This is a genomic window from Pseudomonas sp. NFX224 (genome assembly GCF_048565165.1).
GTDB lineage: Bacteria > Pseudomonadota > Gammaproteobacteria > Pseudomonadales > Pseudomonadaceae > Aquipseudomonas.
Window position 1 is genome coordinate 4,053,953 of sequence record NZ_CP183416.1, and the last position, 57,102, is coordinate 4,111,054.

Annotated in this window: 51 protein-coding genes, 1 other RNA gene and 1 riboswitch (2 of these 53 only partly in view); of the genes, 37 read left to right on the forward strand and 15 right to left on the reverse strand. The window is 59.7% G+C overall.

Annotated elements, in window-relative coordinates; genetic code table 11:
- On the forward strand, window positions 1–517 hold the 3' portion of the coding sequence (locus ACNYC6_RS18470; RefSeq protein WP_419708603.1) for an SOS response-associated peptidase. It extends 107 nt beyond the left edge of the window; only the last 517 of its 624 coding nucleotides appear in the window; its start codon lies beyond the left edge, outside the window; it ends in the stop codon at window positions 515–517.
- Between the two features lie 24 nt (window positions 518–541).
- On the opposite strand, the gene ACNYC6_RS18475 is transcribed toward ACNYC6_RS18470, so the two are convergent.
- On the reverse strand, window positions 542–2,683 hold the full coding sequence (locus ACNYC6_RS18475; protein ID WP_419708604.1) for a methyl-accepting chemotaxis protein: 2,142 nt from the start codon (window positions 2,681–2,683) through the stop codon (window positions 542–544).
- 273 nt (window positions 2,684–2,956) lie between these two features.
- Here ACNYC6_RS18475 and ACNYC6_RS18480 point away from each other — a divergent pair, with 273 nt between their 5' ends.
- Entirely contained in the window at window positions 2,957–3,775 is an 819-nt protein-coding gene (locus ACNYC6_RS18480) for a M48 family metallopeptidase (RefSeq protein ID WP_338582975.1), read from the forward strand.
- Between the two features lie 122 nt (window positions 3,776–3,897).
- On the opposite strand, the gene ACNYC6_RS18485 is transcribed toward ACNYC6_RS18480, so the two are convergent.
- The 3 genes from ACNYC6_RS18485 to ACNYC6_RS18495 form a co-directional block, all read right to left on the reverse strand.
- Window positions 3,898–4,482 (reverse strand): TMEM165/GDT1 family protein, encoded by a 585-nt coding sequence (locus tag ACNYC6_RS18485; protein ID WP_419708605.1) that lies wholly within the window; start codon window positions 4,480–4,482, stop codon window positions 3,898–3,900.
- Between the two features lie 90 nt (window positions 4,483–4,572).
- Window positions 4,573–4,695, reverse strand: a riboswitch (yybP-ykoY riboswitch).
- A gap of 40 nt (window positions 4,696–4,735) precedes the next feature.
- The gene (locus ACNYC6_RS18490; RefSeq protein ID WP_419708606.1) at window positions 4,736–5,734 is read right to left on the reverse strand and encodes a methyltransferase; all 999 of its coding nucleotides are present in this window, start codon (window positions 5,732–5,734) and stop codon (window positions 4,736–4,738) included.
- A 33-nt stretch (window positions 5,735–5,767) separates the two neighbouring features.
- Window positions 5,768–6,733, reverse strand: a complete 966-nt coding sequence (locus ACNYC6_RS18495; RefSeq protein WP_419708607.1) for a 2-hydroxyacid dehydrogenase — start codon at window positions 6,731–6,733, stop codon at window positions 5,768–5,770.
- A gap of 91 nt (window positions 6,734–6,824) precedes the next feature.
- Here ACNYC6_RS18495 and ACNYC6_RS18500 point away from each other — a divergent pair, with 91 nt between their 5' ends.
- From ACNYC6_RS18500 to ACNYC6_RS18530, 7 genes are all read left to right on the forward strand, one after another.
- A complete protein-coding gene (locus tag ACNYC6_RS18500) occupies window positions 6,825–7,454 on the forward strand; it encodes a LysE family translocator (RefSeq protein ID WP_008060238.1) in 630 nt (209 codons plus the stop codon).
- Window positions 7,455–7,606: 152 nt separating this feature from the next.
- Window positions 7,607–9,289, forward strand: coding sequence for a fatty acid--CoA ligase (locus ACNYC6_RS18505; RefSeq protein WP_419708608.1), 1,683 nt, complete (start codon window positions 7,607–7,609; stop codon window positions 9,287–9,289).
- Between the two features lie 337 nt (window positions 9,290–9,626).
- Entirely contained in the window at window positions 9,627–11,513 is a 1,887-nt protein-coding gene (locus ACNYC6_RS18510; RefSeq protein ID WP_419708609.1) for a DUF1302 domain-containing protein, read from the forward strand.
- Between the two features lie 28 nt (window positions 11,514–11,541).
- Window positions 11,542–12,906 (forward strand): DUF1329 domain-containing protein, encoded by a 1,365-nt coding sequence (locus ACNYC6_RS18515; protein WP_419708610.1) that lies wholly within the window; start codon window positions 11,542–11,544, stop codon window positions 12,904–12,906.
- 173 nt (window positions 12,907–13,079) lie between these two features.
- Window positions 13,080–15,818 (forward strand): LuxR C-terminal-related transcriptional regulator, encoded by a 2,739-nt coding sequence (locus ACNYC6_RS18520; RefSeq protein ID WP_419708611.1) that lies wholly within the window; start codon window positions 13,080–13,082, stop codon window positions 15,816–15,818.
- Window positions 15,819–15,905: 87 nt separating this feature from the next.
- Complete coding sequence (locus tag ACNYC6_RS18525; RefSeq protein WP_419708612.1) at window positions 15,906–16,547, forward strand: MBL fold metallo-hydrolase; 642 nt, start codon at window positions 15,906–15,908, stop codon at window positions 16,545–16,547.
- Between the two features lie 103 nt (window positions 16,548–16,650).
- On the forward strand, window positions 16,651–17,382 hold the full coding sequence (locus ACNYC6_RS18530; RefSeq protein ID WP_419708613.1) for an OmpA family protein: 732 nt from the start codon (window positions 16,651–16,653) through the stop codon (window positions 17,380–17,382).
- Window positions 17,383–17,462: 80 nt separating this feature from the next.
- Here ACNYC6_RS18530 and ACNYC6_RS18535 read toward each other — a convergent pair whose 3' ends face one another.
- Complete coding sequence (locus ACNYC6_RS18535; RefSeq protein WP_419708614.1) at window positions 17,463–17,897, reverse strand: YhcB family protein; 435 nt, start codon at window positions 17,895–17,897, stop codon at window positions 17,463–17,465.
- Between the two features lie 144 nt (window positions 17,898–18,041).
- Here ACNYC6_RS18535 and ACNYC6_RS18540 point away from each other — a divergent pair, with 144 nt between their 5' ends.
- The 3 genes from ACNYC6_RS18540 (at window position 18,042) to zapE (ending at window position 21,236) form a co-directional block, all read left to right on the forward strand.
- Window positions 18,042–18,671 (forward strand): alpha/beta hydrolase, encoded by a 630-nt coding sequence (locus ACNYC6_RS18540; RefSeq protein ID WP_419712978.1) that lies wholly within the window; start codon window positions 18,042–18,044, stop codon window positions 18,669–18,671.
- Window positions 18,672–18,695: 24 nt separating this feature from the next.
- Window positions 18,696–20,051, forward strand: coding sequence for a tryptophan--tRNA ligase (locus ACNYC6_RS18545; protein WP_419708615.1), 1,356 nt, complete (start codon window positions 18,696–18,698; stop codon window positions 20,049–20,051).
- A gap of 90 nt (window positions 20,052–20,141) precedes the next feature.
- Window positions 20,142–21,236: a cell division protein ZapE gene (gene zapE, locus ACNYC6_RS18550; RefSeq protein WP_160109605.1), complete on the forward strand. Its 1,095-nt coding sequence runs from the start codon at window positions 20,142–20,144 to the stop codon at window positions 21,234–21,236.
- A gap of 95 nt (window positions 21,237–21,331) precedes the next feature.
- Here the strand turns inward: zapE and ACNYC6_RS18555 are convergent, their stop codons facing one another.
- The 5 genes from ACNYC6_RS18555 to ACNYC6_RS18575 form a co-directional block, all read right to left on the reverse strand.
- Window positions 21,332–22,330, reverse strand: coding sequence for an asparaginase (locus ACNYC6_RS18555; RefSeq protein ID WP_419708616.1), 999 nt, complete (start codon window positions 22,328–22,330; stop codon window positions 21,332–21,334).
- Between the two features lie 77 nt (window positions 22,331–22,407).
- Window positions 22,408–23,610, reverse strand: coding sequence for a hypothetical protein (locus tag ACNYC6_RS18560; RefSeq protein ID WP_419708617.1), 1,203 nt, complete (start codon window positions 23,608–23,610; stop codon window positions 22,408–22,410).
- A 19-nt stretch (window positions 23,611–23,629) separates the two neighbouring features.
- Window positions 23,630–24,517 (reverse strand): nitrilase family protein, encoded by an 888-nt coding sequence (locus ACNYC6_RS18565; RefSeq protein WP_419708618.1) that lies wholly within the window; start codon window positions 24,515–24,517, stop codon window positions 23,630–23,632.
- Window positions 24,518–24,694: 177 nt separating this feature from the next.
- Window positions 24,695–26,641 (reverse strand): flavin monoamine oxidase family protein, encoded by a 1,947-nt coding sequence (locus ACNYC6_RS18570; RefSeq protein ID WP_419708619.1) that lies wholly within the window; start codon window positions 26,639–26,641, stop codon window positions 24,695–24,697.
- A 192-nt stretch (window positions 26,642–26,833) separates the two neighbouring features.
- The gene (locus ACNYC6_RS18575) at window positions 26,834–27,754 is read right to left on the reverse strand and encodes a GlxA family transcriptional regulator (RefSeq protein WP_178120848.1); all 921 of its coding nucleotides are present in this window, start codon (window positions 27,752–27,754) and stop codon (window positions 26,834–26,836) included.
- A gap of 221 nt (window positions 27,755–27,975) precedes the next feature.
- On the opposite strand from ACNYC6_RS18575, the gene ACNYC6_RS18580 reads away from it, so the two are divergent.
- Entirely contained in the window at window positions 27,976–29,112 is a 1,137-nt protein-coding gene (locus ACNYC6_RS18580; protein ID WP_419708620.1) for an acyl-CoA dehydrogenase family protein, read from the forward strand.
- 107 nt (window positions 29,113–29,219) lie between these two features.
- Here ACNYC6_RS18580 and ACNYC6_RS18585 read toward each other — a convergent pair whose 3' ends face one another.
- Window positions 29,220–30,260 carry an NADP(H)-dependent aldo-keto reductase gene (locus tag ACNYC6_RS18585; RefSeq protein ID WP_419708621.1) on the reverse strand — a complete coding sequence of 347 codons (1,041 nt, stop codon included), beginning with the start codon at window positions 30,258–30,260 and terminating at the stop codon, window positions 29,220–29,222.
- A 245-nt stretch (window positions 30,261–30,505) separates the two neighbouring features.
- On the opposite strand from ACNYC6_RS18585, the gene rplM reads away from it, so the two are divergent.
- The 7 genes from rplM (at window position 30,506) to ACNYC6_RS18620 (ending at window position 35,393) form a co-directional block, all read left to right on the forward strand.
- On the forward strand, window positions 30,506–30,934 hold the full coding sequence (gene rplM / locus ACNYC6_RS18590; RefSeq protein WP_003228062.1) for a 50S ribosomal protein L13: 429 nt from the start codon (window positions 30,506–30,508) through the stop codon (window positions 30,932–30,934).
- A 14-nt stretch (window positions 30,935–30,948) separates the two neighbouring features.
- A complete protein-coding gene (rpsI, locus tag ACNYC6_RS18595; RefSeq protein WP_003228056.1) occupies window positions 30,949–31,341 on the forward strand; it encodes a 30S ribosomal protein S9 in 393 nt (130 codons plus the stop codon).
- A 267-nt stretch (window positions 31,342–31,608) separates the two neighbouring features.
- Window positions 31,609–32,202, forward strand: coding sequence for a ubiquinol-cytochrome c reductase iron-sulfur subunit (gene petA / locus ACNYC6_RS18600; RefSeq protein WP_047533009.1), 594 nt, complete (start codon window positions 31,609–31,611; stop codon window positions 32,200–32,202).
- On the forward strand, window positions 32,202–33,413 hold the full coding sequence (locus tag ACNYC6_RS18605; protein WP_034149536.1) for a cytochrome b: 1,212 nt from the start codon (window positions 32,202–32,204) through the stop codon (window positions 33,411–33,413). Before petA ends, ACNYC6_RS18605 begins: the two co-directional genes overlap by 1 nt.
- The gene (locus ACNYC6_RS18610; RefSeq protein ID WP_419708622.1) at window positions 33,413–34,195 is read left to right on the forward strand and encodes a cytochrome c1; all 783 of its coding nucleotides are present in this window, start codon (window positions 33,413–33,415) and stop codon (window positions 34,193–34,195) included. Before ACNYC6_RS18605 ends, ACNYC6_RS18610 begins: the two co-directional genes overlap by 1 nt.
- Window positions 34,196–34,345: 150 nt before the next feature.
- A complete protein-coding gene (locus ACNYC6_RS18615; RefSeq protein ID WP_419708623.1) occupies window positions 34,346–34,963 on the forward strand; it encodes a glutathione S-transferase N-terminal domain-containing protein in 618 nt (205 codons plus the stop codon).
- Between the two features lie 16 nt (window positions 34,964–34,979).
- The gene (locus ACNYC6_RS18620) at window positions 34,980–35,393 is read left to right on the forward strand and encodes a ClpXP protease specificity-enhancing factor (RefSeq protein ID WP_419708624.1); all 414 of its coding nucleotides are present in this window, start codon (window positions 34,980–34,982) and stop codon (window positions 35,391–35,393) included.
- A 44-nt stretch (window positions 35,394–35,437) separates the two neighbouring features.
- Here ACNYC6_RS18620 and ACNYC6_RS18625 read toward each other — a convergent pair whose 3' ends face one another.
- The 4 genes from ACNYC6_RS18625 to ACNYC6_RS18640 form a co-directional block, all read right to left on the reverse strand.
- Window positions 35,438–36,016 (reverse strand): BON domain-containing protein, encoded by a 579-nt coding sequence (locus ACNYC6_RS18625; RefSeq protein ID WP_416126364.1) that lies wholly within the window; start codon window positions 36,014–36,016, stop codon window positions 35,438–35,440.
- Window positions 36,013–36,606, reverse strand: coding sequence for a phosphoheptose isomerase (locus ACNYC6_RS18630; RefSeq protein WP_007972584.1), 594 nt, complete (start codon window positions 36,604–36,606; stop codon window positions 36,013–36,015). Before ACNYC6_RS18630 ends, ACNYC6_RS18625 begins: the two co-directional genes overlap by 4 nt.
- Before the next feature lie 101 nt (window positions 36,607–36,707).
- Window positions 36,708–37,070, reverse strand: coding sequence for a YraN family protein (locus ACNYC6_RS18635; RefSeq protein WP_419712979.1), 363 nt, complete (start codon window positions 37,068–37,070; stop codon window positions 36,708–36,710).
- Window positions 37,070–38,881 carry a penicillin-binding protein activator gene (locus tag ACNYC6_RS18640; RefSeq protein WP_419708625.1) on the reverse strand — a complete coding sequence of 604 codons (1,812 nt, stop codon included), beginning with the start codon at window positions 38,879–38,881 and terminating at the stop codon, window positions 37,070–37,072. The genes ACNYC6_RS18635 and ACNYC6_RS18640 overlap by 1 nt, the downstream gene beginning before the upstream one ends.
- A gap of 208 nt (window positions 38,882–39,089) precedes the next feature.
- Between ACNYC6_RS18640 and rsmI the strand changes: the two genes are divergently transcribed.
- The 17 genes from rsmI to ftsZ form a co-directional block, all read left to right on the forward strand.
- Window positions 39,090–39,962: a 16S rRNA (cytidine(1402)-2'-O)-methyltransferase gene (rsmI, locus tag ACNYC6_RS18645; protein WP_419708626.1), complete on the forward strand. Its 873-nt coding sequence runs from the start codon at window positions 39,090–39,092 to the stop codon at window positions 39,960–39,962.
- A 75-nt stretch (window positions 39,963–40,037) separates the two neighbouring features.
- Window positions 40,038–40,391, forward strand: an RNA gene (rnpB, locus tag ACNYC6_RS18650) — RNase P RNA component class A.
- A gap of 355 nt (window positions 40,392–40,746) precedes the next feature.
- Window positions 40,747–41,202, forward strand: a complete 456-nt coding sequence (gene mraZ, locus ACNYC6_RS18655) for a division/cell wall cluster transcriptional repressor MraZ (protein ID WP_003205355.1) — start codon at window positions 40,747–40,749, stop codon at window positions 41,200–41,202.
- Window positions 41,199–42,146: a 16S rRNA (cytosine(1402)-N(4))-methyltransferase RsmH gene (gene rsmH / locus ACNYC6_RS18660; protein WP_419708627.1), complete on the forward strand. Its 948-nt coding sequence runs from the start codon at window positions 41,199–41,201 to the stop codon at window positions 42,144–42,146. The genes mraZ and rsmH overlap by 4 nt, the downstream gene beginning before the upstream one ends.
- Window positions 42,143–42,436, forward strand: a complete 294-nt coding sequence (gene ftsL, locus ACNYC6_RS18665) for a cell division protein FtsL (protein ID WP_338582919.1) — start codon at window positions 42,143–42,145, stop codon at window positions 42,434–42,436. Before rsmH ends, ftsL begins: the two co-directional genes overlap by 4 nt.
- Window positions 42,436–44,175: a peptidoglycan D,D-transpeptidase FtsI family protein gene (locus tag ACNYC6_RS18670; protein WP_419712980.1), complete on the forward strand. Its 1,740-nt coding sequence runs from the start codon at window positions 42,436–42,438 to the stop codon at window positions 44,173–44,175. Before ftsL ends, ACNYC6_RS18670 begins: the two co-directional genes overlap by 1 nt.
- Complete coding sequence (locus ACNYC6_RS18675; protein ID WP_419708628.1) at window positions 44,175–45,638, forward strand: UDP-N-acetylmuramoyl-L-alanyl-D-glutamate--2,6-diaminopimelate ligase; 1,464 nt, start codon at window positions 44,175–44,177, stop codon at window positions 45,636–45,638. Before ACNYC6_RS18670 ends, ACNYC6_RS18675 begins: the two co-directional genes overlap by 1 nt.
- Complete coding sequence (locus tag ACNYC6_RS18680; RefSeq protein ID WP_419708629.1) at window positions 45,631–46,998, forward strand: UDP-N-acetylmuramoyl-tripeptide--D-alanyl-D-alanine ligase; 1,368 nt, start codon at window positions 45,631–45,633, stop codon at window positions 46,996–46,998. The genes ACNYC6_RS18675 and ACNYC6_RS18680 overlap by 8 nt, the downstream gene beginning before the upstream one ends.
- Window positions 46,998–48,080 carry a phospho-N-acetylmuramoyl-pentapeptide-transferase gene (gene mraY, locus ACNYC6_RS18685; RefSeq protein WP_016773275.1) on the forward strand — a complete coding sequence of 361 codons (1,083 nt, stop codon included), beginning with the start codon at window positions 46,998–47,000 and terminating at the stop codon, window positions 48,078–48,080. Before ACNYC6_RS18680 ends, mraY begins: the two co-directional genes overlap by 1 nt.
- A gap of 6 nt (window positions 48,081–48,086) precedes the next feature.
- On the forward strand, window positions 48,087–49,433 hold the full coding sequence (murD, locus tag ACNYC6_RS18690; protein ID WP_419708630.1) for a UDP-N-acetylmuramoyl-L-alanine--D-glutamate ligase: 1,347 nt from the start codon (window positions 48,087–48,089) through the stop codon (window positions 49,431–49,433).
- Window positions 49,430–50,647 (forward strand): putative lipid II flippase FtsW, encoded by a 1,218-nt coding sequence (ftsW, locus tag ACNYC6_RS18695; protein ID WP_419708631.1) that lies wholly within the window; start codon window positions 49,430–49,432, stop codon window positions 50,645–50,647. The genes murD and ftsW overlap by 4 nt, the downstream gene beginning before the upstream one ends.
- Entirely contained in the window at window positions 50,637–51,707 is a 1,071-nt protein-coding gene (gene murG / locus ACNYC6_RS18700; RefSeq protein ID WP_419708632.1) for an undecaprenyldiphospho-muramoylpentapeptide beta-N-acetylglucosaminyltransferase, read from the forward strand. The genes ftsW and murG overlap by 11 nt, the downstream gene beginning before the upstream one ends.
- Window positions 51,700–53,160 carry a UDP-N-acetylmuramate--L-alanine ligase gene (gene murC, locus ACNYC6_RS18705; protein WP_419708633.1) on the forward strand — a complete coding sequence of 487 codons (1,461 nt, stop codon included), beginning with the start codon at window positions 51,700–51,702 and terminating at the stop codon, window positions 53,158–53,160. The genes murG and murC overlap by 8 nt, the downstream gene beginning before the upstream one ends.
- A complete protein-coding gene (locus tag ACNYC6_RS18710; protein WP_419708634.1) occupies window positions 53,157–54,125 on the forward strand; it encodes a D-alanine--D-alanine ligase in 969 nt (322 codons plus the stop codon). The genes murC and ACNYC6_RS18710 overlap by 4 nt, the downstream gene beginning before the upstream one ends.
- A 4-nt stretch (window positions 54,126–54,129) precedes the next feature.
- On the forward strand, window positions 54,130–54,996 hold the full coding sequence (locus ACNYC6_RS18715; RefSeq protein ID WP_419708635.1) for a cell division protein FtsQ/DivIB: 867 nt from the start codon (window positions 54,130–54,132) through the stop codon (window positions 54,994–54,996).
- 15 nt (window positions 54,997–55,011) lie between these two features.
- On the forward strand, window positions 55,012–56,271 hold the full coding sequence (gene ftsA, locus ACNYC6_RS18720) for a cell division protein FtsA (RefSeq protein ID WP_175391042.1): 1,260 nt from the start codon (window positions 55,012–55,014) through the stop codon (window positions 56,269–56,271).
- Window positions 56,272–56,343: 72 nt separating this feature from the next.
- Window positions 56,344–57,102, forward strand: partial view of a cell division protein FtsZ gene (ftsZ, locus tag ACNYC6_RS18725; protein ID WP_053154973.1) — the 5' portion only. The gene runs 435 nt beyond the window's last position; the window shows 759 of its 1,194 coding nt (coding positions 1–759); the start codon lies at window positions 56,344–56,346; its stop codon lies off the right edge, out of view.

Below are 57,102 nucleotides of genomic sequence, written 5' to 3' on the forward strand. Positions count from 1 at the left end.
GTTGATGCTGCGAGCCGGCGCGGACGGTCAGCGTGAGCTCGCCCGTGCCCGCTGGGGCCTGACGCCGCCATGGCTGACCGATCTGTCCCGTACGCCGGCGCATGCCCGCGCCGAAACGGTGGCCGAGCAACCGATGTTCCGCCAAGCCCTGCGCGAACGTCGTTGCCTTTTGCCCGCCAACGGTTTCTATGAATGGCGCGGCACCACACGCAAGCGGCCATTCTGGCTGACGCCGGGGGAGGGCTCGTCACTGTTTTTTGCGGCGATCTGGGAAGCGTATCCGGTGCAGGAGCAGGTGTGGTTGAGTACGGCGGTGATCACTCAGCCAGCGGCGAGTCAGCGCAGGCCGTTGATTCTGGATGAGGCGGGGCAGGCGGCGTGGCTCGATCCCGAGACGCCGCTGCATGTCTTGCAAGGGTTGCTGGCCAGTGAGCCTGCCGCGTTGCGCGAAAGGGTACTGGCCAACATGGTCAATGATCCGAAGCTCAATGGGCCGGAGTGTCTTACGCCGGGTTGAGTGGTGCGATCTTTTGACGTTCTGTTAGACCTTGAACTGATTGATCAACCGCCGCTGCTGCTCGGCCAGCTTGGTCAAGTCCGCACTGGCCGCGCTCGATTCATCCGCGCCACCCGCCACTTCATTGGCTACTTGTCCGATGTTGATCACGTTGCGATTGATGTCGTCCGCCACCGCACTTTGTTCCTCGGCGGCGCTGGCGATCTGGGTGTTCATGTCGTTGATCACCGACACCGCTTGCGTGATGGTTTCCAGGGCTTCGGCCGCTTTGGCCGCGTGCTGCACGCTTTCGTCGGTGCGGTTCTGGCTGTCTTCCATCACCCGCACCACATCCCGTGTGCCCTGTTGCAGCTGTTGAATCATGGTCTGGATTTCTTCGGTGGCTTTCTGGGTTTTCTGCGCCAGATTACGCACCTCGTCGGCCACCACGGCAAAGCCGCGACCCTGCTCACCGGCACGGGCCGCTTCGATGGCCGCGTTCAGGGCCAGCAGGTTGGTCTGTTCGGCGATCCCGCGAATGGCGGTGAGGATCGCGTTGATGTTTTCGCTGTCCTTGGCCAGGGTTTGCACCACACCGACCGCCCGGCCGATTTCCACGGCGAGGGCGCCGATGGCGTTGGACGTGTCGCGCACGATCGCCATGCCCTGGCTGGCAGCCTGATCCGCATGACTGGCGGCTTGCGCGGCTTGAGTGGCGTTGCGCGCCACGTCCTGAGCGGTCGCGGTCATTTCATGCACCGCGGTGGCGACCTGATCGATCTCGGCCATTTGCTTGTGCACGCCGGTGTTGGTGCGGATGGCGATGTCGGCGGTGTGTTCCGAGGAATCGCTGACGCTCTGCACCGAGGTCACCACTTGGGTGATCATCACCTGCAACTTGGCTAGGAACGTATTGAAGCCTTTGGCGATTGAACCGAGTTCGTCGGCGCGGTCACTGGTCAGGCGGCGGGTCAGGTCGCCTTCGCCCTGCGCAATGTCATCGAGCATGGCAACCATCTGCTTGAGTGGACGGGCGATGCCGTGGCCCACCAGCCAGATCACCAGCAAGCCGATACCGGCAATCACCAGTCCGACCATCGCCATGCCGAAGGTGTCGGATTTGCGCTGTGCGTTCAGGTCAGCCTGAAGTGTTTGCAGGTCGGCCATCACCGCGTTCAGCGGCAATTGCAGCATCAAGGTCCAGCGCGCATCGGTCTGGCCGATGCCGAACGGCAGGTACAACTCGATCCGGCCCTGGGCCTTGTCCACGGTGTAAGTGACTTCGCCGCGCTTGAGATTGGCCATGTTGGCGATCTGCTTGCTGTCGAGGATGTCGCTGACCTTCTCGCCGAATTTGCTCGGGTCCTTGGTGTAGGCAACGATCCGGCCATTGCCGCCGATCAGGGTCATTTCCCCTGCGCCGCTGTAGAGCTTCTGGTTGGCGCCCAGGAGCATTTCCTGGATGAAGTTCACCGACAGGTCGGCACCGACGATGCCCTGGAAGGCGCCGTTGAGCATGATCGGTTCAATAAAGGAGGCGAGCATGACGATTTTGTCGCCGACCTTGTAGGGCGCCGGGTCGATCACGCAGGACTTCCTGGTTTCTTTCGAGCACAGGTAGTACTCGCTGGCGCGCACGCCAGTGGACAGGGTTTTCTGGTCATCGACGTCCACCAGTTTGTCCAGGCCCAGGCTGCCGTCTTCGTTGCGGAACCACCACGGCAGAAAGCGACCGTTGCTGGCGTCGATGCCTACAACCTGGGTGCCGACGTAGGCCGCATCGTTGTGATCCAGTGCGTCTTTTTCCCAACCGATGTAGGTACCGAGGATTTTCGGGTTCTTGGCCACGTTTTCCTTGATCAGCCCGATCAATTGTTCACGGCTGAGGCTCAGCGCAGGTTTGCCATCAGCGCCCGGTGTGCCGATCAGTGCGTTGACCCGCACCAGGCCGCCGGCAATCAGCAGCGGCGCTTCGAGCTCACGCTGGATCTGGCTAACCTGGGTTTGCGCCAGCGAGGTCAGGCGCTGTTCGATGACTTGCTCGAATTGCGCCTGGGTCCGCTCCTGGACCATATCTTGCGTCCGGGCACCGGAAAACAGCGCGTAAACGACCAGGGCCGCCACCACGCTCAGAACGATGGCGCCGGCCAGGGCCGCCACGGAAAACTGGATCGACTTGAATTTCATGAGTGCTCCGCACGCAATAGGACGTCTGCGGAGGTGTATCGGCAGGGGGCTGAGCGGGCATGAGCGCGCATCGGTGAAATGACTGTATTGGAGAACTCGATGTCGCAAATGAATCATTGCCGGCGGGCTGGCCGCTGTGGCTTGCGCGGGTTTGTGAATTTTTTCCTGCGGCGAAGAGAGCTTTGTCCGAAATGTGCGTCATATATCCCGTTGTATCTGGCGTCGATACATTTCCACGCCTAGGATACGGTCATGTTTTCAGGGAGCTTTTTGATGAACAAGACATTGGTTTCGTGTGCGCTGGGCACAGCTCTGCTGCTCGCCGGTTGCCAGTCTGTCAACACCACTAGCGGTGGCGCTGTGGGTGTTGAGCGTAAGCAGTACATGTTCAGCATGTTGTCCTCGCAAGAGGTCGACCAGATGTACGCCCAGTCTTATCAAAAGACCGTCGGCGAAGCATCCAGCAAAGGTGTGCTGGACAAGACCAGTAGCGATGCCAAGCGCGTGCAGGCGATTGCCGACCGGCTGATTGCCCAGGCGCCGAACTTTCGTCCGGATGCGGCCCAGTGGAAGTGGGAAGTCAATCTGATCAAGAGCGACGAGCTCAATGCCAACTGTGGCCCTGGCGGCAAGATCATTTTCTACACCGGGCTGATCGACAGCCTGCAACTGACCGACGATGAAATCGCTGCGGTCATGGGTCATGAAATCGCCCACGCCTTGCGTGAGCACGGTCGTGAAGCGATGTCCAAGGCGTACGGCATGGAAATGGCGAAGCAGGGCGCGGGTGCGTTGTTCGGGTTGGGGCAGGACACACTGGCGCTGGCCGATACCGTGGCCAACTACGGCATGACCTTGCCCAACAGCCGCGCCAATGAAAACGAAGCGGACCTGATTGGCCTGGAGCTGGCCGCCCGTGCCGGTTACAACCCGAATGCCGCGATCACCCTGTGGAACAAGATGACCAAAGCTTCGGAAGGTTCGCCGCCGGAGTTCATGAGCACTCACCCGGCTTCGACCAGCCGGATTGCGGCGTTGCAGGCAGCGATTCCTAAAGTGATGCCGTTATACGAGCAGGCCAGGAAGTCCTGATCGTCATGCGGTGAGGCTGCGGCCTCATCGCGAGCCGGCTCGCTCCTGCATTGGAACGCGTCGCTCCTGTGGGAGCGAGCCTGCTCGCGATAAACGATGACGCGGTCTACCGACCTGCACCGTCAAACCCAGCCACTGCTCTGCATCGCCTTGTACACCGCAACAATCGCCAGAATGAAGAACGCCGACGCCGCCAGGCGCCGAATCAGCGTCAACGGCAATTTGTCCGCCGCAAAGTTACCCGCCAGAACCACCGGCACGTTGGCGATCAACATCCCGACGGTGGTGCCGATGATCACCAGCCACAATTCCGGATATTGCGCGGCGAGCATCACGGTCGCGATTTGCGTCTTGTCGCCGATTTCCGCGAGGAAGAACGCGATCAGCGTGGTCAGAAACGGCCCGAACTTTCGGGCGGTGCTGGCTTCGTCGTCGTCCATCTTGTCCGGCACCAGGGTCCACAACGCGGTCGCTGCGAAGCTCGCCGCGAGGATCCAGTGCAGCAACGTATCCGAGAAGAAGCCCCCGACCCAGGCACCCACCGCACCGGCCGCCGCGTGGTTGGCCAGGGTCGCGGCAACGATGCCGGCGATGATCGGCCACGGTTTGCGGAAGCGGGCAGCGAGAATGAGTGCGAGCAGTTGCGTCTTGTCGCCGATTTCGGCCAAGGCAACGATTGCGGTGGGTACGAGTAATGAATCCAGCATCAGGGGTTTTCCTAAGGGGCGGGTCGACACGGCTATGACACGTACAGCCTTCCCGCCCCGGGTAAGGTGTTCGTGTCATAGGTCTTGTCAAACCCTGCGATCCGTCTGATGCGGACGCTTGGGTCGCATACGCCATGGTCTGAGGACCAAGTATGTTGACGTATGCCGGACGAGCATGGCGCTCGTGGGAGACTACTCCCCTAGGACGGAGCGGATTCTGCCTAGGCAAAATCCATTCGGCAAGAACAAATTTTCAGCCGCGTTTGGCTCGGTAGATTCGGAAACCCTGTCCTTCGGCCTTGATGGCGCACACGCCCAGATGCTCCTCGATCAGTGGTTGATACTTCAGGAAGCTGTTGGCAACCAAACGCAGTTCGCCACCGTTTTTCAGATGTTTGGCTGCTTTTCGCAGCAAGTTCTCCGTAGCGTAATAATCGGTGTGCACGCCGACATGGAAGGGCGGGTTGCTTAAAATCGCACTCAAACCCATCGGTGCAGCGTCGATGCCGTCGCCGGTCATCACGTCAGCTTCCAGACCGTTGGCAGCGAGGGTCAAGCGACTGCTGGCGGCGGCAAACGCGTCGACGTCGAGCAAAGTCACCTGATTGTGCGGATAACGACGTTTTACCGCCGCGCCCAACACACCCGCGCCGCAACCGAAGTCCAGCAAATGGCCGCTTGGCAATTTGTCCAGATGCTCCAGCAACAGCGCACTGCCGCGATCCAGTCGGCCATGGCTGAAAACACCCGGCAGGCTGATGACTTTGAGCGGACCTTCAGCCAGCGGCAGTTCGTATTCCCGGGCCAGGCTTTCCAGCGATTTGGCGGTGGGGGCGTTGACCACGGTGACTTGCCAGAGCTGGCAATGACGTGCGCTGTCGAGCTTGCGCGGCTTGCCGAAGGGCATCAGTTGTTTGGCCGCGCCTTCGATGCCACTCTTTTTCTCGCCCACCAGAAACACCTCGCGACCTTCCAGGCGCGAGGCCACGGCATTGAGGATGTAATCGGTCAGATCCTTGGACTTGGGCAAAAACACCACGGCCGCATCGAAAGCCTGTTCGGGCACATTTACGCCAAAATGGCTGCGCTCGGCAAAGCGGGCGTCCAGCGCGGCTTGGTCACCGGCATGCCAGCACCAGCCGTGCGCGGCGGGCAGGCGGCCGAGCAAATCGTCGGCGGGCAAACCGGCCAGCAATACCGAACCCTGGAATAATTCAGCCTGACGAAGCAGTACTTCACTGCGCGGATCCATAACTGCTCCTGTGGAAAAAAGTGCCGCAGTTTATCAACTGACGACCCGCAGTGCCTTACCGCTGAAGTATCCGAGGGCATTTTCGGTCACTTGCCCCACGATGCGCTGGCGCGCCTCGCGACTGCCCCAGGCATTGTGCGGGGTGACGATCAGGCGCGGGATGTCATTGGCCAGCAATGGGTTGCCATTGATTGGCGGTTCGACGCTCAGCACGTCAGTGGCAGCGCCGCCGAGGTGGCCGTTGCGCAAGGCATCGGCCAGCGCTTGCTCATCGATCAAGCCACCACGAGCCGTGTTGACCACGAACGCGCCGGGTTTCATCGAGGCCAGTTCGCGGGCACCGATGAAGTGACGGGTGTGTTCATTGAGCGGGCAGTGCAGGGTCAGTGCATCGATTTGCGGCAGCAATTCGTCCAGCGGCAAACGGTCCGGCCGGGCCGGGCGCCCCGGAATCTGCCCCAGCAATACACGCATGCCGAAAGCGTCGGCGAGTCGCGCGACCGCGCCGCCCAGTTCGCCATGACCGAGCAGGCCGAGGGTTTTGCCTTCCAGTTCAACGATCGGGTAATCCAGCAGGCAGAACTGCCTGGCCTGCTGCCAGCGACCTTCGCCGACGGCTTTCTGATAATCGGCCAGGCGCGTCGCCAGGTTGAGAAGCAGCATGATCGTGTGTTGCGCCACGGATGGCGTGCCGTAACCCTGACAGTTGCACACGGTAATCCCGTGGGCGCGGGCGGCTGCGAGGTCGACGTTGTTGGTGCCGGTGGCGGTGATCAGGATCAGTTTCAGCTCGGGGCTGGCCGCCATCGCAGCGGCATCGATCAGGATTTTGTTGCTGATGGCGACAGTCGCGCCCTTGAGATGGTCGATCACCTGATCCGGCAAGGTCTGGGCATACAGTTGCAGTTCGCTGAAGCAGTCGCGAAGCGGGCTGAGGTCGAGATCGCCCAGGTCCAGGGATGGGTGGTCGAGGAAAACGGCGCGGCGAATGTTCGTCATCAACTGTACCTTTTGTGCAATGAACTGAAGGCGTAATCTGCCGAGCCTACCAGATGAAATAAATAGTTACGCTTGGCCTAAAGGAGCCCCCATGTACTGGACCGAGTTCTTGACCGTTGCCCTGATCCACCTGCTGGCCGTCGCCAGCCCCGGCCCGGACTTCGCCGTGGTGGTGCGTGAAAGCGTAACGCATGGTCGTCGCGCGGGCACCTGGACGGCGCTGGGCGTCGGTACGGCGATTTTTCTGCACGTGGGGTATTCGCTGCTAGGTATCGGCCTGATCGTGTCCCAGTCGATCGTACTGTTCAACGCCTTGAAGTGGGCCGCCGCTGCTTACCTGCTGTACATCGGCTTCAAGGCGCTGCGGGCGCAACCGGCCAAAGCGGTGACCGATGATCTGCACAAGGAAGCCGGCGAGCGCACCGCGCGTGGCGCCTTCACTTCCGGTTTTGTGACTAACGGTCTTAACCCGAAAGCCACACTGTTCTTCCTGTCGCTGTTCACCGTGGTGATCAATCCGCACACGCCGCTGGCGGTGCAGGCCGGTTACGGGGTTTACCTGGCGGTGGCCACGGCGATCTGGTTCTGCCTGGTGGCCATGCTGTTCAGCCAGCAGCGCGTGCGCGCCGGCTTTGCCCGTATGGGGCACTGGTTCGACCGAACCATGGGCGCGGTGTTGATTGCGATTGGCGTGAAGCTCGCGTTTACTGAGATGCACTGACCGTAAAGGTCAATGATGACCCGCAAATGCTGGCGCAACGCTAGCATTTGTGCGGCTCTGCAAATCATTCCTTTGGCTGATTTGGCTGGCGAACAAGGGCACTACAGTGCGTACTTAACAGCCACGACCGTGCAGTCAGAAAAGGGATTCTTATGTTGCAGACACGCGTTATTCCTCCAGCCGAAGGCGCTTACCAGTATCCGCTGCTGATCAAACGGCTGCTCATGTCCGGCGCGCGTTATGAGAAAACCCGCGAGATCGTTTACCGCGACCAGTTGCGCTACAGCTACCCGACCCTGATCGAACGGGTCGCACGGCTGGCCAACGTATTGACGGCCGCCGGGGTCAAACCCGGAGACACCGTGGCGGTTATGGATTGGGACAGCCATCGTTATCTAGAATGCATGTTCGCCATTCCGATGATTGGTGCGGTGATCCACACCATCAACGTGCGTTTGTCGCCGGAGCAGATCCTCTACACCATGAATCACGCCGAAGACCGCTACGTGCTGGTCAACAGCGAATTCGTGGGCCTGTACAACGCGATCGCCGGGCACCTGACCACGGTCGAGAAAACCCTGCTGCTGACCGACTTGCCAGAGAAAACCGCTGACCTGCCCAACCTCGTCGGCGAGTACGAGCAGTTGTTGGCGGCCGCAAGTCCGCAGTACGACTTCCAGGACTTCGACGAAAACTCGGTCGCGACCACGTTCTACACCACCGGCACCACCGGCAATCCCAAGGGCGTTTACTTCACCCATCGGCAACTGGTGCTGCACACCATGGGCGTGTCGACCATCATGGGGGCGATCGACAGTGTGCGCCTGCTGGGCACCAACGACGTGTACATGCCGATCACCCCGATGTTCCACGTCCACGCCTGGGGCCTGCCGTATGTGGCGACCATGCTCGGGCTCAAGCAGGTTTATCCCGGTCGCTACGACCCGGAATTCCTGGTGGAGCTATGGCGCAAGGAAAAGGTCACCTTTTCTCACTGCGTGCCGACCATCCTGCAAATGGTCCTCAACGCCAAGGCTGCGCAAACCACCGATTTCGGCGGCTGGAAAATCGTCATCGGCGGTAGTGCGCTCAATCGTGCGTTGTACGAAGCGGCCAAGGCCAGGGGTATTCAGTTGACCGCCGCTTACGGCATGTCGGAAACCGGGCCGCTGATATCGTGCGCGCACCTCAACGATGAACTGATGGCCGGCAGCGAAGACGAGCGCACCACTTATCGGATCAAGGCCGGCGTACCCGGGCCGTTGGTGGAGGCGGCAATCGTCGACACCGAGGGCAACTTCCTGCCCGCCGATGGCGAAACCCAGGGCGAACTGGTGTTGCGTGCGCCGTGGCTCACCGAGGGTTATTTCAACGAACCGCAGAAGGGGGCCGAGCTCTGGGCCGGGGGCTGGTTGCACACCGGTGACGTGGCGACCCTCGACAGCATGGGCGTGATCGATATCCGCGACCGGATCAAGGACGTGATCAAGACTGGCGGTGAATGGATCTCCTCCCTCGACCTCGAAGACCTGATCAGTCGTCATGTGGCGGTACGTGAAGTAGCAGTGGTGGGCATTGCCGATCCACAGTGGGGCGAGCGGCCGTTTGCCTTGCTGGTGCTTCGTGAAGGCCATGAGATCGGGGCGCGGGAACTCAAGGAACACCTCAAGCCATTCGTGGAGTTGGGGCACCTTAGCAAGTGGGCCATTCCGAGCCAGATCGCCCTTGTTACTGAAATTCCCAAGACCAGTGTCGGCAAGCTCGACAAGAAGAAAATTCGCGTCGACATCATCGAATGGCAGGCTACCAACAGCACCTTCCTGTCGACGCTTTAAGCCTCCTTTGGCGTGTCCGAAATGGCACGCCAGCCCCACCAAGCAAGCGCTTGGCTTGTCAAATCTGGATTTTCAGCCATTCTTGCCGTGCCGACGGGTGTCGGCTTGGCAAAGGACTGTTCCAGAGTGGCTGGCAGGCGCAAATCACACTTTAGAGGGATCAAGCACTACTACCTGCTGGCTATAGTCCGCTCAAGGATTTTTAAGAACGGAGCAAACGCACAAACCGGGGCGATGCAACTTTGGAATGACTTTGGGATGCCATGGCTCCCTGTTATCCAAGCGTTTTTAAAAGTGCTCAATGCCATAACAATAAAATGCACATGGAGTAGCGTCGATGACATCAGTAAACCAGTTCTGGCGCCGGGCAAAACTGCCTCTGGCCGTCAGCCTTGCCTCTACGCTCGCCGGGCCTGCATTCGGCGTCAGTTTCAACGTTGGTGAAATCGAAGGTCAGTTCGACTCGTCCCTGTCGATCGGTGCCAGTTGGTCAACTGAAAGCGCCAACAAGAACCTCATCGGCGTCAACAACGGTGGCAAAGGCCTGTCCCAGACTTCCGATGACGGTCACCTGAACTTCAAGAGCGGCGACACCTTCTCGAAAATCTTCAAGGGCATCCATGACCTTGAATTGAAGTACGGCGACACCGGTGTTTTCGTCCGTGGCAAATACTGGTATGACTTTGAACTCAAGGACGAAAGCCGTCCGTTCAAGGACATCAGCGACAACAACCGCAAGGAAGGCGCCAAGTCCTCCGGCGGGCAAATCCTCGACGCCTTCGTCTACCACAACTACGCCATTGCCGATCAGCCGGGTTCCGTGCGTCTGGGCAAGCAGGTAGTGAGCTGGGGTGAAAGTACCTTCATCGGCGGCGGCATCAACTCGATCAACCCGATCGACGTGTCCGCGTTCCGTCGTCCAGGTGCCGAGATCAAGGAAGGCCTGATCCCGGTCAACATGTTCTATGTGTCTCAGAGCCTCACCGACAACCTGTCGGCCGAAGCCTTCTACCAGATCGAATGGGACCAGACTGTCGTCGACAACTGCGGCACCTTCTTCTCCCAGCCCGACATCATTGCCGACGGTTGCGAAAATAACCTGCGCGTGCTGAACAAGCGTTCGACCATTCCGGCCGCGGCATTGCCTACGCTGACCCGACTGGGCGTCGACGTCGACAACGAAGGTGTGCTGGTACGCCGTGGTCCGGATCGCGATGCGCGCGACAGCGGCCAGTGGGGCGCGTCCTTCAAGTACATGTTCGACCCGCTGGACACCGAATTCGGTGCCTACTTCATGAACTACCACAGCCGCGCGCCGATCTTCAGTGCTACCGGTGCGCCAGCATCGACCTTTGCCGGTGTTGCCGCCTTGCCGGCGCAGTTGCGTGCTCTGGCGCCACTGATCGTCGCGGGTAACTCGAGCTACTTCGTCGAGTATCCGGAAGACATTCGCCTCTACGGCTTGAGCTTCTCCACCACCCTGCCTAGCGGTACGGCGTGGAGCGGTGAAGTCAGCTACCGTCCGAACGCACCGGTGCAGCTCAACTCCACCGACATTCTGTTCGCCGGCGTACGTCCATTGGGTGGCGCCTTGACCAATGCTTCGCTGCTCTCCGCCCCACCGGGTTCGGACCTGAACGGTTATCGCCGCAAGGAAGTGACCCAGTTCCAGACCACCCTGACGCACTTCTTCGACCAAGTCATGGGCGCCAGCCGTCTGACCCTGGTGGGTGAAGTGGGCGTAACCCACGTCGGCGGCCTGGAAAGCACCTCCGACGTTCGTTATGGCCGTGACCCGGTCTACGGTCCAGGCGAATTGCCGGCCACTGGCGGACAAAATACTTGCCAGGCGCTTAACGCCAGCACCATCGCCGGTGCCGGCCCTGGTACGCCGACCAACAACCTCAACCGTAATTGCAACGACGAAGGCTTCACCACCGCCACCTCCTGGGGCTACCGCGGTCGTGCCATCTGGGAATACAACGACGTGTTCGCCGGCGTGAACCTCAAGCCGAACGTGGCCTGGTCCCACGACGTTGAAGGCTATTCGCCTGGCCCTGGCGGCAACTTCGAGGAAGGTCGCAAAGCGGTCAGCCTGGGCGTCGATGCCGAGTACCAGAACACCTACACCGCGAGCCTGGCGTACACCAACTTCTTCGACGGCAAGTACACCACCGTGGATGATCGCGACTTCGTTGCGCTCAGCTTCGGCGTGAACTTCTAAGCACTGTATTTTCAGGACGAACGTAAATATGAAAATTACAAAGAGTCTGTTCCACGCCGGTGTTCTGGGGCTTTCGCTGCTGGCGACCAGTGTCATGGCGGCGGTCCCGGCGGCCGAAGCGGATAAGCTGGGTAAGAGCCTGACCCCGATGGGCGCTGAAATGGCGGGTAACGCCGATGGTTCGATCCCGGCCTGGAAACCACTGCCGAAGAACGCCGGCAGTGTCGACAGTAAAGGCTTCCTGTCGGATCCGTACCCTGGTGAAAAGCCACTGTTCACCATCACCGCGCAGAACGTCGATCAGTACAAGGAAAAGCTCGCGCCGGGTCAGTACGCGATGTTCAAGCGCTACCCGGAAACCTTCAAGATGCCGGTCTACCCGTCCCATCGCGGTGCCACCGTACCGGATGACGTGTTCGCCGCCATCAAGAAGAACGCCACCAACACCAAACTGGTGTCCGGCGGCAACGGTCTTGAAAACTTCGAATCCGCCATTCCGTTTCCGATTCCGAAAAGCGGCGTTGAAGTCATCTGGAACCACATCACCCGTTATCGTGGTGGTAGCGTGACTCGTCTGGTAACCCAGGCCGCGCCACAACCGAACGGCTCGTTCAGCCTGGTGTACTTCCAGGACCAGTTCGTATTCCGCGACAAGATGAAGGACTACGATCCGGCGAACCCGGGCAACATCCTGTTCTACTTCAAGCAGAAAGTGACCGCCCCGGCGCGTCTGGCCGGTGGTGTGCTGCTGGTGCACGAAACCCTCGACCAGGTAAAGGAACCGCGTTCGGCGTGGGTCTACAACGCCGGTCAGCGTCGTGTGCGTCGTGCACCTCAAGTGTCCTATGACGGCCCGGGTACCGCTGCCGATGGTCTGCGTACCTCCGACAACCTGGACATGTACAACGGTGCACCGGATCGTTACGACTGGAAGCTCGAAGGCAAGAAAGAGATGTACATCGCCTCCGACGCCTATAAGCTCGACGATCCGAAACTCAAGTACGCCGACATCATCAAGGCCGGTCACATCAACCAGGACCTGGCTCGCTACGAGCTGCGTCGTGTGTGGCATGTGGTTGCAACCCTGAAGGAAGGTCAGCGTCACATCTATGCCAAGCGTGACTTCTACATTGACGAAGACACCTGGCAAGCAGCGGTGATCGATCACTACGACGGTCGCGGTCAACTGTGGCGCGTTGCCGAGGCGCATGCCGAGAACTACTACGACAAACAAGTGCCGTGGTACGCCCTCGAAGCCCTGTATGACCTGCAATCGGGTCGATACCTGGCGCTGGGCATGAAAAACGAAGAGAAGTCGGCGTATGACTTCGGCTTCACTGCCACTACCAGCGACTTCACCCCGGCGGCGTTGCGTCAGGATGGTGTTCGCTAACGAGCACGGAACAGAGGCCGCATCCTCCAGAAACGCCCCGACTGGTTCGGGGCGTTTTTTGTTCGTAGACTTTTTGTAGCCATTTGTAGCAATAACCTTCATTCCCTCTTCGTTTACAGCTAGTCTGCGGACATCTGCAACGCCGCCACCCGCAATTCAAACAAGAGCCGGCCATGACTGATCTGTCCCCACCCCCAGGTCCTGCAAGCGTCGCTGTCGCCGCGCTGGACGGGCGTTTTTTCCGACCGCCATTGCCCGACGGCTATGTGCTGCGGCCGCGTCTCTGCGAGCGCCTGAGTGCCGGGCTCGGTGGTCGGTTGCTGTTGGTCAGCGCACCGGCGGGGTTCGGCAAAAGTTCATTGGCGGTGGAGTTCTGTCAGGCGCTGCCGGTCCATTGGCAAAACCTGTGGCTGGGGTTGAGTCCGCGGGACAGCGACCCGGGTCGATTCCTTGAGCGGTTGCTCCAAGGTCTTCAAGACTTTTATCCGCAACTGGGCAGGCAGTCCCTCGGTCTGCTGAAAATGCGTCAGCGGCATCAGCCGTTCGCCTTCGAAGAGTGGCTGGATGGCTTGCTCGACGAACTGGCTGTACACCTCTCGCCAGCGACGCCGCTGTTGCTCGTACTCGATGACTATCATCTGGCCCAGGGACCGGTTCTCGATCGGTGCCTGCAATTTTTCCTCAACCACCTTCCCGATGGTTTGCTGGTGATGGTCACCAGTCGCCAGCGTCCTGACTGGCATCTGGCGCGGCTGCGCCTGTCACGGCAATTGCTTGAGTTGAATGAGCAGGATTTGCGCCTGACCCACGATGAAGCCCTGAGCCTGCTCGATCGGCACAGCAGTTCCTTGCGCGGTGAAGCGCTGGAGAACCTGATCCAACGCAGTGAAGGCTGGGTAGCCGGTTTGCGTTTCTGGTTGCTGGCGGCGTCCGAAGCGGGTGCGCAAGGTGCATTGCCCCAGGCGCTTCACGGCGGGGAAGGGCTGATCCGCGATTATTTGCTGGAAGAGGTGATCGATTGCCTGCCCGCCGAAGTGCAGGCTTTCCTCTACGACACCGCGCCCCAGGAGCGTTTCTGCAGCGAGTTGTGCGACGCTGTTCGTGATGCCCATGACAGTGCGGAGATCCTGCGTTTTCTGGCCTCTCACCAAGTATTCCTGGTGCCGCTGGACGAACATGGTCACTGGTATCGCTACCATCATCTTTTTTCCGATCTGCTGCGCTCACGGCCCGGCGCCCAATCGATGGTCCCGGCCGCCAGCCTGCACCTGCGTGCCTGCCGTTGGTTTAACGCTCAGGGGTTGCTCGACGAAGCGGTGGAGCAGGCGTTGCGTGCCGGGCATCTGGACGTCGCGGCGAACCTGGTGCAGAACCTCTCCGAAGAGCAACTGTTGGCCGAACAGAATGTCGGCATGTTGCTGCGCTGGAAAATGGACTTGCCCGACAGCCTGCTGATCAGCACTCCACGGCTGATCGTGCTCTACAGCTGGGCGTTGGGGCTGGCAAGTCAACTGGACGCCGCCGAAGAACTGGCCAGTCATTTGAGCCGCTTCCTGCCGGCCCCTTCAGCCACTGCGCAAAAATCGATGCTGGCGCAATGGCTGGCCTTGAGCGGGATCATCGCTCGCGGTCGCGGCAATCGTGAACTCACGCTGCGCTATTGCACCGAAGCGCTCGAAAGCCTTCCGTGCAAGCGTTACGGCCAGCGGCTGATGTGTCTCTCGACGTTGTCCAATCTGGCCATAGCCGATGGTGATCTGGGGCGCGCGCGCGGGTTGAACCGCGACTCCCTGGAGTTGGCACAGCGGGTCGGCAACCCATTGTTTGAAGCGTTGGCCCACTACGATCGCGCCCGTGTGCTGCAAGCGCGTGGGGAAATCCTGCGCTCGCTCGCTGAAGTTCGCCAGGGACTGCAACGCTTGCAGGGGCTGTCACCGCAACGGCTGTATGCCGTACGCGCGCGGCTGACGTTGTACGAAGGTTTCCTGCTGGCGCTGCGTTTGCAACCGCAAGCGGCGCGGCTGAGTTTGCAGGCCGGCTTGAGTGAAGCGCGTGCCTGTCGTGACATCAGCGTGTTGATCGGGCACTGCGTGATTGCCCGGCTTGAAGGCAACAGCGGTGAGTTCGCCAAGGCCTTCGCCGAACTTGCCGAAGCCGAGCGGCTGATGCACATCTGGGACGTGCCACCGATCTACTATCTGGCGATGATCACCCTGGTCAAATGTGAACTCTGGCTGGCCCAGGGACGCATTGATCTGGCTGAAGCCTGGCTCGCGCGACTCGGTCAGACCTATAACGGCGAACACCCGGCAGCACCGCCGGAATTCCATCCGCAACTGCCGCTGCACATCGAACTGCAACAAGCCTTGCTGGAAGTCATCCAGGGACAGCCGATGCTGGCCGAGGGCCGTTTGAATGTGTTGCTCGAACAGGGCCAGCAATCCGGTCGACAGATGCTCAGCGCCATGGCACTGACGCAAAAGGTTTCGCTGTTACTCAATAGCGGACGCGAACCCGAAGCCCGCAAGGCGCTGGCCCAGGCAATGGACGCCGCTGGCGGGGGCGTACTGCAATCGTTTGAAGGATTGCTGGCAGCGCATCCGGACTGGTTGCGTGGCCAACTGCAACTCTGCGCGCCAACCAGCGTTTCACAGAGCCTTATCGATAAACTTCCCGCTGCGCCCACACGCCCGATCCAGGACGTCACACCTGCCGCCGAACAGCTCAGCACGCGGGAGTTGGCCGTTCTGCGACTGATTGCCCAAGGCTGTTCGAATCAGGAAATCAGTGACCAGTTGTTTATTTCCCTGCACACGGTCAAGACCCACGCCAGCCATATCAACAGCAAGTTGGGGGTCGAGCGGCGCACTCAGGCCGTCGCGCGGGCCAAGGAGCTGGGCGTACTGGGTTAAGGAATGTTTCACGTTACACATCGTTGCCAGTGGCCCGATACTGATTTGTGCGAACATTGCCTGTCCCCGTTTACCGAGCAGACCCCGATGCCCCAACACCCGGCCCTGATCCGCGAAACCTTCCCCGTCGGCCCTTTGCAGTGCAACTGCACGATCATTGGCGATCCGGTCACGAAAAAGGCCATCGTCGTCGACCCGGGTGGCAATCATGAGCTGATACTCGCTCGTCTCGACGCTCTAGGCCTGAAGGTGGTCAGCATCATCCACACCCACGCGCACCTCGATCACTTTCTGGCCTCCGGTCAGTTGAAGGAGAAAACCGGCGCCACTCTGCATCTGCACAAGGAAGATCAATTCCTCTGGGACAATCTGGAGATGCAGTGCCAGATGTTCGGAGTTCCCTACACGCCGGTGCCATCGCCGGATCGCTGGTTGGCCGATGATGAAGAACTGGCCTGCGGCTGCGGTGTGGCGCTGCACACGCCTGGCCATACGCCGGGGTCGATGAGCTTCTGGTTTGCCGAAGCCAGGCTGCTGATCGCTGGCGACACGTTGTTCAGGCGCGGGGTTGGGCGCACGGATTTGTGGGGAGGCGATCAAGCGACGATCGTGCGTTCGATCAAGCAACGCCTGTATACCCTCGATGAAGAGGCGACCGTCGTGGCCGGGCATGGTCCGGACACCCGTCTGGGCGATGAAATGCGCGAAAACCCGTTTGTTCGGGCCTGAATTGTAACGGGCGGAATTTTTGTCCCGCGAAGTAATCCAACGCCCGCAAAGGTTCGATGCTTACGTCCGTTGCACCACAGAATGAAAAAAGTAGGAGCTCTTCATGTTCACCACGCGTCGTTTGATGATTGTCGCTACCGCCGTGGCCGTATTGTCCGGCTGTGCCTCGCCAAACCCTTATGACAATCAGGGTCAGGCTGACAGCGGTTCCCAAGGCATGAGCAAGACTGCGAAGTACGGTGGCCTCGGAGCACTGGCCGGTGCGTTGGCCGGAGCCGCCATCGACCACAACAACCGTGGCAAGGGCGCGCTGATCGGCGCCGCCGTAGTGGGCGCTTCCGCTGCCGGTTACGGCTACTACGCCGACCAGCAAGAGAAAAAACTGCGGGCCAGCATGGCCAATACCGGTGTCGAAGTGCAGCGCCAGGGCGATCAGATCAAGCTGATCATGCCGGGCAACATCACGTTCGCCACCGATTCGGCGAACATTGCTTCGAGCTTCTACCAGCCGCTGAATAACCTGGCCGGTTCGCTGAAAGAGTTCAACCAGAACCAGATCGAGATCGTCGGCTACACCGACAGCACCGGCAGCCGTCAGCACAACATGGACCTGTCCCAGCGCCGCGCCCAAAGCGTTGCGACTTACCTGACTTCGCAAGGCGTGAGCGGTGCCAACCTGAGCGCCCGTGGCGCCGGCCCGGATAATCCGGTGGCCAGCAACGGCGACGTCAATGGCCGCGCGCAGAATCGCCGTGTAGAGGTCAACCTCAAGGCGATTCCGGGCCAGCAATATGGCGGCCAGCAACAGCCGGGCACTGTTCAGCAGTACCCTTGATCGTCTGACTGACCTCCAGGCGTAAAAAAGCCCCCTGACAATCACTTGTCCGGGGGCTTTTTACATCGCCTGAAACCTGATTACTTCTTCAGGCCATAATGCTCATCAAGCATGCCCGGGGCGTTCGGGGCTTTGGGTGCGTAGTCGCGTGGTGGTTCCTGATTGCGCGGCGGCGTCAGGCGTTCCCGTGGAGCCTGCGCCGCGTCGGCGTGCAGGGAGGCCAGCAAGCGTTGGCGGGTCTGCTCGTCCAGGGCCAGGCGGTTGGCACCCTCGGCGAGATGCTCCTGCACTTCCTGATAGCTCGCAGTCAGTTTCTTGACCAGTGTCGCAGTGCTGTTGAAGTGGGTCACCACTTCGTTCTGATAACTGTCGAAACGTTCCTGAATATCGTCCAGCTGACGTTGGGTACTGCTAGGCGCGGCATTCGGCGCCAGGCGAGCGATCAGGAAACCAATGGCGACACCCACAACCAGGGCAAGAGTCGGCAACAACCAAACTAAGAGCGAGTGTTCCACGAGTCCTTCCTCTATAAACGGCTTTGCTTTACGTTAACGGCTCGAACCTGCGCTGTATACCGCGATTCGCTCGCAATAGACAGTTGCAGACAATTTGCTAGACGAGTCGACCCGATTCGAGGTCACGGAGTTCTTTCCTTGCTGATGCGTGAAACCCCTGTAGTGATTGATGGCCCGGTGGGTCAACTGGAAGCACTTTACCTGGACAACGAAGAGCCGCGTGGTCTGGCACTGATTTGCCATCCAAACCCGGTGCAGGGCGGCACCATGCTCAACAAAGTGGTCTCGACCCTGCAGCGCACCGCGCGCGATGCCGGTTTGATTACTCTGCGCTTCAACTATCGCGGCGTTGGCGCCAGCGAAGGTTCCCACGACATGGGCACCGGTGAAGTCGATGATGCCCAGGCGGTCGCCGCCTGGTTCCGGGAAAAACACCCGGATCTGCCGCTGACCTTGTTCGGTTTCTCTTTTGGCGGTTTTGTTGCAGCAAGTCTCGGCGGACGCCTGGAAGCGCAGGGCGAGCACCTCAAGCACCTGTTCATGGTGGCGCCGGCGGTGATGCGCCTGGGTGTTCAGGATCAACTGCCGCAGCACGGCGAACTGACACTGATCCAGCCGGAAACCGACGAAGTGATCGATCCACAGCTGGTTTACCAATGGTCCGACAAGCTCGAACGTCCCCATGAGCTGCTGAAAGTGGCAGAATGCGGACACTTTTTTCATGGCAAGCTGACCGATCTCAAGGATCTGATCCTGCCGCGCCTTTCGAATTGATTGCAGTCTGACAAGCGATTACCCATGACGACTCGTACCCGTATCCTCACCGGCATTACCACCACCGGCACGCCGCACCTGGGCAACTACGCCGGCGCCATCCGCCCGGCGATCCTGGCCAGCCGTGACAGCAATGCCGATTCGTTCTATTTCCTGGCGGATTACCACGCCCTGATCAAGTGCGATGACCCGCTGCGCATCCAGCGCTCGCGTCTGGAAATCGCCGCGACCTGGCTGGCCGGTGGTCTGGATGTGGATCGCGTGACGTTCTATCGTCAGTCCGACATCCCGGAAATCCCCGAGCTGACCTGGCTGCTGACCTGCGTCGCCGCGAAGGGCCTGCTCAACCGCGCCCATGCCTACAAGGCTTCGGTGGACAAGAACGTCGAGACCGGCGAAGACCCGGATGCCGGCATCACCATGGGCTTGTACAGCTACCCGGTGCTGATGGCCGCTGACATTCTGATGTTCAACGCGCACAAGGTGCCGGTCGGTCGCGACCAGATCCAGCACGTGGAAATGGCCCGCGACATCGGCCAGCGTTTCAACCACCTGTTTGGCCAGGGCAAAGAATTTTTCACCATGCCCGAAGCGCTGATTGAAGAAAGCGTTGCCACGCTGCCGGGCCTCGACGGCCGGAAGATGTCGAAGAGCTACGACAACACCATCCCGTTGTTCAGCAGCGCCAAAGAGATGAAGGACGCGATTTCGCGGATCGTCACCGACTCCCGCGCACCGGGCGAAGCGAAAGATCCGGATAACTCGCACCTGTTCACCCTGTTCCAGGCATTCGCAACCCCGGCACAAGCTGACGAGTTCCGCAGCGAGCTGCTGCAAGGCCTGGGCTGGGGCGAAGCGAAGAATCGTCTGTTCCAGTTGCTGGACAACGAATTGGGCGAGTCTCGCGAGCGCTATAACCAGTTGATCGAGCGTCCGGCGGATCTCGAAGACATCCTGCAGCACGGCGCGAAAAAGGCCCGTTCGGTCGCGACGCCGTTCCTCAATGAATTGCGTGAAGCCGTTGGCCTGCGTTCTTTCGTGGCCCAGACCCAAGTGGCGGCGACCACCAAGAAGAAAGTCGCGAAAGCCGCGCGTTTTGTCAGCTTCCGCGAAGACGACGGCAGTTTCCGCTTCCGTCTGCTGGCGGCCGATGGCGAACAACTGCTGTTGTCGCGCAACTTCGCCGACGGCAAGACCGCCGGTCAGGTGACCAAACAGCTGCAATCCGGCCAGGCGCTGGACGTGCGCAATGAAGACCTGAGCTTCAATGTGTGGCTGGAAGGCGAGTGCGTTGCCGACAGCCCGGCCTTCGCCGACAGCACTGCGCGGGACGCTGCCATCGAGGCTTTGCGCATTGCCCTGACCCCGGCTCAGGATTAAACAGCGGCCCGGCCCTACCAAGGGCCGATTGCCATTCCTGCAGGCCGTCGCTACAGTGTCGGCCCGTTTTTGTTGCCTTGCTAACGAATTATGACGCCCCTAGAACGATATCAAGCTGATCTGAAACGCCCGGAATTCTTCCATGACGCCGCGCAGGAAACCGCCGTGCGTCATTTGCAGCGCCTGTACGACGATCTGGTCGCGGCCGAGCAGAACAAACCGGGCCTGCTGGGCAAACTGTTTGGCAAAAAGGATCAGACCCCGGTCAAGGGCCTGTACTTCTGGGGCGGCGTAGGTCGCGGCAAGACGTACTTGGTCGACACCTTCTTCGAAGCGCTGCCGTTCAAGGAAAAGACCCGCACTCACTTCCACCGCTTCATGAAGCGTGTGCACGAAGAGATGAAGACCCTGGGCGGCGAGAAAAACCCGCTGACCATCATTGCCAAGCGCTTCTCAAATGAGTCGCGAGTGATCTGCTTCGATGAATTCTTCGTTTCCGACATCACCGACGCCATGATCCTCGGCACGCTGATGGAAGAGTTGTTCAAGAACGGTGTGACCCTGGTCGCGACGTCGAACATCGTGCCGGACGGCCTCTACAAGGACGGCCTGCAACGCGCGCGCTTCTTGCCGGCCATCGCGCTGATCAAGCAGAACACCGAGATCGTCAACGTCGACAGCGGCGTCGATTACCGTCTGCGTCACCTCGAACAAGCGGAACTGTTCCACTTCCCGCTCGACGAGGCGTCCCACGAAAGCTTGCGCAAGAGCTTCCGCGCGCTGACACCGGAATGCACCGCAGCGGTCGAGAACGACGTGCTGATGATCGAGAACCGCGAAATCCGTGCGTTGCGCACCTGCGATGACGTGGCCTGGTTCGACTTCCGCGAACTCTGCGACGGCCCGCGCAGCCAGAACGACTACATCGAACTGGGCAAGATCTTTCACGCCGTACTGCTCAGTGGCGTCGAGCAAATGAGCGTCACCACCGACGACATCGCCCGTCGCTTCATCAACATGGTCGACGAGTTCTACGACCGTAACGTGAAGCTGATCATTTCTGCTGAAGTCGAGCTGAAGGATCTGTACACCGGCGGTCGCTTGAACTTCGAGTTCCAGCGAACCTTGAGCCGCCTGCTGGAAATGCAATCCCACGAATTCCTGTCCCGGGCCCATAAGCCGTAGGACTATTCGGAAAACAAAAAAGGCCTGCACATGCAGGCCTTTTTTTGTGCGCTGAAAACCCCTGTAGGAGCGAGCCTGCTCGCGATGACGGTATGTCAGTCACATCGATGCTGGATGTTGTCTTTCAAGTAACGCGTTAACTCATGTTGTCGCTGGCAGCCAATCAGCAGCCACAGCAGAATCCTGGCTTTGCGCGGACAGAGAAATCCAGCCATCAAGGCACCTTTGCGGATCAGGTCCATCTCGCTGCCGTCAAAGCCGTAAGTGGCTTGCGCGGTGGAACCCGATCCGGTGCGGGTCGCGATGATCACCGGGATTTTTTCGGCGATGCGCTCAATAATCGTCGCCCAGCACTGCGAGACATGACCGGCGCCGAAACCGGCGATCACCAGCCCGTCATAACCGAGGGCGAGGATGTTCTCCAGTAGCAGGGTGTCTGCCGAAAGCGATGCCTCGACCATTGCAACCTTCTGTGTGGTCTGCCGCGGCAGGGGCAAAACCTTACGCTGGACCGGAGGGTGCAGGTAACAAACACGATCCTCCATCAGCAGACCTGTGGGGCCGATCACTGGAGAGGAAAATGCCTGCAACGCCAGCGAGTCGGTTTTGCGTACGCTGCCTGCTCGATGTATTTCCCCGTTCATCACCACCTGAACTCCTCGCTGCCGGCTGCTGTCAGCCAAGGCAGCGCGGCACGCATCCAGCAGATTTGCCGGTCCGTCGGCGCCGGGCTGTGCTGCTGAACGCATGGCGCCGGTCAACACCAGTGGCGTGTCGTGGGGCCACAGGTAATCGAAAAACATCGCCGTTTCTTCGAGGGTGTCGGTGCCTTGGGTGATCACCACGCCCGCGGCGCCTTGTTTTACCTGAAAGCTTGCCCAGGACAGAACGCTCAGCAGAAACTCGAAATCCAGCGAGGCGCTGGGTAGCAGGCCAAGCGTCTCAACGCTCACTCGAGCCAGCGTCGACAGTTCCGGCAGGGAGGCCAACAGGGTTTCGCCGCTGATGATCGGAATAACGCCTTCACCGGCATTTCTTGCTTGCATGCTTACCGTACCGCCGAGCGCTGCGATGGCCAGTTTGGGCAGGTCCATGTCATACCTCGATTGTTTGTCATGAAAAGTGGCTGTACCCGGCCTCTGTCCGTGATACAGCCGAATGGCGGGTGGCGTTAATCCGCGATCAGGTAGCCGATCAGTGGCACGATCAGTAGCGTGCTGATGGCCATGGACAGCACATTGCCGATGTAGGCATGCATGTCCGCCGGTAATCGTCTGGACAGTGCACACGCCAGAGGCGGCGCAACAAGCGCCCCCAGCAGGGCACTGGAAACGATCACCTGCCAACTGCCGCCGTAGGCCAGAATCGCCGCAGGAACCACTGACACCAGTGGCACGTAAGTCGGATACCAGCCGAGCAACATCCACTGTCGGCGCCAGATCAGCACCCCGATGGCCGACGTCAGTGCCTGCCCGGCAATGATGTGCGGCAGCACGCCCGATCCATAGGCGGGGCTCATGGGGTTCAAGCTGTACGCCAGCAATGCGCCTGCCAGCAGGCCAAGGCTGGCCAGCTCATTGCCGAAGAACGGCGCTTCGGAGAAATCCGCCAGTACCCTGCGCATACTCCAGATCACGCCGTAGTCCGGTGCCTTTTTGGTGACGTGCGCTACGGTCGTGAGGGGTGGTATCTCGGGTTGTCCGGACTTCATCAGCGATGGCCAAAAGCGACAGAGCAGAAACGCCAGGACGCTGGCAATCGCCATGCCCAGCACGTTGCCGATCACTGCGGGCAAGGCCAGCGGGTTGCACACGTAGTTGACGATCAGCAGGCACATCGGCGTGACGAGTGCGGCGCCGAGGATTGCGCCGTTGATCGCGACCTTCCAGCCGCTACCAAACATCAGCACCATCGCCGCGGGCAGCGATACAAACGCGGCGAACGTGGGTTGCCAGTCATTGGCGTTCACCGTCCAGCCCCATAGCAGGTTGCTCAGCAACAACCCGAGCAATGAACTGGTCACCAGCCACGGCCAAAGCCCCGTTCCATAGGAGATGGCAAAGCCTTGCCAGGATTTCCCCGTTCGATTTGCCCAGTAGGCGAGGTAGGCGCCCGCCAGCAGCCCAATCGAAGCGAACTCGTGTTTGTAGAACGCCACTTCGCTGATGTCGCCCACGACCCAACGCAGCCATGCGATCGGCTCGGGCAGCGAGGACACCATGTCGCTGTAGCTCGGCCAGTGAGCAGACCACAAGGAGCGGTAGGAAAATGATAGCCAGATAGCTAGCACCGCGATGCCGATCAGCAGCACGATGACCGCCAGATCAATGGTAGAACTGCGGGACAGCGGTTTTTTGTCGGTTGTGATTTCCATCAGTCAGGTCCCCCCTTCATCAGCGCGGGAGACAAGAGTGTTGGGCGCAGCCGAGCATTTGATCGTAGAGATCTGTTCGGCGATCGCGATGCAGGTCGTTCAGGTTGTTCCAGATTGGCGCGCTGCGAGAACTGGTCAGGTCAATGTCGGCAAACAGGATTTCCTGTTGGTCCGCCGATGCCACATTGCCTATTGGCCAGCCATTGGTTCCGGTAATCAGGGAACAACCCAGGTAGCGAGCGCCGCGCTCTTCGCCGATCCGACTGGCGGCGGCAATAAACACGTTGTTGACGTGAGCTGCGGTCATCGTCAGATACGACGCCATGCATTTGCCCGCTTCATCGAACAGTGGTGGTGGCGTCCACACCCAGTTGTTCAGGCTGCAAATGATGTCCGCGCCTTGTTGGCTGAGAATTCGCGGTACCTCTGGGAACCAGATGTCCCAGCAGATCAACAGTCCGACGCGGCCGATGGGCGTTTCAAAAACCGGGAAACCCAGATCGCCCGGTGTAAACCAGAGTTTCTCCAGATTCCATAAATGGGCTTTGCGGTACTTACCGATAAATCCGTCAGGCCCGCAAAGAACGCCGGTGTTGAAGAGTCGCATGCCGTCGCGTTCAGCCAACCCCGCGACAAGGTAAATCTTGTGCTGGCGCGCGAAATCCATCCAGGTCTGCACACTTGGCCCATCGGGCACTGACTCCGAATGGTCGAAGGCATCCTGGCGGTTGCTGAAGAAATAGCCTGTGTTGGAAAGCTCGGGCAGGACGATGAGATTCGCACCGCCGTTTACCGCCTCTAAAGCCAATTCCAGGCTTCGACGCAGATTGCCTTCACGATTCTCGATGCCGACTTGTGGATCGAACTGCACGACTGCTACACGAACAGGACTGGTTGGATTGCTCATTCCCGATAACCTCTTTTTATTGTTATTCACGCCGTTTAAGTGCGTGTTTATAAGAGGTGAAACAGCAAACGGGCGGAAGTCAGCCGCTTCCGGTAAGGCTGTAGTCCTTGTCCGAAGATGAATGAGCGGGGTGGGGAGGATGAGCCAGCACATCGCGTGCATGGCTCCGAAGCAGGATCAGGGTTTGACTTGGTAGTGCGGGTAATCACTCATGGAAAAGTCGCCATTGAACGAGGCGCCGGTTTTGTTACAGATATGGATGACTGCGTCCACGGCTCCCCGCAAGCAAGGTTCCGTCCAACCGGCGTCGACTGAAAACGATTCGCCGGAAAAGTACAGACCTGAACCATGCCCCAAGTCTCTGTTGTATTTCATCAAACCAACGGCGTCGTAATACGTGCCGGGCCGATAAAGCTTTGCGCAACCCAAGGCGTTTTTATCGGTTATCCAGCGTTGCACCACGGCTTGATCAATACCGACATAGGGCGAAATTCGCTCCTGGACATTGGCAGAATTCATGAGGATGCGGTCCAGTTCCCTGACGCACTTGCTGACCAGTTCTTTGTCGGTGAATGCGGCGAGTTTGGTGGCGTCATCCTCCCATGTGTAACTCAGCAGGATGCAGTCATAGCTGTAATTGTCGTTGTAGCGATAGGTGTAGACGTCATGGATAAAGCTGTCGGTGACGATTGCTTGCGGGATTTTGGTGTTGTTCGAAAGGAACGACTTTTTCAACGGCGCGTACACCTTGCAACTGGTTTCCCAATGCGCCGTTTTCCAGGCATTGATCGTCTCGAATGGCAGCATCTCTTGTGTGAAGTCTTCGAGCCTGATTCGGGTTTCGATCAGCCAGGACGGAAGGGTGACGATGACCGAGTCAAAGTCATCGAAGTGCTCCTGGGTTTCTTCGGGCAGGCTGTGTTTCCAATTGAAGTACACGCGGGTTTGCCGGTTGGTAAGCTTTTTGAGTCGGGTGACAGATGAGTCCGTCAGCAGGCCATTGCTTCGTTCACGGCTGTGTTCGTAGACGGATTTTCCGGTTTCATCGATGTTCATGAACAACAGGCATTCGTCCAGTGCGGCGAGCCCGATGTAGCGAGGTCTGTCGAAGCTCAGGCCCGTTGAGTCGTAAACGGCCTCACTGTGCAAGTGGGGTGAAGCCAGAGGATCACCGTTGGCATCTACCCGGCCGTGAATCAATTGCAACTGGCTGCTGAAACCAAAAATGGCCGTACGTAGGGGATAAAGGCAGCACACGTCGTAAAAGGCGCCCCAGCTGCCGTCGCCGATACCTATGGCGTAGAAAATCGCCGACTCCTCGGCGGTCATGCCCATTCCGCCAAAATCACCGGGGGAGCGTTTATCCCAGGCTTGCAGGGCTGGCATGCTGACCAGATCCCTAAAGGAAACGCTCTGGTATTTATCGACGATGGCGGCCCACGTGGCTTCCCACTCCGGGCTGGCAAAACGTTCTGCAACCTGCCGGGTCATTTGATCGGCAAAGGCTTTCCATTTGGCGTAGACCTTTTGCAGTTCCTCGCCAGGAGGCGGGGTCAAGCCGTCTTCGTTCTTCCATATCAGCATCAGCGGTGTCGCTTCGCCTCCCAGGCTGCCTTCACGAAGGTAGATCCCGGTCGAGGTAACCCACTGGCTTCCGGGATTGGCAAAATCCGAATGTGCCAGGTCAAACGCTTGGGCGTAGTAAGCCATCAGCGAGCGGCCTTCTGTCGGCGGCTCATCCGCCCGGTTGAAAAACGGCATGCGCATGGCGCCCATTTCAAACGGTGTATGGCTCGCTGCCGAGTTGGGGCTTCCGAGGACGGTCAGGTGCCTGCCGCCGAGGCGTCTGGATTGTTCGATGAGTGTTATCTGGGTAAAGCCGCAGCGGTACAGCTCTCTGGCGGCAGTCAGGCCTGTCACGCCGGCGCCAATGATGCAGATTCTATGATTGGAGTCGGTTGCTTTGGCGATGCCGTCTTTTTGCTCGACCAAGGCCCGGTAGTCGAAGCACAAGTCGGGCGGGTTTGGATAGCGAGCCGCCCATTTGTCTTTGGTCGACCGTTTTGTTCGCCTGGTTTCCCCGGCAATGATTGAGGGGTAGTTGTAGCTTGATCCGATAGTCACTGTTGAACGTCCCTGTCAGCACTGAAGGTGTGTGCAGGGAGATAGTTGCGCGGCGAAGAGGCTGACGACCATCAGCCAAATCGTATGCTTCGTGGTTCTGTATTCCGGGGTTTGCGTAGGAAAAGTAATTCCTTCAGTGAGTTCACCGGCCAGAACCTGTGGGAGCAAGCTCGCACCCACAGGCTTTAGTTGTTACGCAGCCTGCTGAAACTGCTGCCGATACTGGTTAGGTGATAGCTCCGTGTGCTGGCGAAACAGTCGTGCGAAGAAGCTCGCGTCGTCGTAGCCGACTTCATAGCTGATGGTCTTGATGCTCTTGCGGCTGCCGGACAACAAGCCCTTGGCGGTTTCGATGCGCAGGCGTTGCAGGTAGTGCAGCGGCTTGTCGCCGGTGGCTGTCTGGAAGCGGCGCATGAAGTTGCGGATGCTCATGCCGTGTTCGCGGGCGACGTCTTCGAAGCGGAATTTGTCGGCGAAATGTTCTTCGAGCCAGTGCTGGATCTGCAGGATGATCACGTCCTGGTGTAGCTTCTGCCCGCCGAATCCAATCCGTCCCGGTGAATAGCTGCGCTGCACTTCATAGAGGATGTCTCGGGCTACGGCCTGGGACACGTTGGCGCCGCAGAAACGTTCGATCAGGTAAATGTACAGATCGCAGGCCGAGGTGGTACCGCCCGCGCAATACAGGTTGTCGGCGTCGGTCAGGTGTTTGTCCTGGTTGAGCTGAACCTGTGGGAAGCGTTCGGCGAAGGCGTTGAAGAAGCGCCAGTAAGTGGTCGCTTCCTTGCCGTTGAGCAACCCGGCTTCGGCCAGCCAGAACACACCGGTAGCCTCACCACACAGCACCGCGCCGCGCGCATGTTGCTGGCGCAGCCAGGGCAGGACCTGTGGATAACGTTTGCACAGCGAATCGAAATCGTCCCAGAAGGCTGGGAGGACGATGATGTCAGCATTTTCCAGTCCGCCATCCACCGGAATCATCACATCGCTGAAGGTGTTGACCGGTTTGCCATCGGGGCTGACCAGGCGGGTTTCGAACGCCGGTGTCAGGCCCTGGCCCAGCTGTTTGCCGTAGCGCAGGCTGGCGAGGTGGAAGAAATCCTTGGCTTGCATGAGGGTGGAAGCGAAAACCCGGTCGATAGCCAGGATGTTGACGCGCCGCAGGGGCGTGGAGGCTTGGTTAGACATAATTCAACTTTATTCTTATAGGGGAAAGTGGTCACCAGACGGCTGGATCGTCTTATTTTTTGTCGGATGTGTCCAGTGTCCTGTATCGGACGCCGGGCTTAGTCTCTAAAGGTCTAATCCATCTAATAACAAAGAAAAGGTGACACATGATCCCCAGAATCCTGTTCAGCTCCGAGCACGAACTTTTCCGCGACAGCGTGCGAACATTCCTCGAAAAAGAGGCGGTGCCATTCCATGGGCAATGGGAAAAACAGGGTTATATCGACCGTAAACTCTGGAACAGAGCCGGTGAGGCGGGGATGTTGTGTTCGCATCTGCCTGAAGAGTACGGCGGACTGGGGGCGGACTTTCTCTACAGTGCGGTGGTGATCGAGGAAGTAGGGCGCCTGGGGTTGACCGGTATCGGTTTCTCCCTGCATTCGGACATTGTGGCGCCGTACATCCTGCATTACGGCAGTGAAACGCTGAAACACAAATACCTGCCGAAACTGGTTTCCGGGGAGATGGTGACGGCCATCGCCATGACGGAACCAGGCGCGGGTTCTGATCTGCAAGGGGTGAAGACCACGGCGGTGCTCGATGGTGATGAGTACGTGATCAACGGCTCGAAGACCTTTATCACCAACGGGTTTCTCGCCGACCTGGTCATCGTCGTGGCCAAGACGGATCCGAAGGCTGGCGCAAAAGGCACCAGTCTGTTTCTGGTCGAAGCGAATACGCCGGGGTTCGAGAAGGGCAAGCGTCTGGAAAAAGTCGGCATGAAGGCGCAGGACACCTCGGAACTGTTCTTCCAGGACGTGCGCGTGCCGAAGGAAAACCTGCTGGGCCAGGCAGGGATGGGCTTCGCTTACTTGATGCAGGAGTTGCCACAGGAGCGTCTGACCGTGGCCATTGGCGGTCTGGCGTCGGCCGAAGCGGCGCTGCAATGGACGCTGGACTACACCCGTGACCGCAAGGCGTTCGGCAAGGCGATCGCGGATTTCCAGAATACCCGTTTCAAACTGGCTGAGATGGCGACGGAAATTCAGATCGGTCGGGTCTTCGTCGATCGCTGTCTGGAACTGCACCTGCAAGGCAAACTCGACGTACCGACGGCGGCGATGGCCAAGTACTGGGGCACCGACCTGCAATGCAAGGTGCTCGACGAGTGCGTGCAGTTGCATGGCGGTTACGGCTTCATGTGGGAGTACCCGATTGCGCGGGCGTGGGCGGATGCGCGGGTGCAGCGGATTTATGCGGGGACCAATGAAATCATGAAGGAGATCATTGCCAGATCATTGTAGGAGCGAGCCTGCTCGCGATGGTCGTCAACGATAACGCTGACGCCTGGCACACTGCGGTGTGCTCAGGTTTTTCGCGAGCAAGCTCACTCCTCTCCTACCGATGGGGATTATGGAGCCGGATTTGGGTGATCCTTGTGAATCGCCTCGATCCCATCCAGCACTTCGTCCGATAGCTTCAGATCAAAACTGGCAATGTTGCTCTCCAGTTGCTCCATCGTGGTTGCGCCGATGATATTGCTGGTCACGAACGGCTGCTGGGTCACGAATGCCAGGGCCATTTGTGCCGGGTCCAGGCCGTGTTCACGGGCCAGTGCCACATGGCGGCTGCACGCTGCTTCCGACTGGGGGTTGAAATAGCGGCTGAAGCGGCTGTAGAGGCTCAGGCGGCCTTTTGGCGGTCGGGCGCCACCTTCGTACTTGCCTGACAGGAAGCCGAACGCCAGCGGCGAATAGGCGAGGAGGCCGCACTGTTCGCGAATGGCGATTTCCGCCAGGCCGACTTCGAAGCTGCGGTTGAGCAGGTTGTACGGGTTCTGGATCGACACCGCACGCGGCCAGCCGCGGGCTTCGGCCAGGGCAAGGAACCGCATGGTGCCCCACGGGGTTTCGTTGGACAGGCCGATGTGGCGGATCTTGCCGGCCTTGACCTGTTCGTCCAACGCTTCGAGGGTGTCCTCAAGCGGTGTCAGGTTGGCTTCGGTCTGGTGCTTGTAGCCCAACTGACCGAAGAAGTTGGTGCTGCGCTCCGGCCAGTGCAGTTGGTACAAATCGATGTAGTCGGTCTGCAAGCGCTCGAGGCTGGCATCCACGGCTTCGGTGATGTGCTGTCGATTGTGCCGCAGATTCTTGTCGCGGATGTAGTCGATGGTGTTGCCCGGCCCGGCGATCTTGCTGGCGAGGATCCAGTCGGCACGATCACCGCGGCTTTTGAAGTAATTGCCGATGTAGCGTTCGGTGGTGGCGTAGGTTTCGGCCTTGGGTGGCACCGGGTACATCTCGGCGGTGTCGATGAAATTGATCCCTGCACTCTTGGCCCGTTCAATCTGGGCGAAGGCGTCTGCTTCGCTGTTTTGCTCGCCCCAGGTCATGGTTCCGAGGCAGAGGGCACTCACATTAAGATTGGTCCGGCCTAGCTGGCGATAGTCCATCGGGTGCTCCTTGGGCAAAACAATCATAAAAGCAGGTTGAAATATTTTTCGCAATCTGCATAATTGCGCACCTCTTTCTGCAGTGGAAGTGATGCGCCGCCGCCGAAGAATCTTGCCGTTGAACGGACGCGCCGACCCGAGCCCCCGAAAGCGTCTGTATCCGGCTGCCTTTGACTTGTCAAAGTACGCACTATTCAGTAAGATCCGCCGTCTAATTTACAGGGCGGCCCCTGAGGCTATAAAGAATGAAGACTTTTACTGCTAAACCGGAAACAGTAAAGCGCGACTGGTTTGTCGTCGACGCTGCTGGTCAGACCCTGGGTCGTCTGGCCACCGAAATCGCGAGCCGTCTGCGTGGCAAGCACAAGCCTGAGTACACTCCTCACGTTGACACCGGCGACTACATCGTCGTAATCAACGCCGAGCAGATCCGTGTTACCGGCGCTAAAACCACTGACAAAATGTACTACTCCCACTCCGGTTTCCCGGGCGGCATCAAGTCGATCAACTTTGAAAAGCTGATCGCCAAGGCCCCTGAGCGCGTGATCGAGACCGCGGTCAAAGGCATGCTGCCTAAGAACCCGCTGGGTCGCGACATGTACCGTAAGCTGAAAGTCTATGCGGGCGCTGCACACCCTCATACTGCTCAGCAGCCCCAAGAACTGAAGATTTAACGGAATAGTTCATTATGTCGGCGACTCAAAATTACGGCACTGGCCGTCGCAAGACCGCAACCGCACGCGTTTTCCTGCGTCCGGGTACTGGTAACATCTCCATCAACAACCGTTCGCTGGATAATTTCTTCGGCCGCGAAACTGCCCGCATGGTAGTTCGTCAGCCGCTGGAATTGACTGAGACTGTCGAGAAGTTCGACATCTACGTCACCGTGATCGGCGGTGGTGTAAGTGGTCAAGCTGGCGCAATCCGCCACGGTATCACTCGCGCTCTGATGGATTACGACGAGACTCTGCGCAGCGCTCTGCGTAAAGCTGGCTTCGTAACCCGCGATGCACGTGAAGTTGAACGTAAGAAAGTTGGTCTGCGTAAAGCGCGTAAGCGTCCGCAGTACTCGAAGCGTTAATTCGCTTCCGCGTTCAAAAAGAACGCCCGGATTCCTCACGGAACCGGGCGTTTTTTTATGCGTGCGATTTATCAAAGAATTGCGCTGTGACAACTTGCCACAGCTGCAGACCCCCTATACTACAAGGCTTGGCAGTGGTGCCCCAGGGTAATTACCTTGTCAGAATTGGGGCTTTTCATTACCATTCGGCAAAATTTTTATAAGTACATAGATTTACTTAGTAGATGCCTGATTTAACAGGCCACAAAGCTGATGGGAGAGGACTGAATGAGCAATGACGGCGTGAATGCAGGCCGGCGTCGCTTCTTGGTAGCAGCCACATCCGTGGTGGGTGCTGCAGGAGCGGTGGGGGCTGCGGTCCCGTTCGTGGGGTCATGGTTTCCCAGTGCCAAGGCGAAAGCCGCAGGTGCACCGGTGAAAGTGAATGTCAGCAAAATCGAGCCAGGCCAGCAGATGATTGCTGAGTGGCGCGGCCAGCCGGTATTCATCGTCCGCCGTACACAGGAAATCCTGGGGAATCTGAAAAAGATCGAGGGCCAGTTGTCTGACCCGACCTCCAAGAACTCGACACAACCGACCTATGTCGACCCGGAAACCCGGTCGATCAAACCTGAAGTTCTGTTGCTGATCGGTATCTGCACCCACCTGGGTTGCTCGCCGACCTTCCGTCCCGAAGTGGCACCTGCTGACCTGGGCAAGGACTGGGTAGGTGGCTATTTCTGCCCTTGCCACGGCTCCCACTACGACCTGGCTGGCCGCGTCTACAAGTCGCAACCTGCGCCTTTGAACCTGCCAGTTCCCCCGCATTCCTATGAGACCGATGACATCATTGTCATTGGCGTCGATACGGAGAAAGCGTGATGAGCAAGTTCATGGATTGGGTTGATGCGCGCTTTCCCGCGACCAAAATGTGGGAAGACCATCTCAGCAAGTACTACGCCCCGAAAAACTTCAACTTCTTCTATTTCTTTGGCTCCCTGGCATTGCTCGTTCTGGTCAACCAGATCGTCACCGGTGTCTGGCTGACCATGAGTTACACCCCTTCGGCAGAAGAGGCATTCGCTTCCGTCGAATACATCATGCGCGACGTCGAGTACGGCTCGATCCTGCGTCTGCTGCACTCCACCGGCGCTTCGGCGTTTTTCATTGTGGTCTATCTGCACATGTTCCGTGGCTTGCTCTACGGTTCGTACCAGAAACCGCGTGAATTGGTGTGGGTTTTCGGCATGCTGATCTACCTGGCATTGATGGCCGAAGCCTTCATGGGCTACTTACTGCCATGGGGCCAGATGTCCTACTGGGGCGCCCAAGTGATCATCTCGCTGTTCGGTGCGATCCCGGTCATCGGTAACGACCTGACCCAGTGGATCCGTGGTGACTACCTGATTTCCGGTATTACCCTGAACCGCTTCTTCGCCTTGCACGTGGTGGCCTTGCCGATCGTGATTCTCGGTCTGGTGGTGCTGCACATTCTGGCGCTGCACGAAGTCGGTTCGAATAACCCGGACGGCGTGGACATCAAGAAACACAAAGACGAAAACGGTATACCGCTGGACGGCATTGCCTTCCACCCGTACTACACCGTGAAAGATATCGTCGGCGTGGTGGTGTTCCTGTTCATCTTCTGTTCGATCGTGTTCTTCTTCCCGGAAATGGGTGGCTACTTCCTCGAGAAGCCGAACTTTGAAGTGGCGAACGCCTTCAAGACCCCGGAGCACATCGCTCCGGTCTGGTACTTCACCCCGTTCTACGCGATTTTGCGCGCGGTTCCGGACAAACTCCTCGGCGTTATCGCCATGGGCGCGGCCATTGCGGTGCTGTTCGTCCTGCCGTGGCTGGACCGTAGCCCGGTCAAGTCGATGCGCTACAAAGGTTGGCTGAGCAAGATCTGGCTGTGGGTGTTCTGCATCTCGTTCGTGATCCTGGGCGTGTTGGGTGTTCTGGCTCCGACTCCAGGCCGTACGCTGCTGTCGCAGGTATGTACCTTCCTGTACTTCGCCTACTTCATTCTGATGCCGTTCTACACCAGGCTCGAGAAGACCAAACCGGTACCGGAAAGGGTGACTGGCTGATGAAAAAACTATTTGCTGTATTGATGCTTGCCGCACTGCCGGTATTCGCTTTCGCTGCTGAGCACGGCGGTCCCGAGCTGGAAAAAGTCGACATCGACGTTTCCGACAAGGCTGCCATGCAGGACGGCGCACGTACGTTCGCCAACTATTGCATGGGTTGCCACAGTGCCAAGTTCCAGCGTTATGAGCGTGTTGCCGATGACCTGGGCATTCCTCATGAGTTGATGCTTGAGAAGCTGGTGTTCACCGGCGCCAAGATCGGCGATCACATGAACATCGGCATGCAGCCGGCTGACGCCAAGACCTGGTTCGGTGCGGCGCCGCCCGACCTGACCCTGGTGGCTCGCGTTCGCGGTACTGACTGGCTCTACGGTTACCTGAAGTCGTTCTATGAAGATCCGTCGCGCCCTTGGGGTGTGAACAACAAGGTCTTCCCGAACGTCGGTATGCCTAACGTGCTGGTCGGCCTGCAAGGTCGTCAGGTTGTCGGTTGCAAACAGGTTCAGATCGTCGAAGACGGCAAGAAGCAATATGATCCGCTGACCGGTACGCCGCTGACCCATGAAGCGTGCGATCAGCTGACCATTGTGCCGAAAAGCGGTGCTCTGACCGAAGAGCAGTTCGATGAGAAGGTCAAGAATCTGGTAACCTTCCTGGCTTACTCGGCTAACCCGGTTAAGCTGCAACATCAGCGCATCGGTACGTATGTATTGCTGTACCTGGCGTTCTTCTTCGTATTCGCCTACTTGCTCAAGCGTGAATACTGGAAAGACGTGCACTGATAAAGCTTCAAGCAATTGCTGTTAATCGCGCGCGCCCAAGGGCGCCTCTGAAAGTGTAGCGAGCCTGGACTTCCAGGCGTTACGGGAGGCGCCCTCTGGGCGCGCTCGTTTTTCCGCTTCCGATAATTTCTACAAGCGAGGAGGACCGCCATGGGCGTGACCAATCGGTTGGCCTGTTACTCCGACCCCGCCGACCACTATTCCCACCGAGTGCGAATCGTACTGGCAGAGAAGGGTGTCAGCGCCGAGATCATTTACGTGGAAGCTGGCCGCCAGCCGCCTAAACTGATCGAAGTGAACCCTTACGGCAGTTTGCCCACCCTGGTCGATCGTGACTTGGCGTTGTGGGAATCTACGGTGGTGATGGAATACCTGGATGAGCGTTACCCGCACCCGCCACTCCTGCCGGTTTATCCGGTGGCGCGTGCCAACAGTCGTCTGTTGATGCATCGTATCCAGCGCGACTGGTGTGGTCTGGTGGATCTGATCCTGGATTCGCGGACTAAGGAGGCCGCTCGCGCTGTGGCGCGTAAAGAGCTGCGTGAAAGCCTGGCCGGCGTGTCGCCGTTGTTCGCCGACAAGCCGTTTTTCCTCAGTGAGGAACAAAGCCTGGTGGATTGCTGCCTATTGCCAATACTCTGGCGATTGCCGATTCTGGGTATAGAACTGCCGCGGCCCGCCAAGCCGCTGCTTGATTACATGGAGCGCCAGTTTGCGCGTGAGGCTTTCCAGGCGAGTCTGTCTGGTGTCGAACGCGATATGCGCTAAGGCTTAAGGAGCCGCTATGAACTCCAGTCGACCTTATCTGGTCCGCGCGCTCTACGAGTGGATTGTGGACAACGATTGCACCCCGCACATGCTGGTCAATTCCGAGTATCCCTCGGTGCAGGTGCCGCAAGGTTTTGCCAGTGACGGGCAGATTGTCCTGAACGTATCGCCACAAGCTGTGCGTCATTTGCACATGGACAACGAGGCGGTAAGCTTCGAAGGTCGCTTCGGTGGTGTGCCGCATACGCTGTTCGTGCCTATCGCATCGATCCTGGGTATCTACGCCCGGGAGAACGGTCAAGGCATGGTGTTTGATCTGGAGTCGCCTATGGGCGAAGACGACGACATCGAGCCGAACGATGATCTTCCGCCACCGGACAGCGAGCCGCCGCGGCCAAGCGGTCGGCCTAGCCTGAAAGTGGTGAAGTAATAAAAAAGGCGATCCGGTTGGATCGCCTTTTTTGTAGTTGCGCTTCAGTCGATGTATTCAAACAGCTTCACAATCTTCTGCACACCGGAAACCCCTTGCACCAGATTGGTTGCCTGGGCGGCTTCCTGTTTGGTCAGCAGACCCAGCAGATAGACGATGCCGTTCTCGGTCACGACCTTGATGCGCGAGCCGGGGATGTTCGGGTCGGTCAGCATTTGGGTCTTGATCTTGGAGGTCAGCCAGGTGTCATTCTGACGGGCAAGAAAGCCGGAGGGCGGCAGAACCTGTATTTCGTTGTGAACCGTCTTCACGCGCTGAACGGCAGCGGCGGCCTGTTCGGCCTTGGCCTTGAGGTCGGCGCGTGGGGTTTGTCCGGCGAGCAGTACGACGCCGTTGAAGCTGGTGACGACGATGTGTGAGTCGTTATCCAGCGCGGGGTCAGCCTTGGCGATGTTCACGCCGACCTTGGTGTCGATCAGGGAATCGTCGATCTTGCTGCCGAAGGTACGGGTGCCACGGTCATCTTCGATCGGTGCTTCACGGCTGGCATTCACCACTGAGGTGCAGCCGCTGATGCCGAGGCACAGGGTCAGGGCCAGTAGGCCGAGGCGATTAGGGGTCATTCTTCACTCCCGAACAGTTGGCTGTCGATCAGATCGCATAGGCAATGGATCGCCAGCAGGTGGACTTCCTGAATACGTGCGGTGACGTTGGCCGGTACGCGAATCTCCACGTCCTCGGGCAATAGCAGCGACGCCATGCCGCCGCCATCACGACCGGTCAAAGCTACGACAATCATTTCGCGATCATGTGCGGCCTGGATCGCTTGAATTATGTTCGCCGAGTTGCCGCTAGTGGAAATCGCCAGCAGTACATCGCCGGGTTGACCCAGCGCGCGAATCTGCTTGGAGAAGATTTCGTTGTAGCTGTAGTCGTTGGCGATCGAGGTGATCGTCGAGCTGTCGGTGGTCAGTGCGATGGCCGGCAGGCTCGGGCGCTCGCGTTCGAAGCGATTGAGCAGCTCCGACGAGAAGTGCTGGGCGTCACCGGCAGAGCCGCCATTGCCGCACGAGAGCATTTTGCCCTCGTTGAGCAGGGCGTTGACCATGACCTGGCTGGCTTGCTCGATGTGCGGTGCAAGTACTTCCATCGCCTGTTGCTTGGTGTCGATACTGGCCTGAAAAAGCTGGCGAATTCGCGATTGCATGTCCATCTGTGTGACCTTAATGAGCGCGGCTGTCCGGCACGTGAAAGTGCAGCCCGCAAAACAAAGAGCAAAAGTGTTGGGTGGTGTCCGCTTCGTGGCGCAAGCGATCAGCTGTCGAAGGCATTCTGCAACCAGTTCAACTGATCGAAGTTGCTATCAATGGCAACCACGTCGAAGCGGCAAGGGGAATTGGCCCAGCGTGACTCACGCTGAAGAAAATACTGCGCGGCAAAAATCAGTTTCTGCCGTTTGCGCTCATCGACGCTATCGAGCGCGCCACCCCATTGAGTGTTTTTTCTGTAGCGAACTTCAACGAATACTACTGTATCGCCATCTAGCATGACCAGATCAAGCTCGCCGCGTTTACACAACCAGTTCTGCGCCAGCAGGCGCAGACCTTGTTGTTGAAGATGCTCGAGCGCATGGCGCTCGGCATCCTTGCCGCTTTGCTGGCGTGACCTGTCAGGCATCAGCGTGGAGTGTTTGGCAGGCGTTGAACCTGACCGTTGACGAACTCGGCCCACGGCAACTGCCGTACGACGCGCTGGTTCTGGGTCATGCTCAGGCTGCCCGACTGGCCTTCGATGCGGCTGTCCGGCAGGGCCTTGAGTTGTCCCAGGCGTGGCGCCAGGCGATAGGCGTCGACACCCATTGCGTACAAGCGACCCAGGCTGCCGGCCGCTTGCGGCCATTGTGCCGTGACTTGTTGGCGCAGCGGGTCATTGGCATCCAGCAACCATGGGGTTTCGCAGAAGCGAATGCCGTTCATGTCGTTGTACTGGTTTACGTCGCCGCTGGCGCTGAACACATGGGAAGTGGCGTAGACCGGAACGTCACCCGCGTACTGGAAGTTCAGGGTCGGTTTGATCTGTTGTGCCTGTTGTGGCGTGGCGGCCAGGAAGATGAACTCGATATCCTGGCGGCGCGAAGGCTGGGCGGCAACCTGCGAACCTACCGTGCTTTGCAGGCTCTTGGCGCGACCTTCGCTCTGGCGCAACTGGAACATGTCGGCAATCTGCTGGGCCAGTTGAACCGGCTGGTCGACACGCTCGGTGGCTACGACACTGCCGCCGTTCGCTTGCCAGTCCTGGCTGAACGCCCGAAGTACGCGGTCGCCCCATTCGCCTTTCGGCACCATGATGGCGGCGCGATGCAGGCCGTCGGCGCGTGCGCGGCGGGATACTTCACGGGCTTCGTCTTCTGCGGCCAGACCAAACTGGAACAGTTGAGCCGGACCTTGATCGCCTTCGCTGTAGTTCAACGCCAGGGTGGTGATCGGCAATTGCGGGCGGGTGCTCAGCTGTTTGACCAGCGGCTTCTCCAGCGGGCCGACGACCAGTTGCACGCCATCGGCCTGGGCCTTGCGATAGAACTCGTCCATGGACGTCAGGCGCGAGCTGTCATAGAACTCGATGGCTGGCGGTTTCTGCCCGGCCTGTTGTGCCTGGTAGTGCGCGGCCATGAAGCCTTCGCGCAGTGCCTTGCCGACCGACGCCAGCGGGCCATCCTGTGGCAGCAGCAGGGCGATCTTGCTCAGGGGCTGGCTGGCCAGTTCCTTGAGCTTGGTCAGTGGCAGTGGCAGTTGAACGGCGGCCGGGTGTTTTGGGTTCTGCTTGCGCCAGTTGTCGATGGCGGCCTGCTGCTGCTCCAGAGTGCCGGCAGTTTTCACCGCCAGCGCCAGGCCCATCCAGCCGCCGAGATCGTCAGTGGCGTTTGGCTGCAATTGGTCGGTGGGCAGTGAAGCGATCAATGTCCAGATCGCTTCGTGGTTTTTGCTGGCGGCTTCACCGCTCAACATCGGCGCGATAAAAATGCGTTCCTTTGCGGCGGCCAGGGTCTGGCCATCGGCTTCAAGGGCGCGGGCGCGAACGGTGCCGGTGCGGATCTGTTGCTCTTCCGGCAATTCGCCCAGGCGCTGCATGCTTGGATGGCTCAAAGCGGTCAGCGCAGCTTTCGGCTGATTGCGGGTCATGGCCAGCTCGGCGGCCAGTGTGCTGGCGAATACCTGCTGGCCGGGCTTGAGTTGCTCCACGGGCACTTGCTGCAGGATTTGCGCGGACTGGGCGGCATTGCCCTGACGGTAGGCCAGGTCCGCTGCGCTCAGGCGCAACAGGGCGGCGTCTTCCGGCGATTTGCTTTGGGCGGCCTTCTCGAGCAGTTGCTCGATACTGGCATCCGGGGTCCGTGGAAGTTCGCCAAGGCTGGAGGAGGGCGAGCTGGCGCAAGCCGCCAGCAAGGCAGCGAGGCAGAGGGCAGTGAACAGCCGCAGGCAAGCGATCATGTAGTGTTCCTGATACTCGATCAAATTAGCGTGGAATTGTACCCAAGCGCTGGCCGGGGCGCGATGTTACTGGCATGAATCGATCAATTTAGCTGGTGAAAATGTTGCGGTGCGGCACAAACGACCGCAAAACCGAGTGCTGCTTGCGCGTATCGCGAGCGTCGCGACGCGTTACAATGGCGGCTTTATCGATCATGAGGTGTGCGCTTTGACTGCTCCAGGTGCTTTGAATTCCGCTGCTGGCTCGCTTTATGTGGTGGCGACGCCCATCGGCAACCTGGACGACATCAGTGCGCGTGCGCTGAAAATCCTGCGCGATGTCGCGTTGATCGCCGCCGAGGACACCCGCCATTCCCAGCGTTTGATGCAGCACTTCGGTATCCAGACGCCGCTGGCGGCTTGCCATGAGCATAACGAGCGCGATGAAGGCAGTCGTTTCATTACCCGTCTGCTCGCCGGCGATAATGTGGCGCTGATCTCCGATGCCGGGACGCCGCTGATTTCCGATCCGGGTTATCACCTGGTGCGCCAGGCCCGCGCTGCCGGGATCAATGTGGTGCCGGTACCCGGTGCCTGTGCCTTGATCGCGGCACTGTCAGCCGCCGGGTTGCCGTCGGACCGTTTTATCTTCGAAGGTTTTCTGCCGGCCAAGGCGGTGGGAAGACGCGCTCGTCTCGAGGCGATAAAGGAAGAGCCGCGCACGTTGATCTTTTACGAGGCGCCGCACCGCATTCTTGAATGTCTGCAGGATATGGAACTGGTGTTCGGTGCTGAGCGTCCGGCATTGCTGGCTCGCGAACTGACTAAGACGTTCGAAACCCTCAAGGGTTTGCCTTTGGCTGAATTGCGCCAGTTCGTCGAGTCGGACAGCAATCAGCAGCGTGGTGAGTGCGTGGTGTTGGTGGCGGGCTGGACCGCGCCAGAGTCCGAAGAGGCGGTCAGCAGTGAGGCGATGCGCGTTCTCAATCTGTTGCTCGAAGAAATGCCGCTCAAACGTGCCGCGGCATTGGCAGCGCAAATTACCGGTGAGCGTAAGAATGTTCTTTATCAGGTCGCGCTGGATAAACAGAAAAGCGAGTAAAACCCGACGCATAGGCATGCTCGAAGGCGTTTAGCGCTTGTTCTTCGGGCGCTCTGCCGTTAACCTTCGCGGCGGAGAGTCGATCGGACAGTCGCTGCCCTCTATGAAAATTAGGGGGGGGAGGAAAGTCCGGGCTCCATAGGGCGAAGTGCCAGGTAATGCCTGGGAGGCGTGAGCCTACGGAAAGTGCCACAGAAAATAACCGCCTAAGCGCTTCGGCGCCGGTAAGGGTGAAAAGGTGCGGTAAGAGCGCACCGCACGTCTGGCAACAGTTCGTGGCTAGGTAAACCCCACTTGGAGCAAGACCAAATAGGGTCCCAAGGCGTGGCCCGCGCTGGGACCGGGTAGGTTGCTAAAGATGTCCAGTGATGGCCATCGTAGACGAATGACTGTTCAAGACAGAACCCGGCTTACAGATCGACTCTCCACCTTTTTTCTCCCCTCTGCTTAAATCACTGAGCAGAGGCTGGTGATAGCAATTTCCCTTCTTACACAATCATCTGCAGAACCCCTGTTGTAATACCGAAAAAATCTTACTCTTAATAAATTACTTTAACTTCCGAACGCAGCCTTCTGTGCTGATTCAAGTTATCGGGCAGTTTCACCTGCCGGATTCTCGTTGCCTCTCCTCTTATGCTCCTAAATCTCAGTTCTGTAAGGGTTTTCCTTTAATCCGTGCCTTGACGGTGTGGTGGGCGCATTCCTATAGTGTGCGCAAGTGGCGGAAAGTGGCATGAAGTGGGTTTATTGAACTCAAAACGCTAGAATTTGGAGAAACGCTGACGTGTTTCGCGGAGCCAACGCTATCAGTCTCGATGCAAAGGGCCGTCTCGCCATGCCGAGCCGGTACCGTGACGAGCTCGTTTCGCGTAGTTCCGGTCAGTTGATCGTCACAATTGATGCCGTTGATCCGTGTTTGTGTGTTTACCCCCTCGATGAGTGGGAAATTATTGAAACCAAACTGCGCGCACTGCCTTCGCTTCGCGAAGAGAACCGCCGTCTGCAGCGTTTATTGATTGGTAACGCCGTCGACCTTGAGCTCGATGGCAGTGGTCGTTTTCTGGTTCCGCCGCGTCTTCGTGAATATGCCAAGTTGGATAAACGCGCGATGTTGGTAGGCCAATTGAACAAGTTCCAATTGTGGGACGAGGATGCCTGGAATGCGGTTTCTGCCGCTGACCTGGCTGCTATTCAACAACCGGGCGCGATGCCTGATGAACTGCGTGATTTGATCCTGTGACTATTGATAGCGGCTTTAACCACATCACCGTACTGCTTGACGAAGCCGTCGAGGCTCTCGCCGTACGTCCTGATGGCTGCTATCTGGATGGCACGTTCGGGCGCGGCGGGCATAGCCGGTTGATCCTCAGCCAGCTCGGTCCTGATGGCCGGTTGCTCGGATTCGACAAGGATCCTCAAGCGATTGCCACCGGGCAGACGCTAGCGGCCGAAGACGGCCGCTTTGTCGTTGTGCAGCGCAGCTTTGCCGAGCTCGGATCCGAAGTTGCCGAACGCGGTCTGCACGGCAAAGTCAGCGGTATTTTGCTGGATCTCGGCGTGTCTTCGCCGCAACTCGACGATCCTGAACGCGGCTTCAGTTTCCTCAATGATGGCCCGCTGGACATGCGCATGGACCCGTCCCGCGGGATCAGTGCGGCCGAGTTCGTCAACACCGCGCCCGCGGAAGAAATAGCCCGGGTGTTCAAGGAATACGGCGAAGAGCGCTTTTCCGGTCGCATGGCCCGTGCCGTGGCCGAACGCCGTGACATCAAGCCGTTCGAGCGTACCGCCGATCTGGCCGAAGTGTTGAAAGTCGCCAACCCGGCGTGGGAGAAGGGCAAGAACCCTGCGACCCGTGCGTTCCAGGGGCTGCGTATTCACGTCAACAACGAACTGGGTGATCTGGAAACCGGCCTCGAAGCCGCTCTGGACTGCCTGGAAGTCGGTGGCCGTCTGGTGGTCATCAGCTTCCATTCGCTTGAAGACCGCATCGTCAAATTGTTCATGCGCAAGCTGGTGAAGGGTGAAGCCGACAACCTGCCGCGCAACCTGCCGGTTCGGCACGTCGCCTTCGAACCGAAAATCAAAGTCCATGGCAAAGCGCAGACGGCCTCCGACACCGAACTCAAAGCCAACCCACGTTCCCGTAGCGCTGTCATGCGTGTGGCGGAGAAGCTGCGGTGAGCAGGCTTTTCGCCAAGCCACTGCCCGGCGGAAGCTTTTTCATGCTGCTGCTGTTTGTTGGCGTGCTCGTTTCGGCCATCGGCGTTTCTTACAGCGCGCACTGGAATCGCCAGTTGCTGAACTCGCTGTACAACGAGTTGAGCGTGCGCGACAAGGCGCAGGCTGAATGGGGTCGTTTGATTCTTGAGCAGAGCACCTGGACGGCACATAGCCGTATCGAAGTGCTGGCCACCGAACAACTGAAAATGCGCATTCCCGGTGCCGCCGAAGTGCAGATGGTGGCGCCATGATGAAACTCGAAGGCGCACTCTTTCCGTGGCGTTTCCGCCTGGTGGTGGGTTTGCTCGGCGTCATGGTGGCGGCGATCGCCTGGCGCATCATCGACCTGCAAGTGGTCGACCGTGATTTCCTCAAAGGTCAGGGCGACGCGCGCAGCGTTCGTCACATCCCGATTCCGGCTCACCGTGGTCTGATCACCGACCGTAACGGCGAGCCGTTGGCCGTGAGTACGCCGGTGACGACGCTGTGGGCCAACGCCAAGGAAATGCAGCAGGCGAAAGAGAAATGGCCGGCACTGGCCGCCGCACTCGGGCAAGACCCGAAAGCCTTGGCCGAGCGTCTTGAAGCACAAGCCAATAAAGAATTCATTTACCTGGTGCGCGGGCTGACGCCTGAGCAGGGCCAGGCCGTGCTCGACCTGAAAGTGCCGGGCGTCTACGGCATCGAAGAGTTCCGCCGTTTTTACCCTGCCGGTGAAGTCACCGCGCATATGGTCGGTTTCACCGACATCGACGATCACGGTCGAGAAGGTGTCGAACTGGCCTATGACGAATGGCTCGCCGGGGTGCCCGGCAAACGACAGGTGATCAAGGACCGGCGTGGCCGGTTGATCAAAGATGTCCAGGTCACCAAAAACGCCAAGGCCGGAAAGCCCTTGGCGTTGTCCATTGACCTGCGCCTGCAATACCTGGCCAACCGCGAACTGCGTAACGCGATCATCGAGAACGGCGCCAAGGCCGGCAGTCTGGTGATCATGGACGTGAAGACCGGCGAGATCCTCGCCATGGTCAACCAGCCGACCTACAACCCGAACAACCGTCGCAACCTGCAACCGGCGATGATGCGTAACCGCGCGATGATCGACGTGTTCGAGCCGGGTTCGACCATGAAGGCGATCTCGATGAGCGCCGCGATCGAAACCGGGCGCTGGAAACCGAGCGATACCGTCGAGGTGTATCCGGGTTCCTTGCAGATTGGTAAGTACACCATCAAGGACGTCTCCAAGACCGAAGGTCCGGTGCTTGACCTGACCGGTATTCTGATCAATTCCAGTAACGTCGGCATGAGTAAGGTCGCGTTCGATATCGGCGGCGAAACCATTTTCCGTCTGGCGCAGAAAGTCGGTCTTGGCCAGGACACTGGTCTGGGCTTCCCGGGCGAGCGCGTCGGCAACCTGCCGAACTACCGCGAATGGCGCAAGGCAGAAACCGCTACGTTGTCCTATGGCTACGGTATTTCGGTGACGGCGATCCAACTGGTTCACGCCTTCTCGGCGCTGGCCAACAACGGTCGCCTCGCACCGCTGACACTGATCAAAACCGACAAGGCACCGCAAACCACCCAGGTATTGCCGGAAGCCGTCGCGAAAACCATGCAAGGCATGCTGCAGCAAGTGATCGAAGCCCCGCGCGGTGTATTCCGTGCGCAGGTGCCGGCGTATCACGTGGGCGGCAAGTCCGGTACCGCACGTAAAACTTCGGTCGGCACCAAAGGCTATGCCGAGAACTCTTATCGCTCGCTGTTCGCCGGTTTCGGCCCGATGAGCGATCCGCGCTACGCCATCGTGGTGGTGATCGACGAACCGACCAAGGCCGGTTACTTCGGTGGTCTGGTATCGGCGCCAGTGTTCAGCCGTGTGATGTCCGGCACCCTGCGCCTGATGAACGTCACGCCGGACAACCTGCCGCCTACTCAACAAGCGAACGCTACGCCGGTCGTTCCACTGAAAGCCAATGGAGGGCGCGGCTGATGTCATTAAGTCTGAACAAGATATTCCCCCACGCCGGCCACGATCTGTTGATCCGTGAATTGGCGCTGGACAGTCGCAACGTACGTGCCGGGGACCTGTTCCTCGCAGTGCCGGGTGGCAAATTTGATGGCCGTGCACACATCGCCGACGCACTGGCGCGCGGCGCTGCTGCCGTGGCTTACGAAGTGGAAGGCGCCACTGTGTTGCCGATCACTGACGTGCCATTGATTCCGGTCAAGGGCCTGGCCGCTCAGCTGTCGGACATCGCCGGTCGTTTTTATGGCGAACCGAGCCATCATTTGAATCTGGTCGGGGTGACCGGAACCAACGGCAAGACCAGCGTGACTCAGCTGGTTGCCCAGGCGCTGGACCTGCTCGGTCAGCACTGCGGCATCGTTGGGACTCTGGGTTCCGGTTTCTACGGCGCGCTGGAAAGCGGCCTGCACACCACGCCGAATCCGATTGCCGTGCAAGCGACCCTGGGCGACCTGAAAAAGGCCGGTGCGAAAGCGGTTGCCATGGAAGTGTCATCCCATGGCCTGGATCAAGGCCGTGTCACCGCATTGGCGTTCGACGTGGCGGTGATGACCAACCTGTCCCGCGATCATCTGGACTATCACGGCACCATGCAGGCTTATGGTGAAGCCAAGGCCAAGCTGTTTGCCTGGAACGATTTGAAGTGCCGGGTGGTGAACCTCGACGACGATTTCGGCCGGCAACTGGCCGCCGAAAAACGTGAATCGCGGCTGATCACCTACAGCCTGCTCGACAGCAGCGCTTACCTCTATTGCCGTGAAGCGCATTTCGACGACGAAGGCGTGCGCGCCACGCTGGTGACGCCGCAGGGCGAGCGTCATTTACGCAGCACCTTGCTCGGTCGTTTCAACCTGAGCAACGTACTGGCAGCGGTCGGCGCTTTGCTCGGTCTGGATTACGCGCTGGACGAAATTCTCAAGGTACTGCCGAAACTCGAAGGCCCGGCCGGTCGCATGCAGCGCCTGGGTGGCGGTACTCAACCGTTGGTGGTGGTCGATTACGCCCACACCCCGGATGCTTTGGAAAAAGTTCTGACGGCATTGCGTCCGCACGTAAAAGGTCGGTTGCTGTGCCTGTTCGGCTGTGGCGGCGATCGCGATCGCGGCAAGCGTCCGCTGATGGCGGAAGTGGTCGAGCGTCTGGCCGACGGCGTGCTGGTTACCGACGACAACCCGCGTACCGAAGATCCTGCGGTGATTTTCGACGACATCCGTGCCGGTTTCACGGCTATGGATAAAGTGACGTTCGTCGCCGGCCGAGGCCAGGCGATTGCCCAACTGATCGCGGGTGCATCGGCGGACGACGTGATCGTGCTGGCCGGCAAAGGTCACGAGGACTATCAGGAAATCCACGGCGAGCGTCACGCCTTCTCCGATCTGGTCGAGGCCGATCACGCCTTGACCGCGTGGGAGGTGGCCCATGCTTAAAGCCTTGAAACTGAGCGAACTGACCGGCGCGCTGAATGCACGCCTGATTTCTGCCGATGCGAGTTTCGACGGTGTCAGTATCGACAGCCGCGCGATCAAATCGGGTCAGCTGTTCATTGCCTTGGCCGGTCCGCGCTTCGATGGTCATGACTACCTCAATGACGTGGCGGCCAAAGGCGCCGTGGCGGCATTGGTCGAGCGTGAAGTCGCCGACAGCACACTGCCGCAATTGCTGGTCAGCGACACCCGTCAGGCGCTGGGGCAACTGGGCGCGCTGAACCGCAATGCCTTCACTTATCAGGTCGCAGCCGTCACCGGTTCCAGCGGCAAGACCACGGTCAAGGAAATGCTCGCGAGCATCCTGCGCACGCGCGGTCCGGTGCTGGCGACCCGTGGCAATCTGAACAATGACCTCGGGGTTCCGCTGACCCTGCTCGAACTGGCGCCGGAGCATACCGCCGCCGTGATCGAACTCGGTGCCTCGCGCCTGGGTGAAATTACCTACACCGTGGCCATGACCAAACCCCACGTGGCCATTCTCAACAATGCCGGGACCGCCCACGTTGGCGAGTTCGGCGGGCCGGAAAAAATCGTCGAGGCCAAGGGCGAGATTATCGAAGGGCTGGAGTCCGATGGCGTCGCCGTTCTCAATCTCGACGACAAGGCGTTCGGTATCTGGAAGGCGCGCGCCGGTGATCGCACAGTGCTGACGTTCGCCTTGAGCAATTCCAGCGCCGACTTCTACGCCAGCGATCTGACCACCGATGCGCGCGGTTGCCCGGCGTTCAACCTGCACAGCCCTGAAGGTGTGGAGCGCGTGCAATTGAACCTGCTCGGCACCCACAACGTGGCTAATGCCATGGCCGCAGCGGCCGCTGCCCATGCGCTGGGTGTGTCGCTGTTCGGCATCGCCACCGGCCTGGGCGCAGTGCAACCGGTCAAGGGTCGTACCGTCGCGCAACTGGCGACCAACGGCATGCGCGTGATTGATGACACTTACAACGCAAACCCCACCTCGATGTGCGCTGCCGTTGATATACTCGCCGGCTTTTCCGGCCGCACCGTTCTGGTGCTCGGGGATATCGGCGAGTTGGGCGATTGGGCGGAGCAGGGGCATCGCGATGTGGGCGAGTACGCCCGTGGCAAGGTTTCCGCGCTGTACGCCGTCGGACCCATGATGGTTCACGCCGCCAACGCCTTCGGTCCACAAGCCTTTCACTTCAGCACGCAGGCTGAACTGATCAAGGCACTGGACGCCGAGCAAGACACAAACACCACCATTTTGATCAAGGGCTCGCGCAGCGCCGCGATGGAAAACATCGTCGCCGCTTTGTGCGGGACCAGCCTGGAGAAACATTAATGCTGCTGCTGCTAGCGGAGTATCTGCAACAGTTCTACAAAGGCTTCGCGGTCTTCCAGTACCTGACCCTGCGCGGGATTCTCGGTGTACTGACCGCGCTGGTCTTGTCGCTGTGCTATGGCCCGTGGATGATCCGCACCCTGCAGAACCGTCAGATCGGCCAGTCCGTTCGTAACGACGGTCCGCAATCGCACCTTTCCAAGTCCGGCACCCCGACCATGGGTGGCGCGTTGATCCTGTCGTCCATCGGCGTCAGCACCCTGTTGTGGGCTGACTTGAGCAACCGTTACGTCTGGGTCGTGTTGCTGGTGACCTTGCTGTTCGGCGCCATCGGCTGGGTCGACGACTACCGCAAAGTGATCGAGAAGAATTCCCGTGGCTTGCCAAGCCGCTGGAAGTATTTCTGGCAGTCGGTGTTTGGCCTCGGCGCGGCGATCTTCCTTTATATGACCGCCGCCACACCGGTGGAAACCACGCTGATCCTGCCGATGCTCAAGGACTACAGCATTCCGCTGGGCGCCGGTTTCATCGTCCTGACCTACTTCGTCATCGTCGGTTCGAGCAACGCGGTCAACCTGACCGACGGCCTCGACGGCCTGGCGATCATGCCGACCGTGATGGTTGGCGGTGGCCTGGGCATCTTCTGCTACCTGTCGGGTAACGTGAAGTTCGCCGAATACCTGCTGATTCCTTATGTGCCGGGCGCGGGCGAGTTGATCGTGTTCTGCGGCGCGTTGATCGGTGCCGGCCTGGGCTTTCTCTGGTTCAACACCTATCCGGCGCAAGTCTTCATGGGTGACGTCGGCGCACTGGCGCTGGGCGCGGCCCTGGGCACCATCGCGGTGATCGTCCGTCAGGAAATCGTCCTGTTCATCATGGGCGGCGTGTTCGTGATGGAAACCCTGTCAGTGGTCATTCAGGTTGCCTCCTTTAAGCTGACCGGTCGCCGCGTATTCCGCATGGCACCGATACACCACCATTTTGAACTCAAGGGCTGGCCCGAGCCGCGCGTGATCGTCCGTTTCTGGATCATCACCGTGATTCTCGTGTTGGTCGGCCTTGCCACCCTGAAGCTGAGGTAGAAATTCGTGTCTCTGATCGCTTCTGACCACTTCCGCATCGTTGTCGGCCTCGGCAAGAGCGGCATGTCCCTGGTTCGCTTCCTGGCGAACCGGGGCGTGGCGTTTGCCGTGGCCGATACGCGGGAAAATCCACCGGAACTGGCCACGCTCAAGCGTGACTATCCGCACGTGGAAGTGCGTTGTGGCGAGCTGGACGTCGAATTCCTGTGCCGTGCCGACGAGCTCTACGTGAGCCCTGGCTTGGCGCTGGCGACCCCGGCCCTGCAGGCTGCCGCCGCCCGTGGCGTGAAATTGTCCGGCGATATTGAGCTGTTCGCGCGTAACGCGAAGGCGCCGATCGTGGCCATCAGCGGTTCCAACGCGAAAAGCACTGTGACCACGCTGGTCGGCGAGATGGCGGCTGCGGCCGGCAAACGTGTCGCCGTCGGTGGCAACCTCGGTACTCCGGCGCTGGACCTGCTGAACGACGACATCGAGCTGTACGTGATGGAGTTGTCGAGTTTCCAGCTGGAAACCACCGACCAGCTCAACGCCGAAGTGGCGACCGTGCTCAACATCAGCGAAGACCACATGGATCGCTACAGCGGTCTGCCGGCTTACCATTTGGCCAAGCACCGGATCTTCCGTGGCGCCAGGCAATTTGTGGTCAACCGTCAGGACGCGCTGAGCCGTCCGTTGATGGGCGAGGGCCAGCCGTGCTGGACCTTCGGCCTGACCAAACCGGATTTCAAGGCGTTCGGTATCCGTGAAGAAGAGGGCGAGAAATACCTGGCCTTCGAATTCCAGAACCTGATGCCGGTGCGCGAGCTGAAGATTCGCGGTGCACACAACCAATCGAATGCCCTCGCGGCGTTGGCGCTCGGTCATGCCGTCGGCCTGCCGTTCGACGCCATGCTCTCGGCCCTGCGCACCTTCGCCGGTCTCGAGCATCGCTGTCAGTGGGTGCGTGATCTGGATGGCGTGGCTTACTACAACGATTCCAAAGCCACCAACGTGGGCGCCGCACTGGCGGCCATCGAAGGCCTGGGTGCGGACATCAACGGCAAGGTCGTGCTGATCGCCGGTGGCGACGGCAAAGGTGCCGAGTTCAACGACCTGCGTGACCCAGTGGCGGCCAACTGCCGCGCCGTGATCCTCATGGGCCGCGACTCCGACAAGATCGGCGAGGCCATCGGCGATGCCGTACCGCTGATTCGCGCTGGTTCATTGATTGAAGCCGTTGAGCAATGCCGCGCCGCTGCGCAACCGGGCGACGTGGTACTGCTGTCGCCAGCCTGCGCCAGTTTCGACATGTTCAAGAACTACGAAGACCGTGGTCACCAGTTCGTCCGCGCCGTGGAGGATCTGGCATGAGCCTGATGAACATCATCAAGCCGTATCCATCGCCACTGATCACCGGGCGCGGGATCGACCTCGATTTCCCGATGCTCGCCGGTTGCCTGGCGTTGCTTGGCCTCGGGCTGATCATGATCGCCTCGGCCTCCACCGAAGTGGCGGCCGTGCAGTCGGGCAGCGCCCTGTATTACATGATTCGCCACCTTATCTATGTGGTGCTGGGGCTCGGTGCCTGCATCGTCACCATGATGATTCCGATCGCCACCTGGCAACGCCTGGGCTGGCTGATGCTGCTGGGTGCGTTCGGCTTGCTGGTGATGGTGATCATCCCCGGCATCGGCCGCGAAGTGAACGGTTCGATGCGCTGGATCGGTTTCAGTTTCTTCAACGTGCAGCCTTCCGAAATCGCCAAGGTGTTCGTGGTGATTTACCTCGCCGGGTATCTGGTGCGTCGCCAGAAAGAGGTGCGTGAAAGCTGGATGGGCTTCTTCAAGCCGTTCATCGTTCTGCTGCCAATGGCGGGCCTGTTGCTGATGGAGCCCGACTTCGGTGCGACCGTCGTGATGATGGGCGCAGCGGCGGCGATGCTGTTCCTCGGTGGGGTCGGGTTGTTCCGATTCTCCTTGATGGTGGTACTGGCCGTCGGGGCGGTGGTGCTGTTGATCCAGATGCAGCCCTATCGAATGGCGCGTCTGACCAACTTCGCCGACCCGTGGGCTGACCAGTTCGGTGCCGGCTATCAGCTGTCCCAGGCCTTGATCGCGTTCGGTCGCGGCGAGTGGCTGGGCGTTGGCCTGGGCAACAGCGTGCAGAAGCAGTTCTACCTGCCGGAAGCGCACACCGACTTCGTGTTCTCGGTCCTGGCCGAAGAGTTGGGCGCCGTGGGTTCCTTGTGCACGGTCGCGCTGTTCGTCTTCGTCTGTATTCGCGGCATGTACATCGGCTTGTGGGCCGAGAAGGCCAAGCAGTTTTTCGCGGCTTATGTGGCCTACGGTTTGTCGTTCCTGTGGATCGGTCAATTTCTGATCAACATCGGCGTGAACGTCGGTCTGCTGCCGACCAAAGGTCTGACGCTGCCGTTCCTCAGTTATGGTGGCAGTTCGTTGGTGATTTGCTGTGCCTGTCTCGGCTTGTTGCTGCGCATCGAGTGGGAGAGTCGAACCCATTTGGGCAGTGAAGAGATGGAGTTCCATGAGAGCGACTTCGCCGAGGAGCCGACCCATGGGCGCTAACGTATTGATCATGGCCGGCGGCACCGGCGGCCACGTGTTCCCGGCGCTGGCCTGTGCCCGTGAATTCCAGGCGCGCGGTTACACCGTGCACTGGCTGGGTACGCCGCGCGGCATCGAGAACGAACTGGTCCCGGCGGCCGGCATCGAACTGCATCGGATCAATGCCAGCGGTCTGCGGGGCAAGGGCAAATTGTCGCTGCTCAAAGCACCGTTCATGTTGCTCAAGTCGGTCTGGCAGGCACGGGCGATCATTCGTCAGCTGCGGCCGGCCTGCGTGGTGGGCTTTGGTGGCTATGTGACCGGTCCTGGCGGTGTTGCCGCCAAACTGGCCGGCGTGCCGGTGATCGTTCACGAACAGAACGCCGTGGCCGGTACCGCCAATCGGTTGCTGGTGCCGTTGGCCGCCCGAGTCTGTGAAGCGTTCCCCGACACCTTTACCCTGTCGAACAGCCGTCGCACCACCGGTAACCCGGTGCGCACCGAGCTGTTCCTCGAAACACCGCGACCAGCCCTGGCCGGTCGCAAGGCGCGTTTGCTGATCCTCGGCGGAAGCCTGGGCGCAGAGCCGTTGAACAAGTTGCTGCCTGAAGCCCTGTCGCAAGTCGCTGTCGACCTGCGCCCGGACGTGTTCCATCAGGCCGGCAAAAACCACGATGAAGTGACTGCAGAGCGCTACCGCGCGGCTGGCGTCGAGGCGCAGGTGCAGCCTTTCATCAAAGACATGGCCCAAGCCTATGGCTGGGCCGACCTGGTGGTATGTCGCGCAGGTGCGCTGACCATCAGTGAACTGGCCGCCGCCGGTCTGCCCTCGATGCTGGTGCCCTTGCCCCACGCGATTGACGATCACCAGACTCGCAACGCCGATTATTTGGCCCGTGAAGGCGCAGCCTTCCTGATGCCGCAAAGAACGACTGGCGCAGCGGATCTTGCCGCGCGCCTGACAGAGGTCCTGATGCAACCGCAACGACTCGAAGAAATGGCCCAAGCGGCCCGCCGTCTGGCCAAACCCGATGCCACCCGTAACGTGGTCGATTCCTGCCTGGAGGTGGCCCATGGTTGAGCATCAGAAAGCCATGCCGCAACCGGAAATGCGCCGCATCCGTCGCATCCACTTCGTCGGTATCGGCGGCGTGGGCATGTGCGGGATTGCCGAAGTGTTGCTGAACCTGGGCTATGCAGTATCCGGTTCCGACCTGAAGGCTTCGCCGGTCACCGAGCGCCTAGAATCTTTCGGTGCGCAGATCTTTATCGGTCACCGTGCCGAAAACGCCGCCGCCGCCGACGTGCTGGTGGTGTCGAGCGCCGTGAACACGTCCAACCCGGAAGTCGCCACCGCGCTGGAACGCCGTATTCCTGTGGTGCCGCGCGCAGAAATGCTGGCTGAACTGATGCGCTATCGCCACGGCATCGCCGTCGCCGGTACCCACGGCAAAACCACCACCACCAGCCTGATCGCTTCGGTGTTCGCTGCCGGTGGCCTGGACCCGACGTTCGTCATCGGTGGCCGTCTGAATGCCGCGGGCACCAATGCCCAGCTCGGCACCAGTCGTTACCTGATCGCCGAAGCCGACGAAAGCGACGCCAGTTTTCTGCACCTGCAACCGCTGGTGGCCGTGGTCACCAACATCGACGCTGACCACATGGCGACCTACGGCGGTGACTTCAACGTACTGAAGAAAACCTTCGTCGAGTTCCTGCACAACCTGCCGTTCTACGGTCTGGCGGTGGTGTGCCTGGACGATCCTGTGGTGCGTGAAATTCTGCCGCAGGTCAAACGCCCGACTGTTACCTACGGCTTCGGCGACGATTGCGACGTGCGTGCGATCAATGTGCGCCAACAAGGCATGCAGACCTTCTTCACCGTGCTGCGTCCTGACCGCGAGCCGCTGGATGTCTCGGTGAACATGCCGGGCAACCACAACGTATTGAACGCATTGGCGACCATTTGCATCGCCACCGACGAAGGCGTCAGCGATGAAGCCATTGTCCAGGGCCTGTCCGGGTTCCAGGGTGTCGGCCGACGCTTCCAGGTCTACGGCGAACTGCCGGTAGAGGGCGGCAACGTGATGCTGGTCGACGATTACGGTCACCACCCGACCGAAGTCGCGGCCGTGATCAAAGCCGTGCGCGGTGGCTGGCCGGAGCGCCGACTGGTGATGGTCTACCAGCCGCACCGTTACAGCCGTACCCGCGACCTGTACGACGATTTCGTCAATGTACTGGCCGATGCCAATGTGCTGTTGCTGATGGAAGTCTATCCGGCCGGCGAAGAGCCGATTCCGGGTGCCGACAGCCGCAAGCTGTGCAACAGCATCCGCCAGCGCGGCCAGCTCGATCCGATCTATATCGAGCGTGGTGTCGACCTTGCGCCAGTGGTCAAGCCGCTGCTGCGTGCCGGTGACATCCTGCTGTGCCAGGGCGCCGGTGATATCGGAGGTCTTGCACCAAAACTGTTGAAAAGTGAGTTGTTCGCCGGTGCGGTTGCCGCGCCGGAGAAGGGGAAGTTGAAATGACTGCTGCATACGCCAATCTCGTCTCCACGATCGCGCCGAAAGACTTCGGCCGCGTCGCCGTGCTGTTCGGCGGCAAGAGTGCCGAGCGCGAAGTGTCCCTGAAGTCCGGCAACGCCGTTCTCGACGCGCTGCAAAGCGCGGGCGTGGATGCGTTCGGCCTCGACGTCGGCGATGACCTGCTGCAGCGTCTGCAGAGTGAAAAGATCGACCGCGCCTTCATCATCCTCCACGGCCGTGGCGGTGAAGACGGCAGCATGCAGGGCCTGCTCGAATGCCTGGGCATTCCGTACACCGGCAGCGGCATCCTCGCTTCGGCACTGGCCATGGACAAGCTGCGCACCAAACAGGTCTGGCACAGCCTCGGGATTCCGACGCCGCGTCACGCGGTGCTGCGCAGCGAGGCCGATTGTATTTCGGCAGCGACGGAACTGGGCTTCCCTTTGATCGTCAAACCGGCGCATGAAGGTTCAAGTATCGGGATGGCCAAAGTGACTTCCGCGCCGGAATTGATCGACGCATGGAAAGCGGCCAGTACCTACGATTCGCAAGTGTTGGTCGAGCAATGGATTCAAGGTCCGGAGTTCACCATCGCCACCCTGCGTGACCAGGTGTTGCCTCCAATCGCCCTGGGCACGACGCACAGTTTCTACGACTACGACGCCAAGTATATCGCCAACGATACCCAGTACCGCATTCCGTGCGGGCTGGACAGCGCCAAGGAAAAGGAACTCATGGACCTCACGGCGAAAGCCTGTGAAGCGCTGGGTATCGCCGGTTGGGGCAGGGCGGACGTGATGCAGGACGCCGACGGGCAGTTCTGGTTCCTGGAAGTCAACACGGCACCGGGCATGACCGACCACAGCCTGGTGCCGATGGCGGCCCGTGCTGCCGGTCTGGATTTCCAGCAACTGGTCCTGGCCATCCTGGCAGCCAGTGTTGCCGGTAACGAAGAGCCAAGGGGTTAAGACCATGCACGGCGCTCAAGTCAGACATCAGCCACCCGCACCCGGCCGCAAGCCGGTGCCGCGGGGTGCCAGCCGAATGGTGGCCAAAGAGCCGATGTCTGCGCGCCTGCCGAAAGCCAATTTTGGTTTTCTGAAAAGTCTGTTCTGGCCGGTGCTGCTGGTGGCATTGGGGTTCGGTACCTATGAAGGCGCGCAGCGTTTGTTGCCATACGCCGACCGGCCGATCACCAAGATCAACGTGCAGGGCGATTTGAGTTACATCAGCCAGCAAGCGGTGCAGCAGCGGATCGCCCCTTTCGTGGCGTCGAGTTTCTTCACCATCGACCTGGCGAGCATGCGCACCGAGCTGGAACAGATGCCATGGATTGCCCACGCCGAAGTGCGTCGGGTGTGGCCGGATCAAGTGGTGATCCGCCTGGAAGAACAACTGCCGGTGGCCCGCTGGGGCGACGAGTCGCTGTTGAACAACCAGGGTCAGGCGTTCACCCCGCGTGAGCTGGCGAACTACGAACACCTGCCACAACTGTTCGGCCCACAAAGGGCACAACAGCAAGTGATGCAGCAATACCAGGTACTGAGCCAGATGCTCAGGCCAATGGGTTTCTCGATTGCACGCCTGGAGTTGCGCGAACGCGGCAGCTGGTTCCTGACCACCGGCCCCGGCAGTGCGGGCCCCGGAATCGAACTGCTGCTGGGACGCGGCAACCTGGTGGAAAAGATGCGCCGCTTCATCGCCATCTATGACAAGACGCTCAAAGAACAGATTACGAACATTGCGCGCATCGATCTGCGCTACGCCAACGGCCTCGCTGTTGGCTGGCGGGAACCTGTAGCGCCCACGGCAGCCCAACCCGCTGTCGCGAAGAATTAAGAAGAGGCAGGACCCATGGCAAACGTGCAAAGCGGCAAAATGATCGTCGGTCTCGATATCGGCACCTCCAAGGTGGTGGCGCTGGTAGGCGAGGTCGCGGACGACGGCACGCTGGATATCGTCGGGATCGGTACGCACCCGTCCCGTGGCCTGAAAAAAGGCGTGGTGGTGAACATCGAGTCCACCGTGCAGTCGATCCAGCGCGCCATTGAAGAAGCGCAGCTGATGGCCGGTTGCCGCATTCACTCGGCATTCGTCGGCGTGGCCGGCAACCACATCCGCAGCCTGAATTCCCACGGCATCGTGGCGATTCGAGATCGCGAAGTCAGCTCTGCCGACCTCGAGCGCGTGCTCGACGCCGCCCAGGCCGTGGCGATCCCGGCTGACCAGCGCGTGCTGCACACCCTGCCGCAGGATTACGTGATCGATAACCAGGAAGGCGTCCGCGAGCCACTGGGCATGTCCGGCGTTCGTCTGGAAGCCAAGGTTCACGTGGTCACCTGCGCCGTCAACGCCGCACAGAACATTGAAAAATGCGTGCGTCGTTGCGGTCTGGAAATCGACGACATCATTCTCGAGCAACTGGCTTCGGCTTACTCGGTGCTGACCGACGACGAGAAAGAACTGGGCGTGTGCCTGGTGGACATCGGTGGCGGCACCACCGACATCGCGATCTTCACCGAAGGCGCGATCCGCCACACCGCGGTGATCCCGATTGCGGGCGATCAGGTGACCAACGACATCGCCATGGCGTTGCGCACCCCGACCCAGTACGCCGAAGAAATCAAGATTCGCTACGCCTGCGCCCTGGCCAAACTGGCCGGTGCCGGTGAAACCATCAAGGTGCCAAGCGTTGGCGATCGTCCACCGCGCGAGCTGTCCCGTCAGGCCCTGGCCGAAGTGGTCGAGCCGCGTTACGACGAGCTGTTCACGCTGATCCAGGCCGAACTGCGTCGCAGCGGCTACGAAGACCTGATCCCGGCCGGCATCGTGCTGACCGGCGGTACGTCGAAGATGGAAGGCGCCACCGAACTGGCCGAGGAAATCTTCCACATGCCGGTACGCCTGGGTGTGCCTCACGGCGTGAAGGGCCTGGATGACGTGGTCCGCAACCCGATTTATTCCACTGGCGTTGGCCTGTTGATGTACGGCTTGCAGAAGCAATCCGACGGCATTTCGTTCTCGGGCATCGGCAGTCGCGACAGCTACAGCAACGAAGAGCCAAAAGGCGCCTTGCTCGATCGCATCAAGAGCTGGGTCCAGGGCAATTTCTGAAGATTTACCGCAGCACCGTTGTAGATACATGCAGTAGGCGAAAAAAACTAGAGAACGTAAAGGAGAGGGAAAATGTTCGAACTCGTAGACAACATCCCCGCAAGCCCGGTAATCAAGGTTATCGGTGTTGGCGGAGGCGGCGGCAACGCTGTCAACCACATGGTCAAGAGCAACATTGAAGGCGTCGAGTTCATCTGCGCCAACACTGATGCCCAGGCGCTGAAAAGCATCAGCGCGCGGACCATCCTGCAACTGGGTACTGGCGTGACCAAAGGTCTGGGCGCCGGTGCCAACCCTGAAGTAGGTCGTCAGGCCGCTCTCGAAGACCGTGAGCGCATTGCCGAAGTCCTGCAGGGCACCAACATGGTGTTCATCACCACTGGCATGGGCGGTGGTACCGGTACCGGTGCAGCGCCGATCATTGCCGAAGTGGCGAAGGAAATGGGGATCCTCACCGTTGCGGTGGTGACCCGTCCGTTCCCGTTCGAAGGCCGCAAGCGCATGCAGCTGGCCGATGAAGGTATCCGTCTGCTGTCTGAAAGCGTTGACTCGTTGATCACCATTCCCAACGAGAAGCTGCTGACCATCCTCGGTAAAGACGCCAGCCTGCTGTCGGCTTTCGCCAAGGCTGACGATGTACTGGCCGGTGCCGTTCGCGGTATCTCCGACATCATCAAGCGTCCGGGCATGATCAACGTCGACTTTGCCGACGTGCGTACCGTGATGAGCGAAATGGGCATGGCGATGATGGGCACTGGCTGCGCCAGCGGTCCGAACCGTGCACGCGAAGCCACTGAAGCGGCCATTCGCAACCCGTTGCTCGAAGACGTG

Coding starts and splice junctions, on each gene's coding strand:
- ACNYC6_RS18475 (WP_419708604.1), bottom strand. CDS start 2,683: ATGAAATTCAAGTCGATCCAGTTTTCCGTGGCGGCCCTGGCCGGCGCC.
- ACNYC6_RS18480 (WP_338582975.1), top strand. CDS start 2,957: ATGAACAAGACATTGGTTTCGTGTGCGCTGGGCACAGCTCTGCTGCTC.
- ACNYC6_RS18485 (WP_419708605.1), bottom strand. CDS start 4,482: ATGCTGGATTCATTACTCGTACCCACCGCAATCGTTGCCTTGGCCGAA.
- ACNYC6_RS18490 (WP_419708606.1), bottom strand. CDS start 5,734: ATGGATCCGCGCAGTGAAGTACTGCTTCGTCAGGCTGAATTATTCCAG.
- ACNYC6_RS18495 (WP_419708607.1), bottom strand. CDS start 6,733: ATGACGAACATTCGCCGCGCCGTTTTCCTCGACCACCCATCCCTGGAC.
- ACNYC6_RS18500 (WP_008060238.1), top strand. CDS start 6,825: ATGTACTGGACCGAGTTCTTGACCGTTGCCCTGATCCACCTGCTGGCC.
- ACNYC6_RS18505 (WP_419708608.1), top strand. CDS start 7,607: ATGTTGCAGACACGCGTTATTCCTCCAGCCGAAGGCGCTTACCAGTAT.
- ACNYC6_RS18510 (WP_419708609.1), top strand. CDS start 9,627: ATGACATCAGTAAACCAGTTCTGGCGCCGGGCAAAACTGCCTCTGGCC.
- ACNYC6_RS18515 (WP_419708610.1), top strand. CDS start 11,542: ATGAAAATTACAAAGAGTCTGTTCCACGCCGGTGTTCTGGGGCTTTCG.
- ACNYC6_RS18520 (WP_419708611.1), top strand. CDS start 13,080: ATGACTGATCTGTCCCCACCCCCAGGTCCTGCAAGCGTCGCTGTCGCC.
- ACNYC6_RS18525 (WP_419708612.1), top strand. CDS start 15,906: ATGCCCCAACACCCGGCCCTGATCCGCGAAACCTTCCCCGTCGGCCCT.
- ACNYC6_RS18530 (WP_419708613.1), top strand. CDS start 16,651: ATGTTCACCACGCGTCGTTTGATGATTGTCGCTACCGCCGTGGCCGTA.
- ACNYC6_RS18540 (WP_419712978.1), top strand. CDS start 18,042: ATGCGTGAAACCCCTGTAGTGATTGATGGCCCGGTGGGTCAACTGGAA.
- ACNYC6_RS18545 (WP_419708615.1), top strand. CDS start 18,696: ATGACGACTCGTACCCGTATCCTCACCGGCATTACCACCACCGGCACG.
- zapE (WP_160109605.1), top strand. CDS start 20,142: ATGACGCCCCTAGAACGATATCAAGCTGATCTGAAACGCCCGGAATTC.
- ACNYC6_RS18555 (WP_419708616.1), bottom strand. CDS start 22,330: ATGGACCTGCCCAAACTGGCCATCGCAGCGCTCGGCGGTACGGTAAGC.
- ACNYC6_RS18560 (WP_419708617.1), bottom strand. CDS start 23,610: ATGGAAATCACAACCGACAAAAAACCGCTGTCCCGCAGTTCTACCATT.
- ACNYC6_RS18565 (WP_419708618.1), bottom strand. CDS start 24,517: ATGAGCAATCCAACCAGTCCTGTTCGTGTAGCAGTCGTGCAGTTCGAT.
- ACNYC6_RS18575 (WP_178120848.1), bottom strand. CDS start 27,754: ATGCAAGCCAAGGATTTCTTCCACCTCGCCAGCCTGCGCTACGGCAAA.
- ACNYC6_RS18580 (WP_419708620.1), top strand. CDS start 27,976: ATGATCCCCAGAATCCTGTTCAGCTCCGAGCACGAACTTTTCCGCGAC.
- ACNYC6_RS18585 (WP_419708621.1), bottom strand. CDS start 30,260: ATGGACTATCGCCAGCTAGGCCGGACCAATCTTAATGTGAGTGCCCTC.
- rplM (WP_003228062.1), top strand. CDS start 30,506: ATGAAGACTTTTACTGCTAAACCGGAAACAGTAAAGCGCGACTGGTTT.
- rpsI (WP_003228056.1), top strand. CDS start 30,949: ATGTCGGCGACTCAAAATTACGGCACTGGCCGTCGCAAGACCGCAACC.
- petA (WP_047533009.1), top strand. CDS start 31,609: ATGAGCAATGACGGCGTGAATGCAGGCCGGCGTCGCTTCTTGGTAGCA.
- ACNYC6_RS18605 (WP_034149536.1), top strand. CDS start 32,202: ATGAGCAAGTTCATGGATTGGGTTGATGCGCGCTTTCCCGCGACCAAA.
- ACNYC6_RS18610 (WP_419708622.1), top strand. CDS start 33,413: ATGAAAAAACTATTTGCTGTATTGATGCTTGCCGCACTGCCGGTATTC.
- ACNYC6_RS18615 (WP_419708623.1), top strand. CDS start 34,346: ATGGGCGTGACCAATCGGTTGGCCTGTTACTCCGACCCCGCCGACCAC.
- ACNYC6_RS18620 (WP_419708624.1), top strand. CDS start 34,980: ATGAACTCCAGTCGACCTTATCTGGTCCGCGCGCTCTACGAGTGGATT.
- ACNYC6_RS18625 (WP_416126364.1), bottom strand. CDS start 36,016: ATGACCCCTAATCGCCTCGGCCTACTGGCCCTGACCCTGTGCCTCGGC.
- ACNYC6_RS18630 (WP_007972584.1), bottom strand. CDS start 36,606: ATGGACATGCAATCGCGAATTCGCCAGCTTTTTCAGGCCAGTATCGAC.
- ACNYC6_RS18635 (WP_419712979.1), bottom strand. CDS start 37,070: ATGCCTGACAGGTCACGCCAGCAAAGCGGCAAGGATGCCGAGCGCCAT.
- ACNYC6_RS18640 (WP_419708625.1), bottom strand. CDS start 38,881: ATGATCGCTTGCCTGCGGCTGTTCACTGCCCTCTGCCTCGCTGCCTTG.
- ACNYC6_RS18670 (WP_419712980.1), top strand. CDS start 42,436: ATGAAACTCGAAGGCGCACTCTTTCCGTGGCGTTTCCGCCTGGTGGTG.
- ACNYC6_RS18675 (WP_419708628.1), top strand. CDS start 44,175: ATGTCATTAAGTCTGAACAAGATATTCCCCCACGCCGGCCACGATCTG.
- ACNYC6_RS18680 (WP_419708629.1), top strand. CDS start 45,631: ATGCTTAAAGCCTTGAAACTGAGCGAACTGACCGGCGCGCTGAATGCA.
- mraY (WP_016773275.1), top strand. CDS start 46,998: ATGCTGCTGCTGCTAGCGGAGTATCTGCAACAGTTCTACAAAGGCTTC.
- ftsW (WP_419708631.1), top strand. CDS start 49,430: ATGAGCCTGATGAACATCATCAAGCCGTATCCATCGCCACTGATCACC.
- murG (WP_419708632.1), top strand. CDS start 50,637: ATGGGCGCTAACGTATTGATCATGGCCGGCGGCACCGGCGGCCACGTG.
- murC (WP_419708633.1), top strand. CDS start 51,700: ATGGTTGAGCATCAGAAAGCCATGCCGCAACCGGAAATGCGCCGCATC.
- ACNYC6_RS18710 (WP_419708634.1), top strand. CDS start 53,157: ATGACTGCTGCATACGCCAATCTCGTCTCCACGATCGCGCCGAAAGAC.
- ACNYC6_RS18715 (WP_419708635.1), top strand. CDS start 54,130: ATGCACGGCGCTCAAGTCAGACATCAGCCACCCGCACCCGGCCGCAAG.
- ftsA (WP_175391042.1), top strand. CDS start 55,012: ATGGCAAACGTGCAAAGCGGCAAAATGATCGTCGGTCTCGATATCGGC.